Source organism: Micromonospora sp. B006, assembly GCF_003408515.1.
In the GTDB taxonomy this organism is placed as follows: Bacteria; Actinomycetota; Actinomycetes; order Mycobacteriales; family Micromonosporaceae; genus Micromonospora; species Micromonospora echinospora_A.
Window position 1 is genome coordinate 6,774,794 of sequence record NZ_CP030865.1, and the last position, 57,406, is coordinate 6,832,199.

Sequence of the window (57,406 nt, forward strand, 5' to 3'; positions counted from 1 at the left end):
TGCAGCCGGTCGGAGACGGAGCGGCCGACCAGCAGCGAGATGTTGCTGCGGGCCAGCACGACGGCGACCACCAGCAGCAGCACGCCGATGAGGATCGAGGCGATCCCGTCGTACAGCTCGTCGCCGGTGAGGTGGGACAGGGTGAGCCCGCCGGCGGCGATCAGCAGGCCGACCAGCGCGGCGCTGTCCTCCAGGAAGACGGCCTTCACCGTGGTGTCGGCGGTCAGGCGCAGGTAGCGGCGCGGCGTGGTGCCCCAGCGGCGCGACTCGCCGCGCACCTGCCGCACCGCCCGGGCCAGCGACACCGACTCGATCGCGAACGAGACCGCCAGCACGACGTACGCGACGAGGTACTCGCCGCTGTGCTCGTGCACCAGGATGGTGGTGACGCCGTGGGTGATGGCGAAGCCGGCCCCGGCGACGAAGGTGAACAGCGCGGCGAGGAACGCCCAGACGTAGCTCTCCTTGCCGTACCCGAAGGGGTGCCGGGTGTCGGCGGGCCGCGCGCCGCGGCGCAGCGCCAGGTAGAGCAGCACCTCGGTGGTGGTGTCGGCGAGCGAGTGGGCGGCCTCGGAGAGCATCGCCGCGGAGCCGGAGATGAGGCCGGCGATCAGCTTGGCGACGGCGATGGCGAGGTTTGCCGCGCCGGCCACCACGACGGTGCCGACGCTCTCGGTCTTGACCTCCGGTTCCGCCATGCGATCACCCTATGACCGGTCGATGTCCGCCGCCGGGTGGGAAGGTCCCCGCGCCGCGCCGCGCGGGTGCCCGCGGCGGACGCGCGGGCTGCTAGCGTTTGGGCGTGTCCCGGACCCGTACCGAACGCCTGGTCAACCTGGTGATCTGCCTGCTGTCGACGCGGCGCTTCCTGACCGCCGCGCAGATCGCCGCGACCGTGCCCGGCTACGAGCACGACCCGGACGACGCCAAGGACCACGAGGCGTTCCAGCGCAAGTTCGAGCGCGACAAGGCCGAGCTGCGTGAGCTGGGGGTGCCGTTGGAGACCGGCACGGCCAGTGTCTTCGACGCCGAGCCGGGCTACCGGATCGCGCCGCGCGCGTACGCGCTGCCCGACATCCCGCTCGAACCGGACGAGGCCGCGGCGGTGGGCATCGCCGCGCGGCTGTGGCAGCACGCCGGGCTGGCCGCCGCCGCGTCGTCCGGGCTGGCGAAGCTGCGCGCCGCCGGCATCGACGTGGACCCGCACGCCACGCTGGGCCTGGAGCCGATGGTCACCGTCGACCCGGCGTTCGCGCCGCTGACGGCCGCCGCCCGGGACCGCCGGGAGGTCAGCTTCGACTACCGGGTGCCGGACCGGGACGCGCCGACCCGCCGCCGCCTGCAGCCGTGGGGCGTGGTCTGCTGGCGCGGCCGGTGGTACGTGGTCGGCCACGACCTGGACCGCGCCGCGACCCGCTGCTTCCGGCTGTCCCGGGTGGTCGGCGCGGTGCGGGCGACCGGCGAGGCGGACGCCTACGAGCCGCCCGCCGGGGTCGACCTGATCAGTCACGTGGCCCGCTGGTCGGGGCCGGTGGAGCACACCGGCCGGGCCACGGTGCTGGCCGCGCCGGGCCGCGCCGCCGGGCTGCGCCGCTGGGCGGTGGATTGCCAGGCCGGTCCCGACGGCGACCGGCTGGTGCTGCCGTACGCCGACGCCGACTACCTGGCCGGCCAGATCGTCGGGTACGGCCCGGACGTCCGCGTCCTGGAACCACCGGAGGTGCGGGAGGCGGTCATCCAGCGGCTCAAGGAGGTCGCCGCCCGGCACGACGAGCTGGCGACCGCCGGGGGTGCCCGGTGACCCGCCCGGCGGCCCGCGCGGGCCGTGCCTCCGCCGACCGGCTGGCCCGGCTGCTCAACCTGGTGCCCTACCTGCTGGCCCGCCCCGGCATCGAGATCGCCGAGGCGGCGCACGACCTCGGGGTGACCGAGAAGCAGCTCCGGGAGGACCTGGAACTGCTCTGGGTGTGCGGGCTGCCTGGCTACGGCCCCGGTGACCTGATCGACATGGCGTTCGACGGCGACCGGGTCACCATCACCTACGACGCCGGCATCGACCGGCCGCTGCGGCTCACCCCCGACGAGGCACTGGCCCTGGTGGTGGCGCTGCGGATGCTCGCCGAGACTCCCGGGGTGGCCAACCGGGAGGCGGTCGAGCGGGCGCTCGCCAAGATCGAGAACGCGGCCGGTGACCTGGCCGGCGCGCCGGTGGAGGTCCGCCTGCCCGGCGACACCGCCCGGGTACGCGAGTTGCGCGCCGCCGTCGAGCGGGGCCGGGCGCTGCGGATCACCTACTACACCCCGGCGCGGGACGAGACCACCGAGCGCACCATCGACCCGCTGCGGATGCTGATGGTGGGCGGCCGGGCGTACGTGGAGGCGTGGTGCCGCCGTGCCGAGGCGGTGCGGCTGTTCCGGGCCGACCGCATCGACGCGGTGGCCGAGTTGCCGGAGCAGGCGGTCGTGCCGCCGCAGGCCCGCCCGCACGATCTCAGCGACGGCGTGTTCCGCCCGTCGGCGGACCTGCCGCTGATCACGCTGCGGATCGGCCGGGGCGAGAGGTGGATCACCGAATACTATCCGTGCGAGCGCGTCGAGGCCGACGGCGAGCAGTGGCTGGTGTCGCTGCGGGTCACCGACCTCGGGTGGGCCCGGCGGTTCGTGCTCGGGCTGGGCCCGGAGGTGACAGTGGTCGCCCCGGCCGAGCTGGCCGAGCAGGTACGCGCCCAGGCCGTGGCCGCGCTCGACGCGTACGCCACCCCCGCCGGCAGCGCCGACCCGGCGGCCGCCGGCGTCACCCGATAGGCTGACCGCCGTGGTGATGTGGATCGTGCTCGGGGTCGTGCTGTTCGCGCTGGTCGTTCTCGCTCTGGCGGTCCGTCCGGTGGTGAGCCGCCTGTCCGGGCTGCGCCGTTCCGCGCTGGCGTTGCAGCGCCGGGCGACCGAAGCGGAGTCGCTGCGTACCGCCGCCGAGGAGTTGCAGGCGCGGGCCGAGTCGCTCCAGGAGCGGATCGTCGTCGCGCAGGAGCGGATGACGCTGATCAAGGCCAAGCGCGGCGACTGATCGACGGCCCGCGGCCCGGTGAGCGTCGTTTGCGCGTTCCCGGGCGGTTGCGCGCACAATTGTGCGGACCTGGACGGTTGACGGGACACTTCGGGTTGGTCGAAACTTCACCGATCGGGCCCGCACCAGCAGGCCCACCGGGGTGGCAAGCCGCTGCGACGCACGTACGATGGGCGGCGACCCACCCTCACCGACACAGAGCGACTGGAGCTTCCCATGGGTGCCCTCAAGCCGTGGCACATCGCCGTACTCGTGGTCGTGCTGATCCTGCTGTTCGGCGCGAAGCGGCTCCCCGACGCGGCCCGCTCGCTGGGCCGATCCCTGCGGATCATCAAGGCCGAGACGAAGAGCCTGCAGGACGACGACCGTGACCTCGCCGAGAAGGCGGACGCGCAGGCCGGCTACCAGCCGCTCCCGCCGCAGCAGCCGGTGCAGGGGCAGCCGTACGCGCAGCAGCAGCCGTACACCCAGCAGCCGTACGCGCCGCAGCCGCAGCAGCCGGTCGCTCCGCCGGCCGACCCGGTGCAGCGCGTCCGCGAGAACTGATCCGAGAGGGCCTCAACCACCGTGGCCTTCGGGTTGAAGAAGCGCGGGCCGAGCTCGTTCGCCCGTGCGGCAGAGGGCTCGATGACGCTCATCGAGCACATCCGGGAGCTGCGCAACCGGCTGTTCCGCGCCTCACTGGCGATCCTTGTCGGTTTCGGCTTCGGCGTGTGGCTGTCCGGGCCGGTGCTGCACATCCTGCAGAAGCCCTACTGCGACCTGCCCAAGGCGCGGTTGATCGACGGCAACTGCAACTTCGTCCAGCTCGGTCCCGCCGACCTGTTCCTGCTGCAGATGAAGGTGGCCCTCTGGGTCGGTCTGATCATCGCCGCGCCGATCTGGCTCTACCAGCTCTGGGCGTTCATCGCGCCGGGCCTGCACCGGCACGAGCGGCGGTACGCATACTTCTTCACCGCGCTGGCGGCCCCGCTGTTCGCCGCCGGCGCGGTCCTGGCGTACTTCGTCACGTCCAAGGGGCTGGAGTTCCTGCTCAACGTCTCCGGCGGCGGCGACGTGACCACCACGCTCGACATCACCCGCTACGTCGGGTTCGTCACGAACCTGATCCTGCTGTTCGGGGTGGCGTTCGAGTTCCCGTTGATCGTGCTGATGCTCAACTTCGTCGGCATGGCCAGCGCCAAGCGGCTGCTCAGCTGGTGGCGGGTGGCGGTGTTCGTGTTCTTCGCGTTCTCCGCCGTGGTCACGCCGACGCCCGACCCGTTCGGCATGACCGCGCTGGCGATCTGCCTCTGCGCGCTCTACTTCGCCGCGGTGGGGGTGGCGTTCCTCAACGACAGGCGACGCGGGCGCGGGCGTGAGGTCTACGCCGGCATCGCCGACGACGAGGTGTCACCGCTGGACCTGTCGACCGAGCCGGTGCCCGCCGGCGGCCGGATCGAGGCGTCCGATCCGATCGGGGCGCCCGAGCCGGTCGCCGCGCCGAAGCCGATCGAGCGGCGCTACGACGACATGACCTGACCGACCCGCTCACCCGGACGCCGTCCCCGCCTTACGGGGACGGCGTCCGCGTTTCCGCAGCCGCCCTTGGACATGGTGCCCGGCGCGGACGACCCGCCCCCTACGTTGATCATGCACTTGGTGCCCCTCGGGTGCCCGATATCCACACTTTGCCCGGGCACAAAGTGCAAGATCGCCGGGGCTGGGCTGAGGACGGCGGCGGGGCGGGGGCGAGGGCGGGGGCGGGGGCGGGGTCAGGTGATGCGGCGGGCTGCCTGGGGGTGTGGCGGAGGGACCGCGTCGGGGTGGAGGATCGCGGCGGTCGCCTCGGCGCCGTCGACCAGGCGCGGGCCGGCGCGCACGATCAGCCCGTCCGCGTCCAGTGCCCACACCTGCGCGCCGGGGAAGTGCCCGGCCACGCCGGCGGCCTGCTCGGCCGCGCCGTCGAGGTGGAAGCCGCACGGCGCGACCAGCACCACGTCGGGGCGGGTGGCCCGCAGCGCGTCCCAGGTGGTCGGGCCGGACCGGGCGCCGGGATGGGTGCCCACCGGCTCGCCGCCGGCCACGTCGACCAGATCGGGGATCCAGTGCCCGGCGCCGAACGGCGGGTCCACCCATTCGACCACCGCGACCCGCGGCCGGGGCCGGCCGGCCACCGCCGCGCGGATCGCCGCGAGCCGGGCGCGCAGTCCGTCGACAAGGGCCTCGGCACGGTCCGGCACCCGGGCCGCCGCGCCCACCGCGCGGATCGACTCCAGCACGTCGTCCAGGGTGTACGGGTCCAGCGACAGCACCTCCGCCCGGCACCCGAGGTGGTCCACGGCGTCGGCGACCCGGCCCGAGGGCAGCGCGCAGACACGGCACAGGTCCTGGGTGAGGATCAGGTCCGGGTCGAGCCCGGCCAGCGCCCCGGCGTGCAGCGTGTAGAGGTCGGCACCGGCCGCGATCTGCGCCTTGACGTACGCGTCGATCTCGCCGGGGCTCATGCCCCGGGTGTCCCGGCCGCCCACGACCACAGTGGTGCCGGACCGGTACGACGCGGGCACCTCGCATTCGAAGGTGACGCCGACCAGATCGTCACCGAGACCCAGCGCGTACACGATCTCGGTGGCGGAGGGAAGCAGGGAGACCAGCCGCATGCCGCCATCATGCCGGTCGCGCCGATCACCCGGTGCGCGGGCACATCGGGTCGCCCTCGGGCCTTGCCGCGACGCCGTACCCGCTTAGACTCTGCTGACTCCGCCGAGCCCCCCGGGCGGTGTGCCGGGGTGCGTCGGCGCCCCGTTCCGGTCAGCACGCTGACCTGCGCTCCGGAGATCCCGATGAAGAGCCGTACCGCCGCCGTCCTGACCGTCCTCTGCGCGGCCACCGCGCTCACCGCCTGCGGTGACGACGAGCCCGCGCCGAAGGGCCAGCAGGTGCCGGTGACCGCCACCGACACCAGTTGTGAGGTCACCACCACGCTGTTCACCCCGGGCACCGTCACCTTCACCGTCACCAACCGGGGCCAGCAGGCCACCGGGGTCTACGTCTACGGCCGCGAGGGTGACGCCTTCACCAAGGTGATCGCCGAGGTGGCGGACGTGCCGGCGGGCCGCACCGGCGACCTGCGTGCCTCGCTGCAGACCGGCACGTACGAGGTGGCCTGCAAGCCCGGCCGGCAGGGCGACGGCGTGCGCACGAAGATCACCGTGTCCGACGACGGCAACCTGGCCAGCGCCGCCGCCGAGGTGGCCTACGACCGGTCGGTGACGATCGAGCTGACCGCCGACGCGATGACCGGGGCGGACGCCCTGATCGCCGAGCCCGGCGAGAAGCTGGCGTTCAAGGTGACGAACAAGACCGCCGGGGCCCGGACGCTGTACGTGCTCAACCCCGACGGCAAGCGGGTCGCCGAGATGAAGGCGGAGGCGAACGGCACCGCCGAGACGGTGGTGACGCTGGGCGCGGCGGGGGACTGGTCGCTGAAGGTCAAGGGCGACGGCGTGCCGTCGGTGAGCAAGCGGCTGGTGGTGCGCTGAGGCGGCAGCGAAAACGGATCGATCCGGCTGCATCCACCGGGGACGGCGCGGGCGAAGCAATGGTCGTGACGACAGTCACGGACCTGGTCGCTTCGACGAAAGGCTCCCCGATGAACATCGCTCGTCTCGCCGCCCGGCTGGCCGTGGGCGCCACGGCTGCGGCGGTGGCCACCACCGCCGTCGCCGTGCCCGCCCAGGCCGGCGCCAAGCAGCCGGGCACCCGGTCGCTGGCCGCCGTGCTCACCGCCGACAAGAGCGGCTTCGACCGCAACGCGCGGGACTTCGACGTGCTCACGAAGGCGGTCCTGACGGTGTTGCAGGCCAAGCCGGACTCGCCGGTGAAGGTGCTCACCGACGGCACTGTCGCGCTCACCGCGTTCGTGCCGAACGACTACGCGTTCCGGGAGCTGGTCCGGGACATCACCGCCGCGAAGAAGCTGCCGGGGGAGAAGGCGGCGTTCGACGCGGTCGCCGGCCTCGGCGTGGACACCGTGGAGGACGTCCTGCTCTACCACGTGGTGCCGGGCGCGACGATCGACCGGAAGGCGGCGCTGAAGGCGGACGGGGCGGACCTGACCACCGCCCTCGGCGCCACCGTCGAGGTGGACGTGAAGCGCTGCTGGTACGGCCGCGAGGTGCGCCTGGTTGACGCCGACACCAGCGACCGCGACGCGCGTGTGGTGCGGTACGACATCAACAAGGGCAACAAGCAGATCGCGCACGCCGTGGACCGCGTGCTGCGCCCGATCGACCTGCCCTGAACCACCCCCGCGACGGCGCCCGGCACCCCCTGCCGGGCGCCGTCGGCGTGCGCCGTCCGTTCGCGGCGTGACCTGGCTCTGGTGGCCCGCGCGACCCGTGTCGTACGGTGCTCGCCGTGACCGCGCACGATCATGTCCCGCCCGGCCCCGTCGCCGTGCTCGCCAACCCGAGCGCCGGCCGGGGACGGCACCGCGGGCTGCTGCCCCGCATCCTGGAGCGCCTGGGCGCCGCCGGTCGGCCGGTCGAGCTGCTGCGCGCGCGTACCCCCGCCGAGGCGGAGGCGGCGTGCCACGCCGCGGTGGCGGACGGCGCCGGGGCGCTGGTCACTGTGGGTGGCGACGGCACCGTGCACCGCGCGTTGCAGGCGGTCGCCGGCACGGCCGTGCCGTTCGGGCCGGTCCCGGCGGGCACCGGCAACGACTTCGCGGTGGAGATCGGCTTCCCGGCCGACCCGGCAGCGGCGGTCGAGGTGATCGCCGCCGCGCTCGCCGCCGGCCGGACCCGCCCGGTCGACCTGGCCCGGCTGTCCCGGCCCGGCGTACCCGACCGCTGGTACGGCGCGGTGCTCGCCGCCGGGTTCGACGCCATCGTCAACGAGCGGGCCAACCGGATGCGCTGGCCGCGCGGTCCCCGCCGGTACGACCTGGCGATCGTGGTCGAGCTGGCCAAGCTGCGGCCACGCCGCTACCGCCTGTCACTGGACGGGGTGCCGCAGGAGGTGGACGCGGTGCTGATCGCGGTCGGCAACGTGGCCAGCTACGGCGGTGGCATGCGGATCTGCCCGGACGCGGACCCGCACGACGGCCTGCTGGACGTGGTGGTCGGTGGCCGGTTCGACAGGCGCACGCTGATGCGGGTCAAGCCGCAGATCTACCGGGGCACGCACGTCACGCATCCGCTGGTGCGCGCGTACCGGGCACGGACCGTGGAGCTGGCCACCGACGGCATCACCACCTACGCCGACGGTGAACGCTCCCTCGACCTGCCGGTGACCGTCACCGCCGCGCCGGCGGCGCTACGGCTGCTGCGCTGACCGGCGGGTCCACGGCCGAGGGCGGCGCCGGGACGGCCGGCGGCGGCGCGGCGGACGGGGCGGGTCCGGTGGGGGAGGCGGCGGCGCGGACCGCGCCGGCGCTCGCGGCGACCACCAGCACGATCGCGAGCACCTCGACCGGGTGCAGCGCCTGGCCGAGCACCAGCCAGCCGGCCACCGCGGCGATCGCCGGGCCGAGGCTCATCATGACCGCGAACGTCGCGGTGGGCAGCCGCCGCAGCGCCGCCAGCTCCAGGCTGTACGGCAGCACCGAGGCGAGCAGCGCCAGCGCGGTCCCGAGCCCCAGCACCGCCGGGTCGGCGAGCCGCCCGCCCGCGTCGGCCAGCCCGAACGGCAGCGTGAGGAGGGCGGCGAAGGTCAGCGCGAGGGCCAGCCCGTCGGCGCCGGGGAACCGCGCGCCGATCCGCGCCGAGCAGACGATGTACGCGGCCCACATGGCCCCCGCCGTCAGCGCCAGCGCCGCGCCGACCGGGTCGAGCCGGTCGAACCCGCCCTGCCCGAGCAGGGCCACCCCGCCCAGCGCCAGCGCGGCCCAGAACCAGGCCGCCGCCCGGCGCGCGCCGAACACCGACAGCGCCAGCGGGCCGAGCACCTCCAGCGTCACGGCCGGACCGAGCGGGATCCGCTCGATCGCCTGGTAGAAGATCGAGTTCATGCCGGCCAGGGCCAGCCCGAACGCGACAACGGCGGCCCAGTCGCGGCGCCCGTACCCGCGTACCCGGGGCCGGCACACCACGAGCATCAGCAGCGCGCCGATGGTCAGCCGCAGCGTCACCGCCCCGGCCACCCCGGTACGCGGGAACAGCAGCGCCGCCAGCGCGGAGCCGAACTGCACCGACAGCGCCCCGCCGAGCACCAGCGCGACCCCACCGAGCCGGCCCGGCGCACGTGGCGGCAAGGGGTGGGCACCGGTCATGCCCCTGACGTTAGCCGGTGCTCCCGGACGAGTTTGCGCCGCTCACCCCGCCTGGCCGGGGGTGAGCGCTCAGCCGACCCCGGCCAGGTCGAGCACCGCGCCGAGCCCGTTCGGGCGGCCGGCGTCGGCGCACGGCAGCACCAGCACCCCGCACCCGGCCGCGACCGCGCCCGCGTCGGCCGGGGTGTCGCCCACCATCAGGGTGCGCTCCGGGTCGACGCCGAGCATCCCGCAGGCACGCAGGAAGATGCCCGGGTCCGGCTTGCAGCGCCCCACCTCGTACGACAGCGCGTACGCGTCGACCAGCGCGTCGAGATCCCAGGCGGCGAACAGCGGCCGCAGGTCGAAGCCGATGTTGCTGACCACCGCCACCTTCACCCCGGCGGTCCGCAGCGCGCCGAGCACCGGCGCGGTGTCCGGGTACGGCACCCAGCCCTCGGGCACCAGCACCCGCTCGTAGAGCGCGTCGGCGAACCCGTCGATGCCGGTGTCCACGGTCTCGGCCAGCCCGGTGTACGCGCCCCGGTGGGCGTGCGGGTAGAGATCGCGGTCGGCCCACAACTCGGCCAGCCGGGGCGGTACCCGGGCCGGCAGCGGGCCGCCCGCGCGCCCGGCGGTGAGCAGCCGGTCGGCGAGCGACGTGGCCCGGATCCGGTCCAGCTCGACCCCGCAGGCGTCCGCGGCGGCGAGCACCCAGGCCAGCGGCTCCTCGACCTGGGCGAGGGTGCCGTGGAAGTCGAAGAGCACCGCCTCCACGGGCCGGCGGGACGGGCGCGGGCCCACGACGTCGTCGGCGCCGCTGGCGGCATGGGGCAGTTCGGTACGGTCCGGCACGTCGTGCACCCTACCGACCCGCTCCGACCGTCCTGCCGGATGGCCTTGACCGGTACTCGTCGGCCGTACCGATTAATCTTGGATCCATGTCGAGCCCCGCCGAGCGGTACGCCGCGGCGCGCCGCCGGGCCGCGCAGGCCTCCGCCTTCCCGGCCCTGGACGAATTCTCCCTGGATCTCGGGTTCGATCTCGACGACTTCCAGCGCGAGGCGTGCGAGGCGCTGGAGCGGGGCAGCGGTGTGCTGGTCTGCGCGCCCACCGGCGCCGGCAAGACCGTGGTGGGGGAGTTCGCGGTGCACCTGGCGCTGCGCGGGCGGCCCGGCGGCGACGCGCCGGCGGCCCGGCGCAAGTGCTTCTACACCACGCCGATCAAGGCGCTGTCGAACCAGAAGTACCACGACCTGGTGGACCGCTACGGCGCCGAGCAGGTCGGCCTGCTCACCGGCGACAACGCGATCAACGGCGACGCGCCGGTGGTGGTGATGACCACCGAGGTGCTGCGCAACATGCTCTACGCCGGCTCGGCGACCCTGGAGGGCCTGGCGTACGTGGTGATGGACGAGGTCCACTACCTGGCCGACCGGTTCCGCGGTGGGGTCTGGGAAGAGGTGATCATCCACCTGCCCGAGTCGGTCACGCTGGTATCGCTGTCGGCGACCGTCTCCAACGCGGAGGAGTTCGCCGACTGGCTGGTCACCGTACGCGGCGAGACCGCCGTGGTGGTCTCCGAGCACCGCCCGGTGCCGCTGTGGCAGCACATGCTCGTCGGCAAGCGGATGTTCGACCTGTTCCACGACGCCGACGCCGCCCGCAAGCACGACGTGCACCCGGAGCTGCTGCGCTACACCCGGGACACGATGCGCCGGCTGGAGCTGGGCGAGGGCCGCAGCGCCGGCCCCGGCGGCGGGCGGCGCGGCCCGCGCTGGCGTGGCCCGATGCGCCCGGACATCGTCGACCGGCTCGACCGGGAGGGGCTGCTCCCGGCGATCCTGTTCATCTTCAGCCGGGCCGGCTGCGACGCCGCCGTGCAGCAGTGTCTCGCCGCCGGCCTGCGGCTGACCTCCCCGGAGGAACGCGCCGAGATCCGCCGGGTGGTCGAGTCCCGGGTCACCGCCATCCCCGGCGAGGACCTGTCCGTGCTCGGCTACTGGGAGTGGCTCGACGGGCTGGAGCGCGGGCTGGCCGCGCACCACGCCGGCATGCTCCCGGCGTTCAAGGAGGTCGTCGAGGAGCTGTTCGTCCGCGGGCTGGTCAAGGCCGTCTTCGCCACCGAGACGCTCGCGCTGGGCATCAACATGCCGGCCCGCTGCGTAGTGCTGGAACGCCTGGTCAAGTTCAACGGCGAGGCCCACGTCGACCTCACCCCGGGCGAGTACACCCAGCTCACCGGCCGGGCCGGCCGCCGGGGCATCGACGTCGAGGGCCACGCGGTCGTGGTCTGGTCGCCGGAGACCGACCCCCGGCACGTCGCCGGGCTCGCCTCCACCCGCACCTATCCGCTGCGCTCCAGCTTCCGGCCGTCGTACAACATGGCCGTCAACCTTGTCGGCAGCGTCGGCGCGGCGCCGGCCCGGGAGCTGCTGGAGTCCTCGTTCGCGCAGTTCCAGGCGGACCGGTCGGTGGTCGGCCTGGCGCGGCAGGTGCAGCGCAACACCGAGACCATCGAGGCGTACGGCGCGGAGGCCGCCTGCCACCACGGCGACTTCGACGAGTACTTCGCGCTGCGGGTGGCGATCGCCGACCGGGAACGGGCCATCGCCCGGCAGGGGCAGACCCAGCGCAAGGCGGCGGCCGTCGCCTCGCTGGAGCGGCTGCGGGTCGGCGACGTGATCCGGGTGCCGTCCGGGCGGCGGGCCGGCCTGGCAGTGGTGCTGGACCCGGCCACCGGCGGGTTCGGCGAGCCCCGGCCGCTGGTGCTCACCCAGGACCGCTGGGCCGGGCGGGTCACCCCGGGTGACTTCACCACCCCGGCGGAGGTGCTGACCCGCATCCGGGTGCCGAAGCACTTCAACCACCGCTCGCCCGCGGCCCGGCGGGACCTGGCCGCGGCGGTCAGCGGCACCGGGCTGGACCGGCACGGCGGCCGGCGCGGTGGCCGGTCCCGCCAGGCGGCGGGGGAGGACCACCGGCTCAGCCAGCTCCGGGTGGAGCTGCGCGCGCATCCCTGTCACGCCTGCCCGGACCGGGAGGAGCACGCCCGCTGGGCGGAGCGGCGACGCCGGCTGGAACGCGACACCGAGGAGCTGCGTGAGCGGGTGTCCGGGCGGACCGGTTCGCTGGCCCGTACCTTCGACCGGATCGTGGCGTTGCTGACCGCGCGCGGCTACCTGGCCGCCGACGGCGAGGTCACCGACGCCGGCCGGACGCTGGCCCGGATCTGGACCGAGGCCGACCTGCTGGTGGCCGAGTGCCTGCGCCGCCGGGTGTGGGACGGCCTGTCCCCGGCGGAGCTGGCCGCCGCCGTGTCGGTGGTGGTCTTCGAGGCCCGGCGCGACGTCGACGAGCGGGCGTCGTTGCCGCGCGGCGGGGTCGCCGACGCGGTCGACGAGACGCTCAAGCTGTGGAGCGACATCGAGGCCGACGAGGCCGCGCGCGGCCTGGCGGTGACTCGCGAGCCGGATCTCGGGTTCGCCTGGCCGATCTACCGGTGGGCGCGCGGCGAGGCGCTGGCCAAGGTGCTCGCCAGCGGGCACCAGATCGACGGGGAGATGCCGGCCGGCGACTTCGTCAGGTGGGCGCGCCAGGTGGTCGACCTGCTCGGCCAGGTCGCCGATTCCGGCGGCGCCTCCGCCGAGCTGCGCGGCACCGCGCGGCAGGCAATCGCGGCAGTCAACCGGGGCGTGCTGGCCTACCACGCCTCAGCCTGATGGTCACTTCCGGTCACTCGTAGGCGGGAATCGACGCATCGCTGCGTCACTGCGACAACACCCGGCGAACATCCGGGGGGCCGATGTAACAGCAGGTCAGGGGCTGCCCGATCATTGCCCGGGGCGCCGTGCTTCGCGCTCGGCCGATGTGAGGGAAGGGCGTCGTGGGCGAGATCAATCACTTCGAGTACGGGTGGATCACACCCGCGCTCAGCTACGCGTTGTCAGTGCTCGGCTCGGCGCTCGGGCTGGTCTGCGCCGGACGGATCCGGACCGCCACGAGCGGCGGCCAGCGCGTCTGGTGGGGCCTGCTCGCCGCGTGGGCGCTGGGCGGCACCGCCATCTGGGCGATGCACTTCATGGCGATGCTCGGGTTCGCCGTCGCCGGCACCCGCATCCGCTACGACGTGCCGCTGACGGCGGCCAGCACCGCGATCGCGGTGGCGGCGGTCGGCATCGGGCTGGCGATCGTGGGCACCGGCCGGCTCGCCGCGCCCCGGCTGCTGGCCGGCGGGTTCTTCACCGGCGGCGGCGTGGCCGCCATGCACTACACCGGCATGGCCGCGATGCGCCTGGACGGCTCGTTCGGCTACGACCCGCTGCGGGTGACGCTGTCGGTGGTCATCGCGGTCGTGGCGGCCACGGTGGCGCTCTGGCTGGCGATGACCGTCCGGCGGGCGCTCGCCATCGGCGCGTCGGCGCTGGTCATGGGCGTCGCCGTCAACGGCATGCACTTCACCGGCATGAGCGCGCTGTCGGTGCACCTGCACGAGAGCCGCGGCCCGGCGTCCGGCGCCGAGGTGAGCGGACTGCTGGTGCCGATCGTGCTCGCAGTGATCTTCGGCGTGGTGGGGCTCGTCTACGCGCTGCTCGCCGCGCCGTCGGACGACGACCGGGCCGGGGCCGCGTACGTCAGCTCGCGGCTCGGTGAGGCGCCGCAGACAGTCGCCGCCGAGCCCGCGCCGGACCCGGTCGGCCTGCGTGCCCGGTCGACGCTGGCGCAGCCCGGCACCCAGTTCCCGTCCCGCCGCAACACCGACCGCCGCCCGTGATCAACTGACCACTTTCGGTCACCCGGGCGGCCGTCAGTCCCGGGACGTGGCCAACGCGTCGACCAGGCGGCGGCACGAGCCGGCCAGGTTCCACCGCTGCGCCAGCTCCAGCAGCCGGTCCGGGTCGGCGGGGGACGTCGGCAGCGCCGGGTCCAGCTCGGGCAGCGGCACGTCGGTGGCGACCCGGACCACCTTCGGCGCCACCGCCAGGTAGTCGCGGGCGGCGTCGAGCTTGGCGCGCAGCCCGGGGGCGAAGCCGGAGCGGGGATCGTCGAGCGCGGCCAGGATGCCGTCGAGCCCGCCGTAGCGGTCGATCAGCCGGGCGGCGGTCTTCTCGCCCACCCCGCTCACGCCGGGCAGCCCGTCGCTGGGGTCGCCCCGCAGCGCCGCGAAGTCGGCGTACCGGTCGGCGGGCACGCCGTAGCGGGCCCGCACCGCCGCGTCGTCGCAGTCGTCCAGCTTGGCCACGCCCCGCCCGACGTAGAGCAGCCGCACCGGGCGCGCGTCGTCGACGAGCTGGAACAGGTCGCGGTCGCCGGAGACCACCTCGACCGGGCCGGGCTGGGTCACCGAGAGCGTGCCGAGCACGTCGTCGGCCTCGTAGCCGGTGGCGCCCACGGCGGGGATGCCGAGCGCGTCGAGGACCTCCAGGATCATCGGCACCTGCGGGGACAGCGTGTCCGGCACGACCTCGCCGCCCTCGGGCGCGACCCGGTGCGCCTTGTACGACGGCAGCAGCTCCACCCGCCACGCCGGCCGCCAGTCGTGGTCCATCGCGCAGATCATCCGGTCGGGCCGGCGGGTGCGCACCAGCTGGGCGAGCATGTCGAGGAAGCCGCGCACGGCGTTCACCGGCTGGCCGTCGCCGGTCTTCGCCGCCGACTCGGGAATGCCGAAGTAGGCGCGGAAGTAGAGGCTGGGGGAGTCGATCAGGAGGATCGGCTGTCGGTGTGCCACGGCGGCAAGCCTTCCACAGCCCTGTGACGAGATGGGGGAGGCGGCCGCCGGGCCGCAAACCCGGACGCGCGCGGGGCCCCGGATGCGCAGACTGGCGGGGTGAGCTTCGTACCCGGCCTGACCCTGGCCCGCCGGTTCCACGACGAGGTGGTGGGTCCCCTGCTGGCCCGGCGTCTGCCCGGCCTGCGCTACGCCGCCGGCCTGCTCGACGGCGGCTCCGAGCTGCTCGGCCTCGACACGCCCCGCTCCACCGACCACGACTGGGGTCCGCGTACCCAGGTCTTCGTGGGCAGCGCCCACGACGTGGCGCCGGTACGGGCGGCGCTGGACGCGGAGTTGCCGGCGCGCTTCCTCGACTGGCCGACCCGGTACGCCGGTGGCCCGGCGGCACGGCTCGGCACGGTCCACGCCGACGGCGACCGGCACGGCGTGACAGTGGACGAGCTGGGCGCGTGGTGGCGTGACCGGCTGGGCGCCGACCCGCGGCCCGGCATGTCGGTGGCGGACTGGCTGGCGACGCCGACGCAGCGGCTGGCGGAGCTGACCGGGGGAGCGGTGTTCCACGACGGGCTCGACGGGGCGCTCACCGCCGCCCGTGCCGCGCTGGCCTGGTATCCGGACGACGTGTGGCGGCACGTGCTGGCGTCCGGGTGGCAGCGGGTCGCGCAGGCCGAGCACCTGGCGGGCCGGTGCGCCGAGGTCGGCGACGAGCTGGGCAGCCGGGTGGTGGCGGCCGGGCTGGCCCGGGATCTGATGCGCCTCGGGTTGCTGCTGCGCCGCCGCTGGCCCCCGTACGCGAAATGGCTCGGTACGGTGTTCGCGACGCTGCCGGACGCGGCGCCGGTGGTGGACGGGCTCGCCGCCGCGCTCGGTCCGGGCGACTGGGCGGCCCGCGAGCCGGGCCTGGTGCCGGCGCTGGAGACGGTGGCCGGGTGGACCAACGACGCCGCTCTGGCTCCGCCGGTGGACCCGGCCGCCCGGCCCTTCCACGACCGGCCGCTCCTGGTGCTCGACGCGGGCCGGTTCGCCGAGGCGCTGCGCGCCACGATCACCGATCCGCGGTTGCGTGGCCGGCCGCCGGTCGGCGCGGTGGACCAGTACGTCGACAACGTGGACGTGCTCACCCATCCGGAGCGGGCCCGCCGGGTGGCCGCGGCGGTTGTCGGCCCGCCGGGCCGGGCCTAGACTGCGATCGGGTCGCAACGATCAGCGACCGTCTATCTCGTCTCCGAGGGTCCGGGCCGCCCTTCGCAGGCGCCTCGCCGGCGAGAACGCCGCTGCGCGCGGCGTTCCACCACCCGAGGAGAACCGCATGCTGTCCAGAAGAAGCAGACTCCGGCTGCTCGGCGCGGCGCTGGCCGCCGCCGGGGTCGCCGTGGCGGCGGCGCTCGCCGTGCCCGGCCCCGCCTCGGCGGCGTCGCTGACCGAGGTGACGAACTTCGGCGCGAACCCGAGCAACCTGCGCATGTACCTGTACGTCCCGGACACCGTCGCGGCCCGTCCCGGGCTGCTGGTGGTGAACCACTACTGCACCGGCAGCGGCCCGGCCATGTACTCGGGCACCCAGTTCGCGGCGCTCGCCGACCGGTACGGCTACATCGTGGTCTACCCGTCCGTCACGCGCAGCAGCAAGTGCTTCGACGTCTCGTCGCCGCAGGCGCTGCGCCGCGACGGCGGCAGCGACCCGGTGGGCATCAAGTCCATGGTGGACTACGTGCGGCAGCGCTACCCGGTCGACTCGCAGCGGATCTTCACCACCGGCACCTCGTCCGGCGCGATGATGACCAACGTGCTGCTCGGGGACTACCCGGACGTGTTCCGCGCCGGCGCGGCCTTCGCCGGGGTGCCGTTCGGCTGCTTCGCCACCACGAACGGCTCGGAGTGGAACAGCGAGTGCGCCAACGGCCAGGTGCTGAAGACCCCGCAGCAGTGGGGCGACCTGGTCCGCAACGCCTACCCGGGCTACACCGGCCCGCGTCCGCGCATGCAGATCTGGCACGGCACCAACGACGAGACGCTCCGCTATCCGAACTTCGGCGAGCAGATCGACCAGTGGACGAACGTGAACGGGCTGAGCCAGACGCCCGCGTACACGGACAGCCCGCAGTCCGGCTACACGCGCACCCGCTACGGCGGCACCGGCGGCACCGCGACCGTCGAGGCGATCAGCATGCAGGGCGTCACGCACAACCTGCCGGTGGACGCGGCCCAGGCCATCCGCTTCTTCGGCCTGGACACCGCGCCGCCGACCAGCCCCCCGCCCACCACGTCCGTCCCCACCACGCCGCCGCCCACGACGCCGCCGCCGACCACACCTCCGCCGACGACGCCCCCGCCCACCACGCCCCCGCCCACCACGGCGCCCCCGCCCACGACGCCGCCGCCGTCGGGGGCCTGCCGGGTCGGGTACGTGGTGAACGCCTGGAACAACGGCCTCACCGCCTCGGTGACCATCACCAACACGTCCACCACGGCGATCAACGGCTGGAACCTCGCGTTCACGCTGCCGAGCGGCCAGACGATCACCGGCGGCTGGAACGCCACGTACAGCCCCACCAGCGGCGCGGTGACCGCCCGCAACGTCTCCTACAACCCGGTGATCGGACCGGGCGGCTCGGTGGACATCGGCTTCCAGGCCACCCACACCGGCAACTCCGGTAAACCCGGCTCGTTCACGCTCAACGGAAGCCCCTGCACGGCCGCCTGACCGGCGCGCCGCCGTCGTGGCGGCATCACCGGTCCGGGTGATGCCGCCACCCGGCCGCGTCCACGCCGGTGGGGCGGGCGCGGCCGGGCATGACCGTCCCGGCGGCGGGTACCCGTACCGGACGGACACCGGCGGGAACCGAAGGAGCGGATATGAAGGTCCGAAGCTCCCTGCGCGGGCTCAAGCGCAAGGCCAACTCGATAGTGGTCCGGCGCCGGGGCAAGCTGTTCGTGCTGAACAAGTCCGACCGGCGGCAGAAGGCCCGGCAGGGCTGAGCCCGATGGCGGACATCCTGATCACCGGGGCCGGCAGCGGGCTCGGCCGGGGCACGGCGCTCGGGCTGGCCCGCGCCGGCCACCACGTGATCGCCGCCGCCCAGGTCTGGCCGCAGGTCCGTGAGCTGCGCGCCGAGGCCGAACGGGCCGGCGTCGCGCTGGACGCGATCAAACTGGACGTCACCGACCCGGCCGACCGGGACGCGGCCGCCCGCCACCGGGTCGACATCCTGGTGCTCAACGCGGGCGTGCAGGAGGCCGGCGCGGTGGTGGAGATCCCGATGGACCGGGTCCGCCGCTCGTTCGACGTGAACGTCTTCGGCCACCTGCACCTGGCGCAGGACCTGGTGCCGCCGATGCTGGCCCGGGGCGCCGGCAAGGTGATCTGGGTGTCCTCGGCGGTCGGCGTACGGACCCGGCCGTTCATCGGCGTCTACGCCGCCACCAAGCACGCGATCGAGGCGCTCGCCTGGGCCATGAAGGGCGAGCTGGAACCGCGCGGCGTGCGCGTCGCGGTGATCAACCCGGGCCCGTACCGGACCGGCTACAACGACACCGGCGTGGAGACCATGTCCCAGTGGTGGGACGAGTCGACCGCCCTGCTGCCGCGCCCCGACTTCGGCGACTACCTGAGCCATCAGCGCGATCCACAGGAGATGATCGACGAGATGGTCCGGGCGGTGCCCGCCGACGGGCACCCGTACCGCACCACGTGCCCGCCGTCGTTGCGCGACCAGCTCAGGGAGTTCGAGTCGCAGGTGTGGGAGGCGACGTCGTGACGTCGGCGTCCGGGACCCGCCCGGGGTGGGCACGGCCGGCCAGCCGGGCCGCGGCGAAGCCGACCAGCGGGCGGTAGATCCGCACCGAGTCGGCGAGCGCGGAGAAGTGCGAACCCGCGTTGTCCGCGTGGTAGCGGGTGGCGATGTCCACCTGCTCGATCGGCAGCCCGGCGCCCACCGCGCGCAGCAGCACGTCCATCTCGTACTCGAAGCGGTCACCGGGGATCGTGACCAGCCAGTCCAGCAACCCGGCCGGGTACGCCCGCAGGCCGGTCTGGGTGTCCCGCACGTCGCGCCCGGTCGCCAGGCGGAACGCGACCCGGGTCGCGGCGTTGCCGAACCGGCTGCGCGCCGGCACCTCGCCGTCGAAGCGGCGGACGCCGAGCGTCGTCGCTCCGGTGGCGCGCATCCGCTCGGCCACCCGGCACACGTCCTCCACGCGATGCTGACCGTCGGCGTCCACACAGACCACGTCGTGTCCCGGGTGCTTCGCTGCGGCGTACCGGAAGCCGGTGCGCAGCACCACGCCCTTGCCCCGGTTGACCCGGCGGCGCAGCACCTCCGCGCCCCGGTCGCGGGCCGCGCCGAGCACCCCGGCGGCGGCCGGGCCGCTGCCGTCGTCCACGACCAGCACCCGCGCCCCGGGCAGCGCGGCCCGCAGGTCGGTGACCAGCGGCGGAAGCCGGTCACCCGGTCGGTACACCGGCACGAGCACGATCACGGAACCTCCCCGGTCTCCTCGCCCGCCGGCACGCTCCGCCGGGTCGATCGGGGAGCGTCGTACCCCCGGCGGGCGGCGGCGAATCACCGGCCGGGAGTGAGGCGTCCGATCCGGTCGGCCGCGCGGGCCAGCGCGCGTTCGCGGCGCAGCGACGCCTCCGGGGTACGCACACCGAGATAGCCGAGCCGGCTGAGCGCCCGGACGGCCCGCTCGCGCCGGGCCGGCACCGGGTCGGGCGCGGTCACCGGCACGTCGGCCAGCGCCGGGCCGGACAGGCCGAGCACGCGCGCGGCGAGCAGCCGGACGCGGGGCAGGTGCCACGGGTGCGTGACCAGCCCGAGCGGGCGCCGCGCGGTGAACTCGGCCGCGCCGAGCAGCCCGTCCTGCAGCGAGTGCGCCAGGTTCTGCAGCGTGGTGCGGGACCGGGTCTCGGCCGCCGACCGGGCGTACGCGTCGAGGCCGGCGTCGCGGGCCAGCGCCCGCATCAGCTCGCCCTCCCGGAATTCGGGCGGCGGGCCGGGCGCGCCGCCCGGGCCGTGCGGCCAGCCGCCGGTGAACACCACCCGCGCTCCGGGCGTGCGGCGGAACTCCTCGGCGTGCGCCCGGACGTACGCCACGGCGGCCTCGGTGCGCGCGACGCTCTCGGCGGTCAGCCGGTAGCCGTCGTCGCCGGCCACCACGCCGCGCCCGAAGACCAGCAGGACGGTGGCGGTCGGCGTCATCCCCTCACGGTACGTGTCACTCCTCCTCCGGCGGCCAGGGCGGCGCACCGACGCCGGTGATGCGTACCCCGCCCCACGGGTCCACCTCGGTCAGCCGGGCCCGGGTGACCCGCTCGCCGATGCGGACCTCCACGTCTCGGCGGCCGGAGCGCAGCAGCCGCACCAGGCGTGGCTCCGGCTCGACCCGCCCGGCCCAGTGGTAGCGCCCGTCGACCGGCTCCCACCGGCCGCCGGCGTGCAGCCGCACCGCGGTGCCGGCCACCTCGGCCGTGCCCTGCCAGGTCACCTGTCGATCCGCTCGTGCGCGCGGGTCAGTTCCGGCGGCAGGTCCGCGCCGCGCCGTACCCCCTCGATGCCGCTCCACAGCAGCGTGGTCAGGTACTCGGTGAGCGCGGACCGGTGGATCGGCTGCCCGTGCGTGGTCCACCAGTCGCCGACCGCCTGCACGAACCCGACCAGCCCGTACGCCCACGGCTCGGCCGGCCCGGCGTCGAGACCGAGCGCGCGCAGCCGGTCGCCGATGACCCGGGCCAGTCCGGTGGCGACCTGCCGGCTGGTGCCGGTGACCACCTGCTGGATGCCGGGGTGGCCGGACTCGTGCACCAGGAAGCGGTAGAGCGAGGGCTCGAACTCCACCACGCTCAGGTACGCGTCGATCGTCGCCTCGACCAGCGCCCGCTCCTCGCGGACCTGCTCCACGGCGGGCGCCACAGCGGCCACCACGCGCTCGGCGACCACCTCGCTGACCGCCAGCCAGAGCTGCGCCTTGTCGGCGAAGTAGCGGTAGAGCACCGGTTTGCTGACCCCGGCCGTGGCCGCGACCTGGTCCATGTCGACGCTCGGGCCGTGCCGCAGCAGCGCCTGCACGGCGGCGGCGATCAGCTCCTGACGGCGCTGTTCGCGGTGCTCCGCCCAGCGGTCGCGCCGCCCACCGGAGCGGGGCGGGGACGGCTCCCGGGGGGCGTCGGGGCCATTGACATCGGTGGTGGTGCGTCGCATGCTACCACTCGTAACAGTTACTGGAAGTTACGTCAACTGTGGAGGGGTCATGGAGCGGACGACTGCCGGATTCCCGCGCGAGGCGGTCGCCGATCGCCTCCTCACCGCCTCCGTACGCACCAGCTACGACCCCATGGTGGACATCGACTGGTCGGCGCCGCCCGCGCCCGGCGCGTACTGGATGCCGCCGCGGCGCAGCAGCCTCTACGGCACGCCCCTGTGGGAGGCGATGAGCGAGGAGCAGCGGATCGAGCTGACCAAGCACGAGGTCGCCAGCGCGGCCAGCGCCGGGATCTGGTTCGAGACGATCCTCATGCAGATGCTGATCCGGCAGTACTACGACGCGGATCCGACCAGCCGGCACGCCCAGTACGCGCTCACCGAGGTCGCCGACGAGTGCCGGCACTCCATCATGTTCGGCCGGCTCATCGAGGCCACCGGCGCGCCGGTCTACCGCGCCGAGCCCGTCGACCACCTGCTCGGGCGCTGGCTCAAGGCCACGGCGACCGGCCCGCAGATGTACGCGGCCATCCTCATCGCCGAGGAGATCCTCGACGCGTTCCAGCGCGAGATCATGGCCGACGAGTCGCTGCAGCCGCTGATCCGGATGGTGTCCCGCATCCACGTGGTCGAGGAGGCCCGGCACGTGCGCTTCGCCCGCGACGAGCTGGCCCGGCAGGTGGAGGCGTCCGGGCCGGTCGCGCTCGCGTACGCGCGGCTGGTGATCGGGCGGGCCGCGTACTCGATCACGCGGCGGCTGGTGCACCCCCGGGCGTACGCGGCGGTCGGGATCGACCCGGCGGCCGGTCACGCCGCGGCGCGGGCCAACCCGCACTGGCGGGCCACGCTGCGCTGGTCGGCCCAGCGGATCGCCGACCACCTGACCGAGCTGGGCCTGGTGGACGGGCCGGGCCGGCTGCTGTGGCGCCGGGCCGGGCTGATCGAGGGCTGACCGGCGGCGACCCGAAGGGGAAAAGGATCGCCGCCGGTCGCCCGGTCAGGAGGTCGGGAAGTTGTCGGGGGTACGGATGCGGTCGCGCATGTACGCGCCGGACTGCGTCAGCACCGACGTCCCGCTGAACGAGCCGGACGCGCACGTGCCCGGCCGCAGCGCGGCTGAGCCCTCGGGGGCGTCGGAGAACGTCCAGTTGGCGTAGCTGATCTTCAGACGGTCGAGCAGATCGAGCCAGGCGTTGCTGCTGGCGGTGTCGACAGCGCCGTCGCCGGTGTAGGTGACGGTGCCGAACTCGGTGACGAACAGCGGCAGCCGGGAGGCGGCCCGCTGCACCTCGTTGCGGTAGTTGTCCTGGTGCGAGGCGGCGTAGAAGTGGAACGTGTACATGATGTTCTGCGCCCGCACCGGGTTGTTCACGATCTCGTCGGAGTTGCTGCCGTCGGACACGCCCAGCGAGGACCAGCCGCGGGTGCCGACGATGACCACCGCGTCCGGGTCGTTGGCCCGGATCACCGGGATGACCTGCTCGGCGTAGTTGCGGATGGTCGACCAGCTGACCCCGTTGGGCTCGTTGGTGATCTCGTAGATCACGTTCTTCTTGGCCGCGTTGCGCGCCGACACGTTGGCGAAGAACGTCTTGGCCCGGTCCAGGTTGTACATCGGGTCACCGGGAGTCAGCGTGTGGAAGTCGATGAGCGCGTACATGCCGCGAGCCTCGGCCTTGTCCACGAGCGTGTTCACCTGGGCGGTGAAGGCGGCCGGGTTGGTCTCGTAGCCCTGCTCCTGCACGTACATCGAGATGCGCAGCAGGTCCGACTGCCACTCGTCGGCCAGCACGTTCAGTGAGGTGTCGGTGTAGCAGTTGGCGAACCACTGCAGGCCGTGGGTGCTCATGCCGCGCAGCTGGATCGGCCGTCCGTACTGGTTGCAGAGGTTGACCCCGCAGACCTGGAGCTGGCCGTTGATGGCGACCGGGGTGGTGCCGGTCGGCGGCGGCGTCGTGGGCGGGGGAGTGGTCGGCGGTGGGGGCGTGCTGGGCGGCGGAGTGCTCGGCGGCGGCGTGGAGGTGCCGCCGGTGCAGACCGTGCCGTTGAGCGTGAACGAGGTGGGGCTCGGGTTCGACCCGGTCCAGGAGCCGTTGAAGCCCACTGTGGTGCTCGCGCCGGTGCCGAGCGCGCCGTTGTAGTCGGCGCTGCGCGCGGTGACCGAGGAGCCGCTCTGCTGCCAGGTGGCCGACCAGCCCTGCACCACGCGCTGGCCCCCGTCGGGGAAGGTGAAGCCCAGCGTCCAGTTGCTCACCGGGTCGCCGAGGTTCCTCACCGCGACGGTGGCGGTGAAACCGCCGGGCCACGAGTTGGTGGTGTAGGTGACGGCACAGCCGGTCGCGGCCATCGCGTTCGCCGACGGCAGGACGGCCGTCGCCGCCAGGGCGAGCGCGCCGACCGCGCCGCCGACGAGCAGGTGCCGCCGCGACGGCCGGGGAATTGAGAACATGCGGGAAGGTCCCATCTGGTGGATGGTGATCGGACGATGCCCGTCGTGAACCTGCCCGGAAAGTCCGACGCGGCGACCTGGGGGAGCGCTCCCACGGCCGAGCGTAGAGGCGGACGCCGATGCGTGCAACAGCCGGCGGCTCAGCGGCCGCCGCGCCGCCCGCCGGAGAGCCGCAGCGCGTTGCAGACGTCGAACACGCCCGGCACGTCCCAGGCCAGCTCGGCGGCGACCAGGCGGGTCTCCGCGTCGGCCACCAGGCCGGCGAGGATCACCACGCGGTTCTGCACGGTGACGGTGATCTGCTGCCGCCGGGTGGTCCAGTCGGCGCTGAGCCGCTGGGCGACGAGGGAGGCGAGCCGGGTGTCCGCGTCGTCGGGCTCGGGTCCGCGGCCGGTGTACGGGAACTCGGGGTACGGCCAGGGCATCACCACGGGGAGGGCTCCTTCTGTTCGGTCATGACCGCGCGCCGGACGCGGATCGCGGCGCCGGGACGCGGCCGTCGACGACTGTGAAGACGCCGTCGAGCCGCATGGTGTGCAGCACGGTGAGCACGAAGCGCGACGGCGACAGCAGGCACAGCCGGCGACCGTCGCGCCGGGCGTCCTGGTGCGCGCGCACCAGCAGGCCGAGACCGGCCGAGTCGATCACCTCGAGCGCGGACAGGCGGACCAGCTCGCGGTCGCCGCGTACGGAGCGCTCCGCGAGCGCGCGGCGTACCGCCTCGGCGGGGTCGACGTCGGCGACGGCCGGGGCGCCGCCCACCTGCTCCAGGTCCTCCGTGCCGAGGCCGTCCTCGGCGACCGTGGCCCGGACGCTGCACCGGGGGCAGTGGTGCGGGCCGGACGCGAAGGGCGAGCCGACCCAGTCGTGCTCGAACACGAGCGTCCACACCACCTCGGCGTCGGGCAACGTGGCGCCCGCGCCGGTGACGCTGTCGCCGCAACCGTCGCAGATGAGCATCATCAGGTGGTCCGCGGGGACGACTGTCACACCTCCTCCTTCCGTCGGGCGCCCGGATCGGGCGCCTGCCCGTCGGTCTCCGTGCGGCCCGCCGCCACCACGGCCAGCACGACCGCCACGGCGGCGAACGCGGTCTGCGTCATCAGGGACAGCAGCGGCGAGGTGTCGGGACGGCGGTCCACCAGGCCGACCACGATCGCGCCGAGCAGCGCGGCGGCCACGCCGAGCGCCAGCGTCAGCCAGACCGGGACGGCCTTGCGTCCCGGCACGACGAGACGGCCCACGCCGCCGACGGCGAGGCCCACCACGAGCGCTCCGACAAGCGTGCTTCCGGTCACGGCCCCTCCTCAGCGGGGTGCGGACGCGACCCGGGCCCGGCCGCGCGCGGCCGGACGGGGCGTGTCGACGACGGGTACGGCGCCCAGCCCGGAGGTCTGCAGGATGCGCCGGATCCGTGGGTGCGGGTTGCTCAGCGTGAGCACGCCGTCCTGCCGCGCCAGCCGCCGGTGCACGTCCAGCAGCAGCGCGACCGCGGCGGCGTCCACATGTCGGCACTCGGCGAGATCGATCGTCAGCTCGCGGGGACGGAGCGCGAGGATGCGGTCCAGCACGTGCGCGACCTCGGGCAGCCCGGCGAGGTCCAGCTCGTCGGTGATGTCCACCCGCACGTGCGGCACGGCGGACTCCGGCGGGGACGGCGGGGTTGCGGGCATCAGGTCGCTTCCGTGGTGGGATCAGTGTCGATCCCCACTCTGCGCAGCGATCTTGGAGGTCGCCGGACGGTTGTATGACGGTTCGATGACAAAAACCACGAACGGCCCACGCGATTGGGCGACCCGTGGCCCGCCGGTCATGATGCCCATATGACGGCCGTACTGGTGATCGAGGACGACGACCGCATCCGGCTCGCGCTGCAGCTCGCCCTGGAGGAGGAGGGCTACGAGGCGTACGGCGCCCCGACCGCGGAGGACGGGCTGCGACGGCAGCGGGAGAAGCCGTCGGACTACGTGCTCGTCGACCTGATGCTGCCCGGCATGAACGGGTTCGACTGCATCCGTCAACTGCGCCGCGACGACGACGTGCCGGTCGTGGTGATCAGCGCGCGGGACGACACCCACGACATCGTCGCCGCGCTTGAGGCGGGCGCCGACGACTACGTGGTCAAGCCGGTCGCGATCAAGGAGCTGTCCGCCCGGCTGCGGGCGCTGCGTCGGCGGGTACGCACCGTGTCCGGGCCCGCGCCCGCCCAGTTCTTCGGCGATCTGGAGATCAGCGCCGAGGCCGGCGAGGTGCGCCGCTCCGGACGGCCGGTGCCGGTCACCCGGACCGAGTTCCGGCTGCTCTGCGAGCTGGCCGAGCACGCCGGCCGGGTGCTGTCCCGCCAGCAGCTGCTCAGCCGGGTCTGGGGCTACGAGACCGGCGACGAGCGGCTCGTCGACGTGCACGTCGGCCGGCTGCGGCAGAAGATCGAGTCGGACCCGGCGAACCCCCGCCACCTGGTCACCCTCCGCGGCCTCGGCTACAAGCTGCAGCGATGACCCGTCCCGGACTGCGCGCCCGCGTCACCGCGGCGTTCGCCGTCGGCGCGCTGCTGCTGTCGGCGCTGATGGCCCTCTTCTCGTACGACCTGACCCGGCGCTCGCTGCTCGACGAGCGGGAGCGCACCGCGATCCGGGCCGCCTACTACGACGCGGCGGTGGTCCGCTCCGGGCTGGACACCGGCACCCCGGACGTGGTGGCGGTGCTGCGCTCGCTCGACACCGGCAGCGCCCGGCGCCCGCTGCTGCACCTGCCCGACGGCTGGTACGCCCGCACCGCCGACGTGGGCGCCAGCTCGGTGCCGGTGGAGTTGCAGCGCATGGTCGCCGACGGCAAGCCCGCGGTGCAGCGGATCCGCCTCGACGGGCAGCCCGCGCTGCTGGTCGGCGTGCCGCTGCCCGGCGCGCTCGGCTACTACGAGCTGACCTCGCTGCGGGAGGTGGAGGAGACCTTCCAGGTGGTGGGACTGGCGCTGATCGCCGTGGCGATCATGGTCGCCGGGGCCGGCGCGGCGCTCGGCTGGTACGCCACCCGGCACAGCCTGCGGCCACTGACAGCGGTCGCCGACGCGGCGGAACGGATCGCGGGCGGGGACTTCGCCACCCGGCTCGATCCGACCACCGACCCCGACCTCACCCGCCTGTCCAGCTCGTTCAACGAGATGGTCGACAAGCTCGTGCACCGCATCGACCGGGACCGGCGCTTCGCCGCCGACGTGAGCCACGAGCTGCGCTCGCCGCTGCAGACGCTGGCCGCGGCGGCGAGCGTGCTGCACCGCCGCCGCGAGCACCAGGACGAGCGCACCGCGACCGCCGCCGGCCTGGTGGCCGACGAGGTGACCCGGTTCCAGCGGCTGGTCGACGACCTGATCCAGTTGGCCCGCACCGAGCAGCCCGCCCACCGCGAGACCGTCGACGTGGTCGAGCTGGCCCGGGCCACCTGCCGGGAGCGGTCGCTGCCGGAGAGCCTGGTGCAGGTGGCCGACGGCGTCCCGCACGAGTGGTGGATCGACCGGCGCCGGTTCGCGCAGACGCTGTTGAACCTGGTGGAGAACGCCGAGCGCTACGGCGGCGGTCCGGTCGCCGTACGCCTGGGCGGGCGCGACGGCGTGGGCGTGCTGGAGGTCGACGACGACGGACCCGGAGTGCCGCCGGGCGACCGGGAGATCATCTTCGACCGGTTCGTGCGGGGCCGGGCCGCGCACGACCGGGCCGGCACCGACGGCACCGGTCTCGGCCTCGCCCTGGTGGCGCAGCACGCCGACGCGCACGGCGGGTCGGCGCGGGTGCTGGACCGCCGGCCCGGCGCCCGCTTCCGGGTCGAGTTGCCCGGAGCGCTCCGGTGAGCCGGCGGCGGCTCCTGCCCGGCCTGCTCGCCGTGGCGCTGCTCGCCGGCTGCGGGGTGCCGGTGGACGACGAGCCCCGGCTCGTGCAGACGCCGCCCGGGGCCTTCCCGACGCCGGCGGTGTCCTCGACCGCCGACGGGGACGGGCGGGTGGACGAGCCGTTCTGCTTCGTCCGCGACGACGGGCTGGTCGTGGCGAACCGCCGGGTGGACGGGCTGCCCGGGGTGGACACGCACCTGCAGCACCTGCTGGCCGGGCCCGGCCCCGGGGAGCGCCGTCAGGGGTTGTCCACGGCGCTGCCGGGCACGGTGGCGGTGGCCGGGGCCACACTGGCCGGCACCGTGGCGACAGTCGACGTGCGCCAGGCCGGGGAGGAGACCGGCCGCAACGACGAGGTGCTGGCCTTCGGGCAGATCGTGTGCAGCCTCACGCAGCGGCCGGACGTGTACAGCGTCGCGTTCCGCCGGGGCGGGCAGCCGCTCGAGGTGCCGCGCGCGGACGGAAGCCTCTCGGTGTTGCCGCTCACCGCTGCCGACTATCGGCCGTTGATGCCACGCTGATCGCCGTTGCTCGCCTCAATGTCCGGGTATGAGACAAAATCTCCATCGTCCGTTCGGTTGATTTGGCCATGGCCTTTGGTCTAGTGTGGCTGGCACGACCGGTGTGGGAGGCCACCCGTTCTCCGAGGACAGGAAGGGCAGCATGACCACGATGACCATGGCATCGACCGCGACCGAGGTGCAGCGCGCGCCGCAGACCGGTGAGGAGTCCCGTGCCAGCGAGCTGATCGCGGCGCTCGCCGCGCTGCCCGCCGACCACCCGCAGCGGGCCGCCCTGCGCAACCAGGTCATCGAGGCGTGGCTGCCGCTGGCGAACCACCTGGCCGCCCGCTACAGCGGGCGCGGCGAGCCGGCCGGTGACCTGGCGCAGACCGCGGCGCTGGGCCTGATCAAGGCGGTGGACCGGTTCGACGCCTCGCGCGGCGTCGACTTCGCCGGGTTCGCCATCCCGACCATCCTCGGTGAGATCAAGCGGCACTTCCGCGACCGCACCTGGAACATCCGGGTTCCGCGCCGCCTCCAGGAGCTGCGGCTGCGCATCTCCGAGGCGAACAGCACGCTGACCCAGACGCTCAACCGGGCCCCGACCGTCGCCGACATCGCCGCCCACCTCGACGTCACCGAGGAAGAGGTGCTGGAGGGCCTGGAGGGCGCCCGCGCGTACAACGCGGTCTCGCTGTCCACCCCGATCGGCGACGGCGACAGCGCCACCGAGCTGGGCGACACGCTCGGCACCGAGGACAACGAGTACGAGCTGGCCGACCTGCGCGCCTCCCTGGGCCCGGCGCTGGCCACGCTCGACGAGCGCGAGCAGAAGATCCTCACGCTGCGCTTCTACGGCAACCTGACCCAGAGCGAGATCGCCGCCCGGGTCGGTGTCTCCCAGATGCACGTGTCCCGGCTGCTCGCCCGCGCCCTGACCAAGCTGCGCGGCCAGCTCACCGAGGCCTGAGCCACACGCACCGCGACCCCCGCCGGCCCGTGCCGGCGGGGGTCGCGTCGTCCGTCACCAGGGCGAAGGCGGTGGTGGCGGCACCACCGGCGGGCGGTCGTCGCACGTGATGGTGTTCGGCAGCACCCACGGGGCCAGCCAGCCGCCGTCGTTGCCGCCGAGGTCGGTCAGAGTGAACTCCGACCCGGCCGGGGTGAAGTGGAACGACCCGCAGTTGTTCACGCCGACCGCGCCCACGTTGCGGGCGTCGACGTCGGCGAAGCTCGCCCCGCCGGCCGTGCGCGCGCTGACCACCGACGTCCCGGCGCCGTCGACCCGGACGCCGCGGAAGCGGACGTTGTCGATACGGACGCGGTCCTTCACCGGCCAGTCGCTGACCAGCATGATTGCGTTGTACGTGCTGTCCAGGTACGCGTCGCCGCTGACCAGGATGTCCGCGTCGATGCTGCGGTCCAGCGCGTAGAACCAGATCGCGCCGAGACCGATGTTCCAGTTCAGGTCGTACGTGCCGGCCCGGACCGTGGTGTTGCCGGTGATCCGCAGCCGGCCGGTGAACGGCTCCGCGCCGAACCGGGCACCCACCTGGATCGCGCTGCCCTCGCGGACCGGGTCGGCGATCAGGTTGTGCGCGACCGTCAGGTCCGTGCCGCCGTACAGCGCGATGCCGTTGGCGAGCACCGGTGACTGCACGGTGTTGTACGCGAACGTGTTCGACGCGTTCGCCGTCCCCTCCGACCACATCGCCAGCGCGTCGTCGCCGCTGTTGCGGACCACCGAGTTCGTCACCGAGGAGTGGGTGACGCCGGTGTGGAAGTTCAACCCGTCCGCGATCTGGTCCGCGATCACGGTGTTCGTGACCCGCAGCCCGGTCATCGGCCCGTCGAACCACATGCCGACCTTCGTGTGGTGCAGGTAGAGGCCGTCGATCGTGCTGTGGCTGAGCGCCCCGCCGACGGCGTTGACCTGGTCGGTGTCGATCCGCTCGCGGACGTCGCCCTCGATCGCGAAACCGGACAGGTGCACGTCGCGGCTGCCGCCGTCGGCGGCGTCGCGGCCGTAGAAGCCGACGCCCGTGTGCCGGGAGCCGTCGGGCGCGGGCGTGTCCAGCGCGACCTCACGCCCCCGCACGATCGTGTACCAGCTGCCCGCCCCGGCGATCGTCACGTCGTCGACGACGAGGTGCCGGTTGACCTGGTAGGTACCCGGCGGCAGGTAGAGCGGGCGGTCCACCCGCCGGGCGTAGGCGATCGCCCGGTCGAACGCGTCGGCGGACTCCCGCCGGCCGGTCGGGTCGGCGCCGAACGACAGCGCGTTCACCGCGCGGGGGACCACCCGGGGCGGCGCGACCAGATGCGCGTCCACCAGGTCGATCACCGTCCAGGCGGCGGCCGTGCCGCGCGGCGCGGTCAACCGCACCACCTCACCGGCCCGGTGGGTACGGCCGAGCAGCAGCCGCTGCTCGTCGTAGAAGTGGTGCGGCCGGAACGGCTTGGTGATCACCGGCGCGGGCGTGGTGGCCGCCGGGACGCAGGAGCACTCGGTGATCCACCAGTCCGGGTGCAGCAGGTCGGCGCCGGGGTCGTTGGTGAACGGGTACTGGTTGTAGAGCCAGGCGTACTGCGAGGTCAGCGTCATGGTGCGGGCGGGCGCGCGCCCGACGGTGATCCGCAGCGGCGCGGTGATGCCGCCGCCGCCCGGCGCGTCCGGGATGCTGTACCGCACGGTGAGCGCGTTCGTCGGCCGGGGGAGCGTGAGTTCGACGTACTGGCCGGGCAGCAGGCGCACGGCCCGGCGGCCGGACGCCTCACCTGCGAGTGTGTACGCCGACCGGTCCGGCCCGATCACGACGCCGGTGGTCCGGCCGTGCTCGGCCTCCTGCTCGACGTAGTCCACTGTGGCGCCGCGACCGGCCACGAGCGCGGGATCGAGCCCGGCGCGCGTCACCACCGGGGCCGGTCCGCGCGGCGGGCCCGCCGCGGCGGCGCCGGGCGGGACGAGCAGGGCGGCGGTGACCAGCGCCGCCGCGAGGATCCTCGGCACGCTCCGCGACATCGGAGCACCCACTTTCTCGGGGGACGGGTGGCCTCGGCGGCGCAGGCCATCGACAAGGGTCCTCATGTTATTCCGGCCTTCTGTTCCCTTTCAAGCATCAATCTGCTCGCATCCTTCGGACAGGTTGGCGCCCTCGGCGGCAAGAAGTGACCCATTCGGTTGTTCATTTCTTGCAAGAATCCGACGTACGATTGCCGCCGTGACGAAGCGCCTGACCGAGGTCGCCCGCAAGGCGGGTGTCAGCGAGGCCACCGTGAGCCGCGTACTGAACGGCCGCGGCGGCGTGTCCGAGGCGACCCGGACCGCCGTGCTGACCGCCCTCGACGTGCTCGGCTACGAACGCCCGAGCAAGCTGCGCGGCGAACGCGCCCGCCTGGTCGGCCTGGTGCTTCCGGAGTTGCAGAACCCGATCTTCCCGGCGCTGGCCGAGGTGGTCACCGGATCCCTCGCCCAGCGCGGCTTCACCCCGGCGCTGTGCGCCCGCACCATCGGCGGCGTGCCCGAGTCCGGGTACGTGGAGATGCTGCTCGACCACCAGGTCAGCGGCGTCATCTTCGCCGGCGGCTCGTACGCGCTCGCCGACGCCTCGCACGAGCACTACCGGCGCCTCACCGACCGGGGCCTGCCGGTGGTGCTGGTCAACGCCGGCGTCGAGGAGCTGGGCTTCCCGCGCGTGTCCACCGACGACGCGGTCGCCGTCGAGCAGGCGTACGGGCACCTGCGCTCGCTCGGCCACGACCGGATCGGCCTGGTGCTCGGCCCGGCCGACCACGTGCCCTCGCGCCGCAAGCTCGACGCGATGGTCCGGGCCGCCGGCTGGGGAGACGACCGCTCCCTCGTGGAGCGGTCGAGCTTCTCGATGGAGGGGGCGCGGGTCGCCGCCACGAAGCTGATCGAGCGCGGCGTGACCGGCATCGTCTGCGCCAGCGACGTGCTCGCGCTGGGCACCATCCGGGCCGCCCGGCGCCTGGGCTGCGCGGTGCCGGCCGACGTCTCGGTGGTCGGCTTCGACGACTCGGCGTTCATGACCTGCACCGACCCGCCGCTGACCACTGTGCGGCAGCCGATCGAGACCATGGGGCAGGCCGCTGTGGACCTGCTGGTGACCCAGATCGAGGGCGCCGGGGTGCTGCACGACGAGCTGCTGTTCGAGCCCGAGCTGGTGGTACGCGGCTCCACCGCCCCCGCCCCCCGCCGCTGACCCCGGGCCTACTCACTCACCCACCTCGGCCGGCTAAGCCCCGTCGGGCGGTGCCCGACACTGCCGCCCCGGCGCCGCATCCGTCGATCTTGGAGTTGTGGCGCCCGGAATGCGGCCCTAATCCCGGTATCTGAGGTGCCACAACTCCAAGATCGACGATCTGCTGGCGGCGACCGCGTCTGGTCAGGGTGGTTCCGCGTCCAGGGGGCCGGATGGCCGCGCTCCCACGGCGGCAGCCGGCAGCCTCCCGACTTCCGTCGGCAAGTTCAGTTCTTGCATTCGATCGTCCGCATCTTGCTGGCTCCGGTTCGCGTCGCTACAGTGACTCCACTCACACCTGACCCGGGGCGCGGTTTCCGGAGGCAGGGCGCGTGCCGGCTGCCGTTCCACCACCAGAGGCAGCCGCGCGGTCACCGCACATCAGTGAAGGCCATGGATACACCCGTTCCCGAAGGGATGGACAGATGTCCGTACCGCAGTATCGGAAGGTCGCGGCGCTCGCGCTCGCGACCGGCCTCGGGCTCAGCCTTGCGGCGTGCTCCACCAAGAGCGACGACAGCAGCGACGCCGGCGGCAAGGTCACCATCACCGTCGACTGCCAGCCGGTCGGCGCGCAGAAGGAGCTGCTGAAGAACTGGAACGACGACGTCGCCGAGTTCCAGCGGCAGAACCCGGACATCGTCGTCAAGAGCGTCAGCGTCGGCGAGCAGTGCAACAACCCGCCGGACTTCACCGCCCGCCTCGCCGGCGGCACCGTCACCGACGTGTTCTACGGCTACATGACCGACCTGCAGCAGGTGCTGGACTCCGGCCAGGCGATGGACATCGGCCAGTACACCACCAAGGACACCATCCCCACCTGGGACAGCGTCGACCCGGCGCTCAAGGAGGTCTTCACTGACGGCGGCAAGCTGTACGCCGTACCGGTGAAGAACTACTCGATGGGCCTGATCTACAACAAGGCGCTGTTCCAGCGGGCCGGGCTCGACGTCGACAACCCGCCGAAGACGTGGCCGGAGGTGCGGGCCGCGGCCAAGAAGATCGCCGCGCTCGGCGACGGCATCGCCGGGTACTCCGAGTACAGCGCGGGCAACACCGGCGGCTGGCACTTCACCTCGCTGCTCTACTCGCAGGGTGGCCAGGTGCTCAGCGCCGACGGCAAGAAGGCCGACTTCAACAACGCGATGGGCAAGCAGGTCCTGCAGAACCTCAAGGACATGCGGTACGGCGACAACAGCATGGGCGCCCGGCAGCTGCTCCAGTGGGGTGACCTGCTCACCAACGCCGGCGCCGGCAAGGTCGGCATGTTCATCGGCGCGCCGGACGCGACCCAGGCGATCGTCAGCCAGTTCCAGGGCAAGTACCAGGACTGGGCGATGGGCCCGCTGCCCGGCCAGGACGGGCAGGCCAAGGCCACCCTCGGCGGCGGCGAGGGCTACTTCTTCAAGAAGGGCCTGAGCCCGGAGCAGGTCAAGGCCGGCCTGAAGTGGCTCGCCTACCAGAAGCTCACCCCGGGCAAGGGCCAGTTCGACTACGTGCGTGCCAAGCCGCAGAACTACCCGGTCGGCCTGCCCCAGCCGCTGCTGTTCACGAACGGCAGCGACGCGCAGAAGCAGGAACTGGAGCTGCGCAAGGCCAACGCCAACGTGGACACCACGAACTTCGCGGTCTTCGAAGCCAACCCGGTGCCGATCAAGGGTGAGCCGCGTAACGCGCAGGCCATCTACGCGGTGCTCGACGCGGCGATGTCCGGGGTGCTGACCAACCCGAACGCGAACATCGACGCGTTGCTCAAGACCGCCGAGGACAAGGTCAACCAGCTGCTGGCCGCCGGCAGCTGACCCGACCGGAGGTGGGGCCGGCGCACCGGCCCCACCTCCCCGAGCACCGCAGGAGTCGCCTTGGCGCTCACCACCGCCCCCGGCGCCACCCGCCGTACCGGCCCGGTCGCGCCGCGGCCGTCGCGTACCGCCGGACGCCGCGCCGGCCTCGGCCGCAAGGTGCGGGACAACCTCACCGGGCACACGTTCCTCATCGGCGCTGTCGCCTGCTTCGCCGTCTTCTCCTGGTACCCGATGGTCCGCGGCGTCGTGATGAGCTTCCAGCGCACCCGGCGCGGCGAGACCACCTGGGTCGGCTGGGACAACTACAGCCGGATCATCGCCGATCCGAGCTTCTGGACCGCCTGGAAGAACACGTTCGTCTTCACCGGCCTGGCGCTGGTGCTCGGCTACGCCGTGCCGTTCCTCGTGGCGATCCTGCTCAACGAGCTGCGCCACGCCAAGGGCTACCTGCGGGTGCTGGTCTACCTGCCGGTGATGCTGCCGCCGGCGTCCGCGCTGTTCCTGTTCAAGTTCTACGCGTACGACCCGAGCGAGGCGGGGCTGTTCAACGCGGTCCTCACCGCGCTGGGACTGCCCACGTCGGAGTGGATGCAGTCGCCCACGATGACCATGCCGGCCATGGTGATCGCGTCGAGCTGGATGAACATGGGCGGCGCTGTGCTGATCTACCTGGCGGCGTTGCAGAACATCCCCGGCGAGCTGTACGAGGCCGCCGAGATCGACGGAGCCGGGGTGTGGCGGCGCATCCTGCACGTGACGATCCCGCAGACCCGGCTGATCCTGGCGCTGCTGGCGATGCTCCAGATCGTCGCGACCATGCAGTTGTTCATCGAGCCGCTGATCCTCGCCAACGGCGCCGGCACGCAGGACTCGGCGACCTCCGTGGCGTACCTGATCTATCAGCACGGGTTCTTCCAGAACGACCTCAACGGCGCCGCCGCGCTCGGCGTGATCATGCTGGTGGTGCTGGCCGGGTTCTCCGCCGTCTACCTGCGACTGACCGCGAGACAGGACTAGGACATGGCCGCCGACAGCACCACCCGTACCCTCGTCTCCCACGCCCAGCTACGCCGTGGTCGCGGTCGCGTCCTCTACTGGGCCGTGCTCTCCGTGGTCGTGGCCGGGTTCACGCTGGTCTTCCTCGGCCCGCTGTACTGGATGGTCACCGGCGCGCTGAAGTCCGGCCAGGAGATCGCCCAGACCCCGCCGACGTTGTTCCCGCGCGACCCGCAGCCGGGCAACTACGTGGACGCCTGGACCAACCTGGACCTGGCGAAGCTGCTGTTCAACACGTTCTACTACGCCACCGGCGCGGTGCTGTTCCAGCTCGTGTTCGACACCGCCGCGGCGTACGCGCTGTCGAAGCTGCGTCCGGTGCTGGGCAAGCTGATCCTCGGCATGATGCTGGCGACGCTGATGATCCCGGCCATGGTGCTCATCGTCCCGCAGTACGTCACGGTGATCGACCTGCCGATCGTGCACGTCAACCTGCTCGACTCGCCGTTCGCGATCTGGCTGCCGCTGGTGGCGAACGCGTTCAACATCTTCCTGCTGAAACGGTTCTTCGACTCGATCCCGGAGGACCTGATGGCCGCCGCCGTGATGGACGGCGCCACCCCGCTGCGCACGCTCTGGTCCATCGTCCTGCCGATGTCCCGCCCGATCCTCGGCGTGGTGGCGATCTTCGCGGTGACGGCGGTCTGGAAGGACTTCCTCTGGCCGAAGCTGGTCATGCCGTCGCCGGAGACGCGGACCGTCAGCGTCGGCATCTACGCCTTCGCCGGCGGCACCCCGATGAACGTGGTCATCGCCGCGTCGGTGATCGCCGCGATTCCCACAGTCGTGCTGTTCCTGATCTTCCAGCGCAACATCATGTCCGGCCTGACCACCGGCGGCCTCAAGGGCTGACCGGGCGCCGCCGCAAGCCCGCCGCATGCCCGCCGCCCCCGTACCGACCCCGCAGAAAGCAGGTGCCCGTGTCCATGGCCGACAACAGCCCGTGGTGGCGCTCCGCGGTGATCTACCAGGTCTATCCGCGCAGTTTCGCCGACGGCAACGGCGACGGGATCGGCGACGTCGCCGGCATCCGGTCCCGCCTGGACCACCTCGCCGCGCTCGGCGTCGACGCCATCTGGTTCAGCCCCTGGTACCCGTCGCCGATGGCCGACGCCGGCTACGACGTGTCCGACTACCGCGACATCGACCCGGTCTTCGGCACGCTCGCCGAGGTGGAGGCGCTGATCGCCGAGGCGCACGCGCTCGGCGTCCGCAGCATCGTCGACGTGGTGCCCAACCACTGCTCCGACGCGCACCAGTGGTTCCGGGCCGCACTGGCCGGCGGGCCGGGCGCGCCCGAGCGGGACCTGTTCTGGTTCCGCCCCGGCCGGGGACCGGGCGGTGACCTGCCGCCCACCGACTGGACCGGCGAGTTCGGCGGACCGACCTGGACCCGCACCACCGACCCGGACGGCACGCCCGGCGACTGGTACCTGCACCTGTTCGCCCCGCAGCAACCCGACTTCAACTGGGACCACCCCCGGGTCCGCGCCGAGTTCGAGGACATCCTGCGGTTCTGGTTCGACAGGGGTGTGGACGGCATCCGTATCGACTCGGCCGGGCTGCTGGTCAAGGACGGCGCGCTGCCGGAGGTCCACCCGGACCGGCCACACCCGTTCCGCGACCAGGACGGCGTGCACGACGTGTACCGCGCCTGGCGGCGCATCGCCGACTCCTACCCGGGCGGGCGGGCGCTGGTCGGCGAGGTGTGGCTGCCCGACCGGCAGCGGTTCGCGAACTACCTGCGCCCGGACGAGCTGCACACCGCGTTCAACTTCGACTTCCTCGGCTGCGCCTGGGACGCCACGGCGCTGCGGGACAGCATCGACGGCACGCTCGGCGCGCACGCCCCGGTCGGCGCCCCGGCCACCTGGGTGCTGTCCAACCACGACGTCACCCGGCACGTGACCCGGTACGGCCGCGCCGACACCCGGTTCAGCTTCGCCGCCAAGCGCGAGGGCATCCCCACCGACCTGGAGCTGGGCACCCGCCGGGCCCGCGCCGCCGCGCTGCTGTCCCTCGCGCTGCCCGGCGCCGCCTACGTCTACCAGGGTGAGGAGCTGGGCCTCTGGGAGGTCGAGGACATCCCGTACGAGCTGCGGCAGGACCCGATGTGGGAGCGGTCCGGACGGGTCGACCCGGGCCGCGACGGCTGCCGGGTGCCGCTGCCCTGGCAGGGCGACACCCCGCCGTTCGGGTTCAGCCCCGACGGCGCGTCCGCCGCGCCGTGGCTGCCGCAGCCGGCCGACTGGAAGGACCGCACGGTCCGCGCCCAGACCGGCGACCCGCACTCGATGCTGGAGCTGTACCGGGCCGCGCTGGCGCTGCGCCGCGCCGAACCCGCGCTCGGCGACGGCACGCTGACCTGGCTGCCCGCACCGGACGGCGTGCTCGCGTTCGCCCGCGAGCCCGGCTTCACCTGCCTGGTCAACCTCGGCGGGGCGGCGGTGCCGCTGCCCGCGCACGACGAGCTGCTGCTGGCCAGCGGGCCACTCGACGACGACCGGCTGCCACCGGACACCGCGGTCTGGCTGCGTACCCGATCGGCCTGACGGCGGCGCCGGCGGCCCCGTCCCGCCGCCGGCGCCGCAACGACACCCGGCGGCCCGTCCCGGCCGCCGCGCCGCACACCTGGGGAGGAGGAAGGAGAGGCAACGCCGCACGGGGGATCTGGCCACCGACGAAAGGGAGCACACCCCGCATGGCCGAGCACCGCACCGCGCACCGCCACCGCACCACAGGCGTGGCCGCCCTGGCCGCCGCCGCGCTCGCCGCCTCGACACTCGTCGTCGTGGCGCTGACCACGACCGCCACCCCGGCGTCCGCCGCCGGACTGTCCCCGTTCGACATCGCCGGCCGCGGTGCCACCGTGCCGTTCCGGGAGCAGGAGGCCGAGCAGGCCGCCCACACCGGCACGAAGATCGGCCCCGACCGGCGCTACGGCACGCTGCCGTCCGAGGCGTCCGGCCGCGAGGCGGTCACCCTCGACGCCGTCGGCGAGTACGTCGAGTTCACGCTCAGCGCCCCGGCGAACGCTGTCACGTTCCGGTACAGCCTGCCGGACAACGCCGCCGGCACCGGCCGGGACGCCACCATCGACCTGCGCGCCAACGGCACGCTGGTCAAGGCGGTGCCGGTCACCTCCCGGTACGGCTGGTACTACGGCGGCTACCCGTTCAACAACAACCCGGGCGACACCAACCCGCACCACTTCTACGACGAGACCCGGACCATGTTCGGCACCACGTACCCGGCCGGTACGAAGATCCGCCTCCAGGTCTCCTCGACCGCCCAGTCGCCCACGTTCACCATCGACCTGGCCGACTTCGAGCTGGTCGGGGCGCAGATCACCAAGCCGTCCGGCGTGCTGGACGTGGTGACCGACTTCGGCGCCGACCCGACCGGCGCCACCGACTCGACGGCGAAGTTCCAGGCCGCCGTGGACGCCGGCAAGGCGCAGGGCCGGGCGGTGTGGATCCCGGCCGGCACGTTCACGCTCTGGGACCACGTGGTGGTCGACGGCGTGACGCTGCGCGGCGCGGGCCCGTGGTACTCGGTGCTCGGCGGCCGGCACCCCACCGACCGCAAACGTGCCGCCGGCATCTACGGCAAGTACGTGCCGGGCGGCGGCTACTCCGGCGAGATCCGGTCGCACGAGGCCGGTGGACCCAGCCGCAACGTCACGCTGCGGGACTTCGCCATCATCGGCGACATCCGGGAACGGGTGGACGAGGACCAGGTCAACGCCATCGGCGGCGCGATGACGAACTCGGTGGTGGACAACCTGTGGTTGCAGCACACCAAGGTCGGCGCCTGGATGGACGGCCCGATGGACAACTTCACCATCCGCAACAGCCGCATCCTCGACCAGACCGCCGACGGGGTGAACTTCCACTGGGGCGTCACCAACTCGACTGTGACGAACACGTTCGTCCGCAACACCGGTGACGACGCGCTGGCCATGTGGGCGCAGAGCGTGCCGAACGTCGGCAACTCCTTCACCCGCAACACGATCGGCGTCACGATCCTGGCCAACCACCTGGTCACGTACGGCGGGCGGGACATCACCATCGCCGACAACGTCACCGCCGACTCGGTCACCAACGGCGGCGGCATCCACGTGGCGAACCGCTACCCGGGCGTCACCGGGCCGACGGCCGTGGCCGGCACGATCACGGTGGCCCGCAACACGCTGATCCGCAACGGCAACTCCGACTACAACTGGCAGTTCGGCGTGGGCGCGATCTGGTTCTCCGCGCTCAACGAGCCGATCCAGGGCGCCACGATCGCCGTCACCGACACCGACATCCTGGACAGCTCGTACGCGGCGCTGCACTGGATCGAGGGGCAGACCAGCGGCATCTCGTTCGACAACGTGCGTATCGACGGCGCGGGCACGTACGCGCTCCAGGTGCAGGCGCCCAGCCAGGTCCGGTTCACGAACGTGCGGGCCACCGGCATCGCGCAGTCCAACCCGATCCACAACTGCGTCGGCAGCGGCTTCCAGATCACCCAGGGCACCGGCAACTCCGGCTGGTACACGTCCACCCCGTACTGCGGGCCGTGGCCGCAGCCGCAGTGGGGCAACGGCCCGTCCAGCCCGCCGCCGACCAGCCCGGCGCCGACCACGGCAGCGCCGACGACGGCCCCGCCGACCACCGCCCCGCCGACCACGCCACCGCCGGCCGGCGGGAACCTGGCCCTGGGCCGCCCGGCGACGGCCACCAGCACCACCCAGACGTACGCCGCCGGCAACGCCGTCGACGGCAACGCCGCCAGCTACTGGGAGAGCGTCAACAACGCGTTCCCGCAGTCGCTCACCGTCGACCTCGGCGCGTCCCGCACCGTCGACCGGGTGGTGCTCAAGCTCCCGCCGGGCTGGGAACGGCGTACCCAGACGCTGTCCGTGCTCGGCTCCACCGACGGCTCCTCGTACACCACGCTGGCCGCGTCGGCGGGGCGCGTCTTCGACCCGGCGGCCGGCAACAGCGTGTCGGTCGCGCTGCCGTCCGGCGACCGGCGGTTCGTCCGGGTCACCGTCACCGGCAACACCGGCTGGCCGGCGGGCCAGCTCAGCGAGCTGGAGGTGTACGGCGGCGGCACCACACCGCCGCCCACCACGACTCCGCCGCCCACCACCGCGCCGCCGAGCGGGAACCTGGCGGCGGGCCGGCCCGTCGCGGAGACCAGCCACGCCGACGTGTACGGCGCCGCCAACACCGTCGACGGCAACGCCAACACCTACTGGGAGAGCGCCAACAACGCCTTCCCCCAGTCGGTGACGGTCGACCTGGGCAGCGCCCGGCCGGTGGCCCGGGTGGTGCTGAAGCTGCCCCCGTCGGCGGCCTGGCAGACCCGTACCCAGACCGTGTCGGTGCTCGGCTCCACCGACGGCTCGTCGTTCTCGACGCTCAAGGCGGCGGCGGGCTACACGTTCGACCCGGCGGGCGGCAACAGCGTGTCGATCGCGCTGCCCGCCGGTGACCGCCGCTTCGTGCGGCTGACAGTCACCGGCAACACCGGCTGGCCGGCCGGCCAGCTGTCCGAGTTCGAGGTGTACGCCTCCTGACCCGGCGCGGCGGGGACCACCGCCGGTCCCCGCCGCGCCACCGCACCCCCACCCCGAACGCCTCTCCACCTCCCCCGGGAAGAAGGTGTCCGTCCACCATGTCCAGACTCCGTACCGGAATCGTCGCGGTGCTCGCCGCGGTCGGCCTGGTCGTCACCGCTGCGCCGGCCCCACCGGCCCTCGCGGCCGGCGGCCCGAACCTCGCCGCCGGGCGCACCGCCACCGCCAGCAGCGTCAACGGCCCCTACATCGCGGCCAACCTGACCGACGGCAACCAGGGCAGCTACTGGGAGAGCAGCGGCGCGCTGCCCCAGTGGGCGCAGGTCGACCTCGGCACCAGCCGCGCCGTCGACCAGGTCGTGCTCAAACTCCCGGCCGCCTGGGAGGCCCGCAACCAGACGCTGTCCGTGCAGGCCAGCGCCGACGGCAGCGGCTTCACCACCGTCGTCGCGTCCGCCGCCCGCACGTTCAGCCCGGCCGCCGCCAACACCGTGACGCTCGGCTTCACCGCCACGAACGCCCGCTACCTGCGGGTGGTGATCACCGCGAACACCGGCTGGGCCGCCGCGCAGCTCGCCGACCTGGAGGTGTACGGCGCGGCCACCTCCTCGACCAACCTGGCTCTCGGCCGGACCATGACCGAGAGCGGCCACGCCGACGTGTACGGCGCGGGCAACGCCAACGACGGCAACGCGGCCACCTACTGGGAGAGCCCGAACAACGCGTTCCCGCAGTGGATCCAGGCCGACCTGGGCGCCGCCACCAGCGTCAACCGGCTGGTGCTGCGGCTGCCGTCCGGCTGGGGCGCGCGCACCCAGACGATCACCGTGCAGGGCAGCACGAACGGCTCCACCTTCGGCACGCTCGTCGGCTCCGCCGCGTACGCGTTCGACCCGGGCGGCGGCAACACCGTGACCGTCACCGTGCCCACCGCCTCGACTCGGTACGTGCGGCTGCTGTTCACCGCGAACAGCGCCTGGCCCGCCGGGCAGCTCGCCGAGCTGGAGGTCTACGGCCCGGTCACCGGCGACACCCAGGCGCCGAGCGCGCCCGGCAGTCTCGCGTTCACCGAGCCCGCCACCGACCAGGTGCGGCTGTCCTGGGCCGCGTCCACCGACAACGTGGGCGTCACCGGCTACGACGTGTACGCCAACGGCGTGCTGCGCACCACTGTCGGCGGCTCCACGCTGACGTACACCGACACCCAGCCGGCCGGGACCACCGTCGCCTACTACGTGCGGGCGCGGGACGCGGCCGGGAACGTGTCGGCGAACAGCAACACGGTGACCCGTACCGGCAACACCGGTGACACCGTCGCCCCGACCGCGCCCGGCAACCTGGCCTTCACCCAGCCGGCGAGCGGGCAGATCCGGCTGACCTGGACCGCGTCGAGCGACAACGTCGGCGTCACCGGCTACGAGGTGTACGCCAACGGGACGCTGCGCACCACGGTGAGCGGGTCCACGCTGACGTACACCGACAGCCAGCCGGACAGCGCCACCGTCTCGTACCACGTGCGGGCCCGCGACGCGGCCGGGAACGTGTCCGCGAACAGCAACACGGTGACCCGTACCGGCAGCACGTCCGGCGGCACCAACCTGGCGGTCGGCAAGCCCGCCACCGCGTCGTCGACGGTGCACGTGTTCGCCGCCGCCAACGCCGTCGACAACGACGTCACCACGTACTGGGAGGGCGCGCCCGGCGCGTATCCGAGCACGTTGACCGTCGCGCTCGGCGCCAACGCGAGCATCAGCGCCGTCGTGGTGAAGCTGAACCCGGACCCGGCGTGGGGCGCGCGCACGCAGACGTTCCAGGTGCTCGGCCGTGAGCAGTCCGCGTCCGGGTTCACCAGCCTGGTCGGCTCCGCGACGTACTCCTTCAACCCGAACAGCGCCAACACGGTGACCGTCCCGGTCTCCGCGACCGCCGCCGATGTCCGGCTCCAGTTCACCGCGAACTCCGGCTCCTCCAACGGCCAGGTCGCCGAACTCCAGGTCATCGGCGTTCCGGCGCCGAACCCGGACCTCACCGTCACGGCCGTCACCGCGTCGCCGTCCGCGCCGGTGGAGACGGACACGATCACGCTGTCCGCCACAGTGCGCAACGCCGGCACCGCGGCCTCCGCCGCCACCACTGTCAACCTCTACCTGGGTACGACGAAGGTCGGCACCGCCGCCGTCGGCGCGCTCGCCGCGGGCGCGTCGAGCACCGTCTCGGCGAGCATCGGCGTACGCGACGCCGGCAGCTACCAGGTCACCGCCACTGTCGACGAGTCGAACGCGGTGATCGAGCAGAACGAGGCGAACAACTCCTACACCAGCCCGACCTCGCTTACCGTCAGCCCGGTCGCCAGCTCCGACCTGGTCGCCTCCGCCGTCACCTGGTCACCCGGCACGCCGAGCGCCGGCGCCACCGTTTCCTTCGCGGTGACGCTGCGCAACCAGGGCACCATCGCGTCGGCGAGCGGCGCGCACGGCATCACGCTGACGGTGCGCGACCAGTCCGGCGCGGTGGTCCGCACGTTCACCGGCTCGTACAGCGGCACCATCGCCGCCGGGGCCACCGCCGGCCCGGTGTCGCTCGGTACCTGGACCGCCGCCAACGGCCGGTACACCGTGCGGGTGGTGCTCGCCGACGACGGCAACGAACTGCCGGTGAAGCGGCAGAACAACACCAGCGACCGGGCGCTGTTCGTCGGTCGCGGGGCGAACCTGCCGTACGACGCGTACGAGGCCGAGGACGGCACGACCGGCGGCGGCGCGCAGGTGATCGGCCCGAACCGCACCATCGGCGACCTCGCCGGGGAGGCGTCCGGCCGCCGCGCGGTCACGCTCAACACCACCGGCGCGTACGTCGAGTGGACCACCCGCTCGGCGGCGAACGCGCTGGTCGCCCGTTTCTCCATCCCGGACGCGCCGGGCGGCGGCGGGATCGACTCGACAATCAACGTCTACGTCAACGGCGTGCTGCACAAGCCGATGAGCCTCACCTCGAAGCACACCTGGCTGTACGGCGCCGAGGCCGGCCCCAGCGACTCGCCGAGCGCGGGCGCGCCCCGGCACCTGTACGACGAGGCGAACGTGCTGCTCGACGCCACGGTCCCGGCGGGCAGCCGGATCCGGCTCCAGAAGGACCCGGCGAACAGCACCACGTACGCGATCGACTTCGTCAACACCGAACTGGCGTCGCCGCGCGCCAACCCCGACCCGGCCCGCTACAAGGTGCCCACCGGGTTCAGCCACGCCGACGTGCAGAACGCGCTCGACGCGGTACGGATGGACACCACCGGCACGCTGATCGGCGTCTACCTGCCCGCCGGCACGTACGAGACGGCGCAAAAGCTCCAGGTGTACGGCAAGGCGGTGCAGGTCGTCGGCGCCGGCATGTGGTTCACCCGGTTCCAGACGCCACGCAACCAGCAGAACACCGACGCCGGTTTCCGGGTCGAGTCCTCGGCAAGCGGGTCGACCTTCGCCCACCTGGCGTTCTTCGGCAACTACACCAACCGGATCGACGGCCCCGGCAAGGTGTGGGGAGAGCTGAAGGACGTGGACGACCTGACGCTGGACAGCGTCTGGGTGGAGCACACCGTCTGCGCGTACTGGGGGGTGAGCGTGGACGGGCTGACCATCCGGGACAGCCGGTTCCGCAACACCTTCGCCGACGCGGTGAACATGACGAACGGCAGCACGAACAACCTGGTTACCAACTCGGAGGGCCGCTCCAACGGCGACGACGCGTTCGCGTTGTTCTCCGCGACCGACCAGGGTGGCTCCGGCGGCAACCACGGCAACGTGTTCGAGAACCTGACCGCCACGCTGACCTGGCGGGCGGCCGGGCTGGCGGTGTACGGCGGGTACGACAACGTGTTCCGCAACCTGTACATCGCCGACCAGCTCACGTACTCGGGCATCACGATCAGCTCGCTGGACTTCGGCTACCCGTTCGTCGGGTTCGGCGCCAGCCCGCCGACCCGGTTCGAGAACATCTCGCTGATCCGCTCCGGCGGGCACTTCTGGGGCGCGCAGACGTTCCCGGCGATGTGGTTGTTCTCCGCGTCGAAGGAGTTCCGCGGCATCCGGGTGAGCGATGTGGACATCGTCGATCCGACGTACTCGGGGATCATGTTCCAGACCAACTACAACGGCAGCCAGCCGGAGAACCCGATCACCGACACGGTGCTGACGAACGTGTCGATCTCCGGGGCGCGGCGCAGCGGCGACGCGTTCGACGCGAAGTCCGGCTTCGGCATCTGGGCAAACGAGATGCCCGAGGCGGGCCAGGGCCCCGCAGTCGGCGCGGCGACGTTCACTAACCTCCGCCTGACCGACAACGCCCAGGACATCAAGAACACCACCACAACCTTCACCATCACCCGCAACTAACCCCCGCCCCCGCCCCCTCCGCCCCCGCGATCTTGCACTTCCGGTCCCTCCGATGCCGGATTACTCCCGGTATGAGGGGCACCAAACTGCAAGATCGTGGGGATGGGGCGGGGTGGGCGTGAGGGCCCGGGCCGAACGGCGATCTTGGAGTTGTGGCGCCTCTGATAGCGGGGCGAAGCCGACAAGACGTGGCACCACAAGTCCAAGATCGACGGAGGGCGTAGGGCCGCGCGGTCAGTGGGGGAGGGCGGTGGACAGGCGGCGGATCGCCTCGTCCATCTGCTCGGGTGGGGCAGCGGCGTACGTCAGGCGCAGGTGCGGGGCGGGGGGTTCTGCCGCGTACCAGGGGCGGCCGGGGAAGACGGTGACGCCCGCCGCGGCGGCCGCCGTTGTCACCGCCACGTCGTCGGCGCCGTCGGGCAGCCGTACCCAGAGGTGCAGCCCACCGCGCGGGACGGCGCGTGGGGCCAGCGACGGCAGATGTCGGTCCAGCGCGGCGAGCAGCGCCTCCCGGCGGGCCCGCAGCTGTACGCGCAGGCTGCGGCGGTGCCGGTCCCAGGCCGGCGCGGTGAGGAACTCGACTGTGGCCTGTTGCAGCGGTCCGGCGACGAAGAGGTCGTCGAGCAGGCGGGCGGCGCGCAGCCGCGCCCCTGCTGGCCCGCGCGCGCCGATCGCGGCGATGCGCAGGCCGGGCGCTGTGGACTTGGTCAGCGAACGCAGGTGGACGACGTGCCCGTCCGGGTCGTCGGCGGCCAGCGGTGGCGGGGCCTCCCCGTCGATGGTCAGGTCACGTGCGTAGTCGTCCTCCACCAGGAACGCTCCGGCGGCGCGTACCGCCTCGGCGACCTGGGTGCGCCGGGCGGGGGAGAGCGTCGCGCCGTGCGGGTTGGCGTGCAAGGGCTGGCAGTAGAAGAGGCGCGCGCCGGTGCGGGCGAACGCGGCGGCGAGCTGGTCGGGGCGTACCCCGTCGGCGTCGGCGGGCACGGGCACCACCCGCAGCCCGGCGGCGCGCGCGGCGGCGAGCGCGCCCAGGTAGGTGGGGGACTCGACCAGCACCGTGTCGCCGGGAGTGGTGAGCGCCCGCAGCGTCGAGGAGAGCGCGGCCTGCCCGCCCGGGCAGATCACCATGTCCTCGGCGCGCAGGCCGCCGCCCGCCTCGCGGGCGAACCAGGCGCGCAGGTCGGCGCGTCCCTCGACCGGGCCGCGCTGCCACGCGGCCGGCTGCCGGGCCGCGCGGGCGAGCGCCGCGCCGAGCGCGGCAGCCGGCTGGAGATCCGGGTCGAGGTAGCCGCCGGTCAGCGGGATGGCACCCGACGGTGGTAACGCGAGCAGCGCCTGCATCTCGTCCTCGCCGCCCCGCCGCGAGCCCAGCGCGACGGTCTGCCACGACAGGTCCGCCCGTGGCGGGTCGGCGCGGCGGTTCGCCACGTACGCGCCACGGCCCGGCCGCGTCTCGACCAGGCCGTCGGCGACGAGCCGCCGGGTCGCCTCGGCGACGGTGACGGGGGAGACGTGATGGTGTGCGGTCAGCTCCCGTACCGACGGCAGCCGCGTGCCGGGGACGGCATCCGAGGCCAGCGCACCCAGATGCCGGACGACACGATCGATAGCGCTACCATCATTCATGACGGCACAGAGTAGCGCTACTGCACCAACGACGGTAACGGTGAGGCCGGGCGCCGGGGTCGCTCTCGGCGCGCTGGGTGTGCTGGCCTTCAGCATGTCGCTGCCGGCCACCCGCGTCGCGGTGCACACGCTCGACCCCTGGTTCGTCGCGTTCGGACGGGCGGTGGGCGCGGCGCTGCTCGCCTGGGCCTACCTGCGGCTCACCGGCGCCCCACACCCCACCCGGGACCAGTGGCGACGGCTGTCGATAGTCGCGCTCGGCGTCGTGGTCGGCTTCCCGCTGTTCACCTCGCTGGCGCTCACCACACAGACGTCCGCGCACGGCGCGGTGGTGGTCACCGTGCTGCCCGCCATGACCGCGGTGTTCGCGGTGCTGCGGGCCGGGGAGCGGCCGCCGTCGCTGTTCTGGATCGCCAGCGCCGCCGGACTGGCGCTGGTGCTCGCGTTCCTCGCCGCCGGCGGCTCGATCCGCGGGACGCTGTCGGCCGCCGACCTGTTCCTGCTCGCCGCCGTGGTGCTCTGCGGACTCGGGTACGCCGAGGGCGGCCGGCTGGCCCGCGAACTCGGTGGCGCCCGGACGATCTGCTGGGCGTTGCTGCTGTCGCTCCCGGTCACCGTGCCGGTCACGGCGGTTGCCGCGCTCGTCCACCCGCCGCAGGGCGGCGTCGCCGCCTGGACCGGGTTCGGCTACCTCACAGTGGTCTCGATGTTCCTCGGCTTCTTCGCCTGGTACGCCGGGCTGGCCCGGGGCGGCATCGCCAAGGTCGGTCAGATCCAGCTCGCCCAGCCGGTGCTCACGCTGATCTGGTCGGCAGTGCTGCTCGGTGAGGCGGTCACGCCCGGCGCGCTCGTGGTGGCGGGCGCGGTGCTCGCCTGCGTCGTGCTCATCCAGCGCACCCGCAGCGGCGCGACGCCGGAGTCGTCCCGCAGGCGAGCCGTCCCGCTCTGACACCCGCCGGTCCGACCGGCCCGGTCGGACCGGCGGGCCCTTATCCGGCGTCTCTGAACAGGCCGGCGTACCGGGTCAGGTACAGCGGCCAGCCCTCGTCATGAGCGACGCCGTCCCGGACCGACTCCCAGCCCGGACCGTGCCGGTCCAGGTTGCGGTGCTCCAACTCGACTCGGGTCCGCTGCGGCGTCTCGGCGACGAACCGGACCTCGACCTCGCTGGCGTTGTCCTGATCCTGTTCGAGCTGCCACGCCGGGCTGATGTCCCAGCTGAACACCACCCGGTCCGGCGGCTCGAAGACGAGGATCCGCGCCCAGGCGCACTCGCTGCCGTCCTCGCCGCGGTCGTAGATGTGCCCGCCGACCTTCGGCTCGAACACGGTCTCGACGATCGGTGACCCCAGCAGGTTGTGCTCCCTCGGCTTGAAGTCGCCGAACCGCTGCGTGAACACCGCGAACGCCCGTTCGACCGGTGCGTCCACCACGATCTGCCGACTCACCACCGCATCCCTGCCACTCATGATTCCTCCTCGTCAGGACGTTCGGCGACGTCCCGGAAGCTCTCCAACGCCCGGCTCCAGTAGGTGTCGAGCTGATCTCGTAACGCCGCCACCCCGGCCGGATTGAGCCGGTAGACGCGCCGGGTGCCCGCCGCCCGGTCCGTCACCAGGCCGGCGTCCTTCAGCACCCGCAGATGCTGCGACACCGCCGGCCGGCTGATCGGCAGCACCGCGGCCAGCTCGCCGACCGCCCTCGGCCGCTCCGCGAGACTCGCGATGATGGCCCGCCGTGTCGGGTCACCCAGGGCGTCCCATCCGTCCTCAGCTTTGTAAGTGGGCACGAACGGTAAGCTACGGCTTACCATGGAGAGCCGTCAAGCCCTGCGAACGGCGCGCGCCCCGGGCGGACCGTCCTCAGCAGGGCGCGATGGTGCCGGTCACGCTGGAGACGTACGCGTGGCTGACGAAGTGTCCTGACGCGAGGCGGTTCCACTGGGTGGTGGTCCGGTACGGGCCGCTCACCGACTGGCCGGTGACGGAGCACTCGATCGGCACGTTGGCGTACGTGGCGGCCAGGCCGACGACGGGGTTGCCCGTGCCGGGGCCGGAGCGGATGTTGAGCGGGCCGCTGCCGATGCGGCCCCGGGTGCCGGTGCCGGTCCAGAGGTAGGCGACGTCGACCCAGGCGTTGTCGGTCAGCAGCAGACCGTCCCAGAACGTGCCGTCGGCGAGGTCGATGCCGGCCGGGCTGCCCACCACGCGTCCGAACTGGTCCCGGCCGCCGTTGTAGCCGCTCTGGTACGCCGCCTGCGCCTCGGGCCGGCCCTGCGGCAGGTCCTTCCACATCTCCCGCACACCGCTCGGGTTCCAGTAGTCGTCCTTGGTGTTCCACGGCCCCATGTCCCAGACCGGCGCGTACTCGCAGCGGCTGCGGGTCGTGGTGCAGACCCGCACGGTGTAGTCGCCGGTGTTCTTCGGCGCGAGTCCGCGGGCCGAGGGCAGGGCGACGAAGTGGTCCCGGGAGACGATCACGTGCCCGTTGGCGGTGGTCCCGCCGACCAGCCCTTCGCGGGTGGCGTACACCCGGTAGGTGAGGCCGGGCGTGGCGGCCGTGACGGCGGCGACCGAGTCGGCGGTGAGCCGGACCGTGCGCAGGCTGGGCGTGGCGGCCGTTCGGTCGGCGGTGAGGACCACCCGGATCTGCACCCGGGTGACCGGCTGGTCGAACACGGCCGCGCCGGTCACGGCCCGCCATTCGGTCCACGCGCCCGATCGCCAGCCGCGCGCCGCCACCTCGACGGCGCTGTCGCGGGCGGGACCTGCGACGACGTCGGCCCGGACCCGGTTGGCGGGTGCGGCGAGTGAATGCGGCGCGACGAGGAGCGTGCCCTCGGCCGCGATGCCGCGCCGGGCCGTGGGCCGGTGTGCCGCATCGGCGAGGCGGAGTTCCGTGCCCGTCCAGCGGACGTTGACGTCGTCGGAGTCGATTCCGGCCAGGTCGGCGCTCCAGGTGTTGCCGGTGGCCGCCGGTGTCTCCAGGGGCGTGGCGAGGGCCGGCGCGGCGGCCAGGACGGCGGCGACGACCGCGCCGGCGACTGCGGCCGACGTACGGGTCCTGCGGGGTCGGGACATGGCGCTCCTTGTGGGGGCAGGGTTAGACAGATGTCGATGCGAGGGTGAGGTGCAGGCAACCATCGATCTCGCTGCCCGTCAAGGTGGCGCCTCTGGCGTGCGGCCGCCCTGAGCAGTGCAAAAAACCTGCAAACGCTACCTCTTGCCCTGAGCGAAAGCGCTTTCATACGATCGCGTTACATCGATGTTTCGTTTGCGGCCCGGGCATCGCAGATGACAACATCCGCCGGCGACGCGCCTGATCGCGTCGCGGCTCCTCACTACTCCCATTCGGTGACTGGCCGCTGCTCGGCGGCAATTCCCGCATGCTCGAAAAAGGAATGAGGCGACATGAGAAGACCAGTCGCGCTGCGACTCCACGCGGCACTGGCCACGGCGGTCGTGGGGATCGCCGTCGCCGTGGCGCTCCCGTCCCCGCAGGCGTCGGCGGCGGCCGGCAGCGCCACCGGCTACGCCACCCAGAACGGCGGCGCCACCGGCGGCGCGGGCGGGCAGACGGTACGCGCCACCACCGGCACCGCCATCCACGCCGCGCTGTGCGGGCGGGCCAGCAGCAGCACCCCGATCATCATCGAGGTGACCGGGACCATCAACCACGGCAACACCAGCAAGGTCTCCGGATCGAGCTGCAACACCGCCGACGGCGTGATCGAGCTGAAGCAGATCAGCAACGTCACCATCATCGGCGTGGGCAGCGGCGCCGTCTTCGACCAGCTCGGCATCCACATCCGCGACTCGCGCAACATCATCATCCGCAACGTGACGGTGCGCAACGTCAAGAAGTCCGGCTCGCCCACCTCCAACGGCGGTGACGCGATCGGCATGGAGAGCAGCGTCCGCAACGTCTGGGTCGACCACGTGACGCTGGAGGCGTCCGGCGGGGAGTCGGAGGGCTACGACGGCCTGTTCGACATGAAGGACGACACTCAGTACGTGACGCTGTCGTACAGCATCCTGCGCAACTCCGGCCGGGGCGGCCTCATCGGGTCCAGCGAGAGCGACCGCGGCAACGGCTACATCACGTTCGAGCACAACCTGTACGAGAACATCGACTCCCGTACGCCGCTGTTGCGTGGCGGCATCGCCCACATGTTCAACAACCACTACACCGGGCTGCACGAGTCGGGCATCAACTCCCGGGCCGGCGCGCGGGCCAAGGTGGACAACAACTACTTCCGCAACTCCAAGGACGTGCTCGGCACGTTCTACACCAGCGAGCGCGGCACCTGGCAGGTCAGCGGCAACATCTTCGACAACGTGACCTGGTCCTCGCCCGGGAGCGACAACTACCCGGCGGGGCCGAACGTGACGTCCACGACCACCGTCAGCGTGCCGTACTCGTACCGTCTGGACGCGGCGAGCTGCGTGCCGGACGTCGTGCGGCAGACGGCGGGCCCGAACACCGGCCTGCGCGTCTCCGACGGCAACTGCACGCCGCAGTCCCCGACCCCGACCACTCCCGCACCCACCACGCCCGCACCCACCACGCCGCCGCCCGGGACGACCACCCCGCCCCCGTCCGGCGGGACCAACCTGAGCCTCCTCTCCGGGGCCGGCGCCGACGGGTCCAGCAAGGCCGACGGCACCAGCTACGGCAACGTGCGCGACGGCAGCCTGAGCACCTACTGGTCGCCGTCCGGATCCACCGGCACCGTCTCGATCAAGTGGGGGTCGGCCACCACCGTGTCCCGCGTGGTCATCCGCGAGCCGTCCGGCACCTCGGGCTCGATCGGGTCCTGGCAGCTCGTCAACAACGACACCGGCGCGGTGCTGGCCTCCGGCAGCGGGGCTGGCCAGATCACCTTCGGCGCGACTTCGCTGAAGAAGATCAACTTCAAGATCAACAGCTCCAGCGGTACGCCGAGAGTCGGCGAGTTCGAGACGTACGCCAGTTAGCGGTCACACACGAGCGGGGGCGGCCGATCCGGCCGCCCCCGCCCTTGTTTCGTGTCCCCGGTCAGAGGGTGAGCACGACGGTGGAGATGCTTCGCGCGCCGACGTTCACAGTGACCTGGTTGCCGTTCACGCCGACCGGCTGGCTCGCCGCGCTGGCGTTCTGCGACGTGGCCACGTACTCCGCCCGGCTGACGTTCTGCGGCGCCTGGATGATCGCGTTGTTCACCGCGCTGGTGGACCGGTTGAGGATCACCAGCGTGACCTTCCCGTCACCGGAATAGGCGGTCACCTCCAGCGGCGACGCCTTGGAGCTCTTGGTCAGGGCGACCCGCTGGTAGCCGGGCCGCACGTACTTCGAGTACTGCGAGAACGCGTACCCGCGCTTGAGCGGCGCGCCCGCCACGGTGCCGTACGCGGACTCGCCGTCACCGATGAACGAGTAGTAGCGCTTGCCGTACCACCAGACGTACGCGCTCCAGTTCGACTCCATCGACTTGTGCACGGTGCGCATGATGTCGTCGAGCGTCTCGTTCCAGGCCGCGGCGTTGGCCGGGTTGCCCCAGATGTTGGAGCCGCCGCCGTCGGCCTCGTGCAGGTTCCACTCGGTCATCCACACCGGCTTGTTGTACTGCTGCGCCAGCGTGTACGGCTTCAGCCGGCCGGACGCCTCGGTGCCGTACAGGTGACCGCCGATGTACCCGATGTTGTTGCGGGCCGCCGCGTCGTTGAGCGTCGGGTCGGTGTAGCTGTAGTTCAGGTTCACCGCCTCGGCGACCATCAGCTTGGTGTTCTGCACCTTGGCGCCCTGTTCCCGGACGAAGGTCTGCAGCTCGGTGCCGCTCCAGTCCATCGAGTCGTAGTCCGGGTGCCAGTCCGGCTCGTTCTGCACGGACGTGACGTCGACCGTTACGCCCTGGTTGCGCATGTACTGGACGTAGCTGTTGAGGTGGTTGGCGTAGTCGTCGTAGTAGTCGGTGCGCAGCTTGCCGCCGTTGATCCGGCTGTTGTTCGTCTTCCAGGCCGCCGGAGCGGTCCACGGCGACGCCATGATCTTCACGTTCGACCCGTACGATTTCGCCGTGCGCAGCGCGCTGACCTGGGTTCCCCACTCGCCGGACACCGGCGAGATGCCGGTACGCACGATGGACAGGCCGAGCTGGTTGGGGCCGAGCCCGACGAGCGTCTGCGTCTCGGCCGTCGACCAGGCGCCGCCCCAGATCGACACGGCGGCGCCGAACCCGTCGATCGTCTGGTAGCGGCTGGCGGTGTTGACGGTGATGTCCGCCGCCCCGGTGGGCGGCGGGCTGCTCGGCGAGGTGGTCGGCGAACTCGTCGGCGACGTGGACGGCGAGGTGGACGGCGACGTCGGCGTCGTGCCGCCGGTGCAGGTCACGCCGTTGAGCGCGAAGCTGGTCGGCGCGGGGTTGCTGCTGGTCCAGGACCCGTTGAACCCGAACGACGTGCTGCCGTTCGTCGGGATGGACCCGTTGTAGTCGACGTTGCGGGCGCTGACCGCCGCCCCGCTCTGGGTGACTGTGGCGTTCCACGCCTGGGTGACGGTCTGGCCGGCGGCGTAGGACCAGGTGAGCGTCCAGCCGTTGACCGGGTCACCGAGGTTGGTGACCGTGACGTTCGCGCCGAAGCCGCCCTGCCACTGCGACGACACGGCGTAGGTCACCGCGCATCCGGCGGCCGCCGCCCCGGCCGGTAGCGCCGCGGCCATCGCGGTGGACGCCAGCAGGACCGCGCCGGCCGACAACACCGCGGTACGGGTCGTTCTGTGCCTTTTCATGCGACCTTCTCTCCTCGACGGCCCGGCTCAGCGCTGGAGGGTGAGCAGTCCGGGGCGGTAGGGCAGGAGGCCGTAGTCGCCGCCGGAGCTGGGGGAACGGCCCTGGTAGAGCAGTTGGAGGTTGCAGGGGTCGACGGTGAAGGTCTGGTCGGCGGTGGTGCGGATCAACTCACCGTGGCTGATGTCGTTGGTCCAGGTGGCGCCGCTGTTGGCCTTGCCGGCGAAGGGGTTGGACTCGGTGGCGGCCTGCGGGGTCCAGGAGCCGCCCAGGCTGGTGGCGGTGAACGACCGGAAGTAGCGGCCCTGCGAGCCGATCGCCTCGACGATCATCAGGTAGCGGGTCTGGCCCTGCAGCTTGTAGACCTGCACGGCTTCGAACAGGTTGTTCGTCGAGTCCGACATGATCGTGGTGTAGTTCGAGCCGAAGCTGCCGGGGAAGTTCCCGATCGGCATGCTGGAGCGGTAGATCTTGCCGTTGTCACCGGCGAAGAACAGGTACATGTTCTGGTCGTCGGCGATCAGGGTCTGGTCGATCGGGCCGGTGCCGGAGCCGGAGATGCTGCCGGTGAACAGCGGCTGCGCCGAGGACCATCCGTTGGGGTTGGTGGGGTCGTTGGAGGTGCGGTAGGAGAACGCGGTGGGTCCCCACTGGTAGGCCAGGACCCAGATGTTGCGCGGCGCGAAGTAGAACAGCGTCGGCGCGACAGTGCCGGAGGACATCGCGTTCTGCGAGGCGGAGGCCATCTGCGACCAGTTGGAGAACAGACCGAAGTTCATCGACCCCCACGACGACCCGGTGTCGTGCGTGGTGGCGTAGACGAGGTGCTGCCCGTTGTAGGGCACCACTGTGAAGTCCTTGAGCGACACCCAGCCCGAGCGCGGCTGCGCCAACACGCCCGTGGACGACCACCGGTACGACGACGGCAGGTTGCACGTACCACCCGGCGGCGGAGTGGTGGGCGGCGCCGTGGTGGGGTTGCCACCGCCGCCGTCGACGCGGACGAGCTGCCACTGCTGGTTGGCGCCGTTCCAGTCGTCGTACTGGACGATGTTTCCGCCGTCGGCGGTCGAGGCGCCCTGCACCTCCACCACCTTGTTGCTGTTGCGGTTGATCAGGCGGATGTACCCGCTGTCGGAGTCGGCCAGCCGGAACTGCTGGTTGGTCCCGTTGGTGTCGGACCACTGCACGATGCTGCCGCCGTTTGCGGTCGACCAGTTGTAGACGTCGAGCACCTTGCCGGACAGCCGGGACTTCAGCCGGTAGTAGCCGCCGCCGGAGTCGACGAACTGCCACTGCTGCTGGTTGCCGTTGTTGCGCGACCACTGCACGATTCGCGCGCCGTCGTTCGTGGCCAGGTTGTAGACGTCGAGCGCCTTGCCGCTGTTGCGGTTGACCAGGACGTACCAGGCACTCGTGTCGACGCTCGCGGCGGCGGCGGGCGCGGACACGACCGCCACGGCGCCGGCGCCGACGAGGAGCGCCGCGGCGCCTGTCGCGACGACTCGCGGCAGCCATCCGCGCCGTCGTGGCGGCGACACCGTCGATGGGGATCTACCAAAAGCAAACATGTTCCTCCCTCAGATCACATTTGTGAGCGCTAACAATTAGCGCTGGCGCACTGACCCCACACCCGGCCTGCCACCCGGCCGCCCGCGCCCGCTCGGCGACCCGTCGCTGCCGCCGCGCTGTGCCATCGACTGTGAGCGATAACACGTCGTTCGTCAAGTCGTAACAGTCGATGGATGCCGGGCCCGACGGCCACGGAGGTCATGTCGGCTTGTCGACCCAGCACTAGCGACGCCCGTATCGCGGCCCGACAGTGCACACGGCTGGAGGGCGGTGGGGGATTTGGGGCAGCCGGCGGACGAATCCGTCATGATCCGGGACTGGTTCAGCGTGCCGCGGGTGTCCGCCGAGGACCGGGCCGCGGTCTTCGGCGTACGCACCCAGGACCCGCGGGTGGAGTTCGTCGCGCTGACCGTCAAGTACTGGATGGACGCCCACGCCACCCGGTCGATGACCCGCGACCGGGTCCTGACCGCGATGAGCGGCCGCATCACCACCGACAACGTCTGGGACCTGGTCGCGATGCTCGCGAAACTGCGGCTGGCCGAGGCGTTCTTCGACCTGGCCGCCTCCGACGTCGACACCGACGGCGCGTTCCGCCGCCACCTGCTCGGCCTCGACCCCGCGCTGCTCGACGCGATGCGGCACTACGCGGCCTGGAACGGGATCAACCCGAAGCTGTTCCTCGACGGGTTCGCGGTGGGTGTCGGGGAGTCCGTCGCGACGGTGGTGGTCGACCTCGGCAAGCTCGTGCAGTTGATCGGCCGGCTCCAGCAGGAACAGTTCACCACGCTCATCGTGCTGACAGTCGATCCCCGCGCCGGTGTGCAGCGCATCGCCGACCAGGCCACAGTCGTACGCCAGGCGCTGGCCGGGATCGTGGCCGCGCTGGACCCGACAACCGTCCCGGAACGGCTGCTGGCGCTGTGGCGCGGCTGGGCGGCCGAGTTCGCCCGGCACCTGGAGAACCTCGACCCGTTCGCCGCCGGCCGGCTGCTCGGGCGCGTCGCCGGCGACCTGTACCAGGTGCTCACCGGACTGGTACATCTCGCCCGGCTGCTCGGCGGCGTCGCGGTGCGCGCCGCCGTCCGGTACGTGCCGCTGCTGCTCGCGGGCGCCCGCGAGGCACGCCTGCTGACCGCCCAGATGGCCGCGCTGCTGGTGGCGATCGGCCGGGCCGCGATCGCCGCCACGCCCCGGGTGGGGCTGGCCGTCCTGCGCACGCTCTTCCCGCCGAAGGTGCTCGACGCGCTGTTCCGGCAGGGCCGGGTGCTGCTGGCCGACGCCGAACTGACGCTGAGCGTGTTCACCCAGGCGGCGCACGCCGAGGCGTTCGCGGGCGCCGGGGCGGGCACCCGGCTCGGCGCGCTGGTCAGCCTCGACGGCCGGCCCGTGCTGATGGCGAGCATGTCCGAGACGGTGTCCTCGGCCGGCCGGGCGGCGACTCGCGCCGAACTGAACGAGGCGCTGGACGAGATCATCAAGCGGGTCGAGGACCTGCGCGAGCTGAAGCCGCCGAAGACACCCCGGGACATCCAGGCCGCCGTCGTGCGCGCGGCCATCGCCCGGCAACTGGAGCAGCGGCTGACCACCGCGTTCAACCGGGCGCTCCAGACCGCCGCGTACGAGGAGTTCCGCGCGCTGCGCAAGGCCGGGCAGGCGCAGCCCTGGCGGCTCGGGCAGCAGGTGCACCGGCGGATGGCCGCCGAGGTCGCCCAGCTCGTCGGCCGGTCACCGGGCCTCGAGGCGTTCGCGGAGAAGTCGCTGGCGACAGTGGTCGAGGCGGTCCGCGCGGCCCATCCGGAACTGGCGCCCGCGCTGCGCGGCTCCGAGGCGGTGCTGCGCCAGACGGTCGCCCAGATGCTGCTCGGCCACCCGGACCGGGACCTGCTGCTGCGCCTCGTCGGGTTCACCGGCAACCCGGCCGCGGCCGGGGCGGAGAAGGCCCTCGCCGGCCACCTCGCCGAGCGGTTCCGGTGGAAGGCGTCCACCACTGTCGGGGACCTCCGTTCCGACCTGCTGCTCGTCGACCCCGATGCGGCCCGCGTCACGAACGTCGACTGGACCTCCTCGACCAAGCTGGAGCGCTTCGAGAAGACCTGGGGCACCGTCGCCGACGACCTCGGGGAGACGTTCGACGGTCGCTGGGAGGCGATCGCGGAGGCGTACCAGCGGGCCGCCAAGGGCGGTGTGCCGGCAGAGGTCGTCGCCGGTCTCGAAGAGCTGACCGCGCACGCCGTACGCGAGACGGTCGTCCGGCAGGCCGCCCTCAGTCAGTTGTTCCCCGGGTTCTTCGTCACCTC

Annotated in this window: 50 protein-coding genes (2 of these 50 cut by a window edge); 29 read left to right on the plus strand and 21 right to left on the minus strand. The window is 72.8% G+C overall.

From position 1 onward, the window contains the following. Positions 1-698 carry the 5' portion of a cation diffusion facilitator family transporter gene (locus MicB006_RS30400; protein WP_116510731.1) on the minus strand. Its footprint begins 295 nt before the window's first position, so 698 of the gene's 993 nt are visible here — the first part of the coding sequence; it begins with the start codon at positions 696-698; its stop codon lies off the left edge, out of view. Between the two features lie 104 nt (positions 699-802). Between MicB006_RS30400 and MicB006_RS30405 the strand changes: the two genes are divergently transcribed. The 5 genes from MicB006_RS30405 (at position 803) to tatC (ending at position 4,585) form a co-directional block, all read left to right on the plus strand. After that, positions 803-1,801 (plus strand): YafY family protein, encoded by a 999-nt coding sequence (locus MicB006_RS30405; RefSeq protein ID WP_116510732.1) that lies wholly within the window; start codon positions 803-805, stop codon positions 1,799-1,801. Further along, positions 1,798-2,805, plus strand: coding sequence for a YafY family protein (locus MicB006_RS30410; protein ID WP_116510733.1), 1,008 nt, complete (start codon positions 1,798-1,800; stop codon positions 2,803-2,805). The genes MicB006_RS30405 and MicB006_RS30410 overlap by 4 nt, the downstream gene beginning before the upstream one ends. A gap of 16 nt (positions 2,806-2,821) precedes the next feature. Beyond that, on the plus strand, positions 2,822-3,064 hold the full coding sequence (locus MicB006_RS30415) for a hypothetical protein (protein WP_221454155.1): 243 nt from the start codon (positions 2,822-2,824) through the stop codon (positions 3,062-3,064). A 216-nt stretch (positions 3,065-3,280) separates the two neighbouring features. After that, positions 3,281-3,610, plus strand: coding sequence for a Sec-independent protein translocase subunit TatA (gene tatA / locus MicB006_RS30420; protein WP_030504140.1), 330 nt, complete (start codon positions 3,281-3,283; stop codon positions 3,608-3,610). 21 nt (positions 3,611-3,631) lie between these two features. Continuing rightward, the gene (gene tatC, locus MicB006_RS30425) at positions 3,632-4,585 is read left to right on the plus strand and encodes a twin-arginine translocase subunit TatC (protein ID WP_116510735.1); all 954 of its coding nucleotides are present in this window, start codon (positions 3,632-3,634) and stop codon (positions 4,583-4,585) included. 233 nt (positions 4,586-4,818) lie between these two features. On the opposite strand, the gene MicB006_RS30430 is transcribed toward tatC, so the two are convergent. Next, on the minus strand, positions 4,819-5,703 hold the full coding sequence (locus tag MicB006_RS30430) for an ABC transporter substrate-binding protein (RefSeq protein WP_116510737.1): 885 nt from the start codon (positions 5,701-5,703) through the stop codon (positions 4,819-4,821). Positions 5,704-5,886: 183 nt separating this feature from the next. Here MicB006_RS30430 and MicB006_RS30435 point away from each other — a divergent pair, with 183 nt between their 5' ends. The 3 genes from MicB006_RS30435 to MicB006_RS30445 all read left to right on the plus strand — a co-directional run bounded on the left by MicB006_RS30435 (position 5,887) and on the right by MicB006_RS30445 (position 8,380). Further along, positions 5,887-6,585, plus strand: a complete 699-nt coding sequence (locus MicB006_RS30435) for a hypothetical protein (protein ID WP_116510738.1) — start codon at positions 5,887-5,889, stop codon at positions 6,583-6,585. Between the two features lie 110 nt (positions 6,586-6,695). Continuing rightward, positions 6,696-7,346 (plus strand): fasciclin domain-containing protein, encoded by a 651-nt coding sequence (locus MicB006_RS30440; RefSeq protein WP_225980576.1) that lies wholly within the window; start codon positions 6,696-6,698, stop codon positions 7,344-7,346. A gap of 107 nt (positions 7,347-7,453) precedes the next feature. Continuing rightward, positions 7,454-8,380 carry a diacylglycerol kinase family protein gene (locus MicB006_RS30445; protein WP_116510740.1) on the plus strand — a complete coding sequence of 309 codons (927 nt, stop codon included), beginning with the start codon at positions 7,454-7,456 and terminating at the stop codon, positions 8,378-8,380. Here the strand turns inward: MicB006_RS30445 and MicB006_RS30450 are convergent. Together MicB006_RS30450 and MicB006_RS30455 are read right to left on the minus strand one after the other, a co-directional pair. Next, entirely contained in the window at positions 8,343-9,317 is a 975-nt protein-coding gene (locus tag MicB006_RS30450) for a DMT family transporter (protein WP_116510741.1), read from the minus strand. The genes MicB006_RS30445 and MicB006_RS30450 overlap by 38 nt on opposite strands. Positions 9,318-9,386: 69 nt before the next feature. Further along, positions 9,387-10,151: an HAD-IA family hydrolase gene (locus MicB006_RS30455; RefSeq protein ID WP_116511992.1), complete on the minus strand. Its 765-nt coding sequence runs from the start codon at positions 10,149-10,151 to the stop codon at positions 9,387-9,389. An 86-nt stretch (positions 10,152-10,237) separates the two neighbouring features. Here MicB006_RS30455 and MicB006_RS30460 point away from each other — a divergent pair, with 86 nt between their 5' ends. Both MicB006_RS30460 and MicB006_RS30465 read left to right on the plus strand, forming a co-directional pair. Next, positions 10,238-13,018, plus strand: a complete 2,781-nt coding sequence (locus tag MicB006_RS30460; protein WP_073829655.1) for an RNA helicase — start codon at positions 10,238-10,240, stop codon at positions 13,016-13,018. Positions 13,019-13,182: 164 nt separating this feature from the next. Beyond that, the gene (locus MicB006_RS30465; RefSeq protein WP_116510742.1) at positions 13,183-14,070 is read left to right on the plus strand and encodes an MHYT domain-containing protein; all 888 of its coding nucleotides are present in this window, start codon (positions 13,183-13,185) and stop codon (positions 14,068-14,070) included. A gap of 33 nt (positions 14,071-14,103) precedes the next feature. Here the strand turns inward: MicB006_RS30465 and MicB006_RS30470 are convergent, their stop codons facing one another. Continuing rightward, positions 14,104-15,027 (minus strand): 5'-3' exonuclease, encoded by a 924-nt coding sequence (locus MicB006_RS30470; RefSeq protein WP_073829653.1) that lies wholly within the window; start codon positions 15,025-15,027, stop codon positions 14,104-14,106. 99 nt (positions 15,028-15,126) lie between these two features. On the opposite strand from MicB006_RS30470, the gene MicB006_RS30475 reads away from it, so the two are divergent. From MicB006_RS30475 to MicB006_RS30490, 4 genes are all read left to right on the plus strand, one after another. Beyond that, the gene (locus MicB006_RS30475) at positions 15,127-16,212 is read left to right on the plus strand and encodes a DUF4037 domain-containing protein (protein ID WP_116510744.1); all 1,086 of its coding nucleotides are present in this window, start codon (positions 15,127-15,129) and stop codon (positions 16,210-16,212) included. Between the two features lie 127 nt (positions 16,213-16,339). Next, positions 16,340-17,734 carry a PHB depolymerase family esterase gene (locus tag MicB006_RS30480; RefSeq protein ID WP_116510745.1) on the plus strand — a complete coding sequence of 465 codons (1,395 nt, stop codon included), beginning with the start codon at positions 16,340-16,342 and terminating at the stop codon, positions 17,732-17,734. Positions 17,735-17,886: 152 nt separating this feature from the next. Beyond that, complete coding sequence (locus MicB006_RS30485) at positions 17,887-18,009, plus strand: 50S ribosomal protein L36 (RefSeq protein WP_116510746.1); 123 nt, start codon at positions 17,887-17,889, stop codon at positions 18,007-18,009. A gap of 5 nt (positions 18,010-18,014) precedes the next feature. Continuing rightward, positions 18,015-18,788, plus strand: coding sequence for an SDR family oxidoreductase (locus MicB006_RS30490; RefSeq protein WP_116510747.1), 774 nt, complete (start codon positions 18,015-18,017; stop codon positions 18,786-18,788). Here MicB006_RS30490 and MicB006_RS30495 read toward each other — a convergent pair. The 4 genes from MicB006_RS30495 to MicB006_RS30510 all read right to left on the minus strand — a co-directional run bounded on the left by MicB006_RS30495 (position 18,748) and on the right by MicB006_RS30510 (position 21,230). Next, the gene (locus MicB006_RS30495; RefSeq protein ID WP_116510748.1) at positions 18,748-19,509 is read right to left on the minus strand and encodes a glycosyltransferase family 2 protein; all 762 of its coding nucleotides are present in this window, start codon (positions 19,507-19,509) and stop codon (positions 18,748-18,750) included. The two genes, MicB006_RS30490 and MicB006_RS30495, sit on opposite strands and share 41 nt — an antisense overlap. 83 nt (positions 19,510-19,592) lie before the next feature. Further along, entirely contained in the window at positions 19,593-20,231 is a 639-nt protein-coding gene (locus MicB006_RS30500) for a YdcF family protein (protein ID WP_116510749.1), read from the minus strand. A 16-nt stretch (positions 20,232-20,247) separates the two neighbouring features. Next, positions 20,248-20,517, minus strand: coding sequence for a DUF4873 domain-containing protein (locus tag MicB006_RS30505; RefSeq protein WP_116510751.1), 270 nt, complete (start codon positions 20,515-20,517; stop codon positions 20,248-20,250). Continuing rightward, positions 20,514-21,230, minus strand: coding sequence for a TetR family transcriptional regulator (locus tag MicB006_RS30510; protein ID WP_116510752.1), 717 nt, complete (start codon positions 21,228-21,230; stop codon positions 20,514-20,516). The genes MicB006_RS30505 and MicB006_RS30510 overlap by 4 nt, the downstream gene beginning before the upstream one ends. Before the next feature lie 49 nt (positions 21,231-21,279). On the opposite strand from MicB006_RS30510, the gene MicB006_RS30515 reads away from it, so the two are divergent. Beyond that, positions 21,280-22,182, plus strand: a complete 903-nt coding sequence (locus MicB006_RS30515; protein WP_116510753.1) for a diiron oxygenase — start codon at positions 21,280-21,282, stop codon at positions 22,180-22,182. 45 nt (positions 22,183-22,227) lie between these two features. Here the strand turns inward: MicB006_RS30515 and MicB006_RS30520 are convergent, their stop codons facing one another. The 5 genes from MicB006_RS30520 to MicB006_RS30540 form a co-directional block, all read right to left on the minus strand. Further along, a complete protein-coding gene (locus MicB006_RS30520) occupies positions 22,228-23,679 on the minus strand; it encodes a cellulase family glycosylhydrolase (protein WP_116510754.1) in 1,452 nt (483 codons plus the stop codon). 140 nt (positions 23,680-23,819) lie between these two features. Then, complete coding sequence (locus MicB006_RS30525; RefSeq protein WP_116510756.1) at positions 23,820-24,110, minus strand: BON domain-containing protein; 291 nt, start codon at positions 24,108-24,110, stop codon at positions 23,820-23,822. A gap of 22 nt (positions 24,111-24,132) precedes the next feature. Then, the gene (locus tag MicB006_RS30530) at positions 24,133-24,669 is read right to left on the minus strand and encodes an STAS domain-containing protein (protein ID WP_116510757.1); all 537 of its coding nucleotides are present in this window, start codon (positions 24,667-24,669) and stop codon (positions 24,133-24,135) included. After that, on the minus strand, positions 24,666-24,977 hold the full coding sequence (locus tag MicB006_RS30535; RefSeq protein WP_073829643.1) for a hypothetical protein: 312 nt from the start codon (positions 24,975-24,977) through the stop codon (positions 24,666-24,668). Before MicB006_RS30535 ends, MicB006_RS30530 begins: the two co-directional genes overlap by 4 nt. Positions 24,978-24,986: 9 nt before the next feature. Beyond that, a complete protein-coding gene (locus MicB006_RS30540) occupies positions 24,987-25,352 on the minus strand; it encodes an STAS domain-containing protein (RefSeq protein ID WP_116510758.1) in 366 nt (121 codons plus the stop codon). A gap of 150 nt (positions 25,353-25,502) precedes the next feature. Between MicB006_RS30540 and MicB006_RS30545 the strand changes: the two genes are divergently transcribed. The 4 genes from MicB006_RS30545 (at position 25,503) to MicB006_RS30560 (ending at position 29,035) form a co-directional block, all read left to right on the plus strand. Further along, the gene (locus MicB006_RS30545) at positions 25,503-26,177 is read left to right on the plus strand and encodes a response regulator transcription factor (RefSeq protein WP_030504080.1); all 675 of its coding nucleotides are present in this window, start codon (positions 25,503-25,505) and stop codon (positions 26,175-26,177) included. Then, positions 26,174-27,523 (plus strand): HAMP domain-containing sensor histidine kinase, encoded by a 1,350-nt coding sequence (locus MicB006_RS30550; protein WP_116510759.1) that lies wholly within the window; start codon positions 26,174-26,176, stop codon positions 27,521-27,523. The genes MicB006_RS30545 and MicB006_RS30550 overlap by 4 nt, the downstream gene beginning before the upstream one ends. After that, on the plus strand, positions 27,520-28,083 hold the full coding sequence (locus MicB006_RS30555; RefSeq protein WP_116510761.1) for a GerMN domain-containing protein: 564 nt from the start codon (positions 27,520-27,522) through the stop codon (positions 28,081-28,083). The genes MicB006_RS30550 and MicB006_RS30555 overlap by 4 nt, the downstream gene beginning before the upstream one ends. A gap of 142 nt (positions 28,084-28,225) precedes the next feature. Next, positions 28,226-29,035: a SigB/SigF/SigG family RNA polymerase sigma factor gene (locus tag MicB006_RS30560; RefSeq protein ID WP_091428154.1), complete on the plus strand. Its 810-nt coding sequence runs from the start codon at positions 28,226-28,228 to the stop codon at positions 29,033-29,035. Positions 29,036-29,089: 54 nt separating this feature from the next. Here the strand turns inward: MicB006_RS30560 and MicB006_RS30565 are convergent, their stop codons facing one another. Next, on the minus strand, positions 29,090-31,087 hold the full coding sequence (locus MicB006_RS30565; RefSeq protein ID WP_116510762.1) for a glycosyl hydrolase family 28-related protein: 1,998 nt from the start codon (positions 31,085-31,087) through the stop codon (positions 29,090-29,092). A 199-nt stretch (positions 31,088-31,286) separates the two neighbouring features. Here MicB006_RS30565 and MicB006_RS30570 point away from each other — a divergent pair, with 199 nt between their 5' ends. The 7 genes from MicB006_RS30570 (at position 31,287) to MicB006_RS30600 (ending at position 45,142) form a co-directional block, all read left to right on the plus strand. Continuing rightward, entirely contained in the window at positions 31,287-32,288 is a 1,002-nt protein-coding gene (locus MicB006_RS30570) for a LacI family DNA-binding transcriptional regulator (RefSeq protein ID WP_073829636.1), read from the plus strand. A gap of 464 nt (positions 32,289-32,752) precedes the next feature. After that, complete coding sequence (locus tag MicB006_RS30575; protein ID WP_116510763.1) at positions 32,753-34,129, plus strand: ABC transporter substrate-binding protein; 1,377 nt, start codon at positions 32,753-32,755, stop codon at positions 34,127-34,129. A gap of 60 nt (positions 34,130-34,189) precedes the next feature. After that, positions 34,190-35,149, plus strand: coding sequence for a carbohydrate ABC transporter permease (locus MicB006_RS30580; RefSeq protein WP_116510764.1), 960 nt, complete (start codon positions 34,190-34,192; stop codon positions 35,147-35,149). 3 nt (positions 35,150-35,152) lie between these two features. Next, on the plus strand, positions 35,153-36,040 hold the full coding sequence (locus MicB006_RS30585) for a carbohydrate ABC transporter permease (protein ID WP_116510766.1): 888 nt from the start codon (positions 35,153-35,155) through the stop codon (positions 36,038-36,040). Between the two features lie 74 nt (positions 36,041-36,114). Further along, positions 36,115-37,740, plus strand: coding sequence for a glycoside hydrolase family 13 protein (locus tag MicB006_RS30590; protein ID WP_116510768.1), 1,626 nt, complete (start codon positions 36,115-36,117; stop codon positions 37,738-37,740). 149 nt (positions 37,741-37,889) lie between these two features. After that, positions 37,890-40,757 carry a discoidin domain-containing protein gene (locus MicB006_RS30595; RefSeq protein ID WP_116510770.1) on the plus strand — a complete coding sequence of 956 codons (2,868 nt, stop codon included), beginning with the start codon at positions 37,890-37,892 and terminating at the stop codon, positions 40,755-40,757. A gap of 98 nt (positions 40,758-40,855) precedes the next feature. Continuing rightward, positions 40,856-45,142: a discoidin domain-containing protein gene (locus tag MicB006_RS30600; RefSeq protein WP_116510772.1), complete on the plus strand. Its 4,287-nt coding sequence runs from the start codon at positions 40,856-40,858 to the stop codon at positions 45,140-45,142. A gap of 234 nt (positions 45,143-45,376) precedes the next feature. Here MicB006_RS30600 and MicB006_RS30605 read toward each other — a convergent pair whose 3' ends face one another. Further along, positions 45,377-46,768, minus strand: a complete 1,392-nt coding sequence (locus MicB006_RS30605; protein ID WP_116510774.1) for a PLP-dependent aminotransferase family protein — start codon at positions 46,766-46,768, stop codon at positions 45,377-45,379. A gap of 40 nt (positions 46,769-46,808) precedes the next feature. On the opposite strand from MicB006_RS30605, the gene MicB006_RS30610 reads away from it, so the two are divergent. Continuing rightward, positions 46,809-47,717 carry a DMT family transporter gene (locus MicB006_RS30610; protein ID WP_225980577.1) on the plus strand — a complete coding sequence of 303 codons (909 nt, stop codon included), beginning with the start codon at positions 46,809-46,811 and terminating at the stop codon, positions 47,715-47,717. A 40-nt stretch (positions 47,718-47,757) separates the two neighbouring features. Here MicB006_RS30610 and MicB006_RS30615 read toward each other — a convergent pair whose 3' ends face one another. From MicB006_RS30615 to MicB006_RS30625, 3 genes are read right to left on the minus strand one after another with little or no spacing between them, the layout of a single operon-like run. After that, positions 47,758-48,237: an SRPBCC family protein gene (locus tag MicB006_RS30615; RefSeq protein WP_116510778.1), complete on the minus strand. Its 480-nt coding sequence runs from the start codon at positions 48,235-48,237 to the stop codon at positions 47,758-47,760. Next, positions 48,234-48,581, minus strand: a complete 348-nt coding sequence (locus tag MicB006_RS30620; RefSeq protein ID WP_116510779.1) for a metalloregulator ArsR/SmtB family transcription factor — start codon at positions 48,579-48,581, stop codon at positions 48,234-48,236. The genes MicB006_RS30615 and MicB006_RS30620 overlap by 4 nt, the downstream gene beginning before the upstream one ends. 49 nt (positions 48,582-48,630) lie before the next feature. Then, complete coding sequence (locus MicB006_RS30625) at positions 48,631-49,848, minus strand: hypothetical protein (protein WP_116510780.1); 1,218 nt, start codon at positions 49,846-49,848, stop codon at positions 48,631-48,633. Between the two features lie 330 nt (positions 49,849-50,178). Between MicB006_RS30625 and MicB006_RS30630 the strand changes: the two genes are divergently transcribed. Further along, on the plus strand, positions 50,179-51,744 hold the full coding sequence (locus MicB006_RS30630) for a polysaccharide lyase family 1 protein (protein WP_116510781.1): 1,566 nt from the start codon (positions 50,179-50,181) through the stop codon (positions 51,742-51,744). A 61-nt stretch (positions 51,745-51,805) separates the two neighbouring features. Here MicB006_RS30630 and MicB006_RS30635 read toward each other — a convergent pair whose 3' ends face one another. Together MicB006_RS30635 and MicB006_RS30640 are read right to left on the minus strand one after the other, a co-directional pair. Continuing rightward, entirely contained in the window at positions 51,806-53,536 is a 1,731-nt protein-coding gene (locus MicB006_RS30635; protein WP_116510782.1) for a cellulose binding domain-containing protein, read from the minus strand. A 27-nt stretch (positions 53,537-53,563) separates the two neighbouring features. Then, positions 53,564-55,105 carry a non-reducing end alpha-L-arabinofuranosidase family hydrolase gene (locus MicB006_RS30640; RefSeq protein WP_116510783.1) on the minus strand — a complete coding sequence of 514 codons (1,542 nt, stop codon included), beginning with the start codon at positions 55,103-55,105 and terminating at the stop codon, positions 53,564-53,566. A 307-nt stretch (positions 55,106-55,412) separates the two neighbouring features. Here MicB006_RS30640 and MicB006_RS30645 point away from each other — a divergent pair, with 307 nt between their 5' ends. Further along, positions 55,413-57,406: the 5' portion of a hypothetical protein gene (locus MicB006_RS30645; RefSeq protein WP_225980579.1), read on the plus strand. 52 nt of this gene lie beyond the right edge of the window; the window shows 1,994 of its 2,046 coding nt (coding positions 1-1,994); the start codon lies at positions 55,413-55,415; its stop codon lies beyond the right edge, outside the window.

Bases quoted from the DNA above. Each gene is read 5' to 3' on its own strand.
- MicB006_RS30625 (WP_116510780.1), bottom strand. From the start codon at position 49,848: ATGTCCCGACCCCGCAGGACCCGTACGTCGGCCGCAGTCGCCGGCGCG.
- MicB006_RS30600 (WP_116510772.1), top strand. From the start codon at position 40,856: ATGTCCAGACTCCGTACCGGAATCGTCGCGGTGCTCGCCGCGGTCGGC.
- MicB006_RS30480 (WP_116510745.1), top strand. From the start codon at position 16,340: ATGCTGTCCAGAAGAAGCAGACTCCGGCTGCTCGGCGCGGCGCTGGCC.
- MicB006_RS30640 (WP_116510783.1), bottom strand. From the start codon at position 55,105: ATGTTTGCTTTTGGTAGATCCCCATCGACGGTGTCGCCGCCACGACGG.
- MicB006_RS30415 (WP_221454155.1), top strand. From the start codon at position 2,822: ATGTGGATCGTGCTCGGGGTCGTGCTGTTCGCGCTGGTCGTTCTCGCT.
- MicB006_RS30595 (WP_116510770.1), top strand. From the start codon at position 37,890: ATGGCCGAGCACCGCACCGCGCACCGCCACCGCACCACAGGCGTGGCC.
- MicB006_RS30560 (WP_091428154.1), top strand. From the start codon at position 28,226: ATGACCACGATGACCATGGCATCGACCGCGACCGAGGTGCAGCGCGCG.
- MicB006_RS30460 (WP_073829655.1), top strand. From the start codon at position 10,238: ATGTCGAGCCCCGCCGAGCGGTACGCCGCGGCGCGCCGCCGGGCCGCG.
- MicB006_RS30515 (WP_116510753.1), top strand. From the start codon at position 21,280: ATGGAGCGGACGACTGCCGGATTCCCGCGCGAGGCGGTCGCCGATCGC.
- MicB006_RS30590 (WP_116510768.1), top strand. From the start codon at position 36,115: ATGGCCGACAACAGCCCGTGGTGGCGCTCCGCGGTGATCTACCAGGTC.
- MicB006_RS30615 (WP_116510778.1), bottom strand. From the start codon at position 48,237: ATGAGTGGCAGGGATGCGGTGGTGAGTCGGCAGATCGTGGTGGACGCA.
- tatA (WP_030504140.1), top strand. From the start codon at position 3,281: ATGGGTGCCCTCAAGCCGTGGCACATCGCCGTACTCGTGGTCGTGCTG.
- MicB006_RS30490 (WP_116510747.1), top strand. From the start codon at position 18,015: ATGGCGGACATCCTGATCACCGGGGCCGGCAGCGGGCTCGGCCGGGGC.
- MicB006_RS30620 (WP_116510779.1), bottom strand. From the start codon at position 48,581: ATGGTAAGCCGTAGCTTACCGTTCGTGCCCACTTACAAAGCTGAGGAC.
- MicB006_RS30510 (WP_116510752.1), bottom strand. From the start codon at position 21,230: ATGCGACGCACCACCACCGATGTCAATGGCCCCGACGCCCCCCGGGAG.
- MicB006_RS30540 (WP_116510758.1), bottom strand. From the start codon at position 25,352: ATGCCCGCAACCCCGCCGTCCCCGCCGGAGTCCGCCGTGCCGCACGTG.
- MicB006_RS30435 (WP_116510738.1), top strand. From the start codon at position 5,887: ATGAAGAGCCGTACCGCCGCCGTCCTGACCGTCCTCTGCGCGGCCACC.
- MicB006_RS30605 (WP_116510774.1), bottom strand. From the start codon at position 46,768: ATGAATGATGGTAGCGCTATCGATCGTGTCGTCCGGCATCTGGGTGCG.
- MicB006_RS30500 (WP_116510749.1), bottom strand. From the start codon at position 20,231: ATGACGCCGACCGCCACCGTCCTGCTGGTCTTCGGGCGCGGCGTGGTG.
- MicB006_RS30635 (WP_116510782.1), bottom strand. From the start codon at position 53,536: ATGAAAAGGCACAGAACGACCCGTACCGCGGTGTTGTCGGCCGGCGCG.
- MicB006_RS30450 (WP_116510741.1), bottom strand. From the start codon at position 9,317: ATGACCGGTGCCCACCCCTTGCCGCCACGTGCGCCGGGCCGGCTCGGT.
- MicB006_RS30630 (WP_116510781.1), top strand. From the start codon at position 50,179: ATGAGAAGACCAGTCGCGCTGCGACTCCACGCGGCACTGGCCACGGCG.
- MicB006_RS30565 (WP_116510762.1), bottom strand. From the start codon at position 31,087: ATGTCGCGGAGCGTGCCGAGGATCCTCGCGGCGGCGCTGGTCACCGCC.
- MicB006_RS30430 (WP_116510737.1), bottom strand. From the start codon at position 5,703: ATGCGGCTGGTCTCCCTGCTTCCCTCCGCCACCGAGATCGTGTACGCG.
- MicB006_RS30575 (WP_116510763.1), top strand. From the start codon at position 32,753: ATGTCCGTACCGCAGTATCGGAAGGTCGCGGCGCTCGCGCTCGCGACC.
- MicB006_RS30520 (WP_116510754.1), bottom strand. From the start codon at position 23,679: ATGTTCTCAATTCCCCGGCCGTCGCGGCGGCACCTGCTCGTCGGCGGC.
- MicB006_RS30440 (WP_225980576.1), top strand. From the start codon at position 6,696: ATGAACATCGCTCGTCTCGCCGCCCGGCTGGCCGTGGGCGCCACGGCT.
- MicB006_RS30545 (WP_030504080.1), top strand. From the start codon at position 25,503: ATGACGGCCGTACTGGTGATCGAGGACGACGACCGCATCCGGCTCGCG.
- MicB006_RS30585 (WP_116510766.1), top strand. From the start codon at position 35,153: ATGGCCGCCGACAGCACCACCCGTACCCTCGTCTCCCACGCCCAGCTA.
- MicB006_RS30485 (WP_116510746.1), top strand. From the start codon at position 17,887: ATGAAGGTCCGAAGCTCCCTGCGCGGGCTCAAGCGCAAGGCCAACTCG.
- MicB006_RS30550 (WP_116510759.1), top strand. From the start codon at position 26,174: ATGACCCGTCCCGGACTGCGCGCCCGCGTCACCGCGGCGTTCGCCGTC.